The organism is Lentilactobacillus otakiensis DSM 19908 = JCM 15040 (assembly GCF_001434145.1).
Taxonomy (GTDB): Bacteria; Bacillota; Bacilli; order Lactobacillales; family Lactobacillaceae; genus Lentilactobacillus; species Lentilactobacillus otakiensis.
Genome location: NZ_AZED01000008.1, coordinates 1 through 57,671, shown reverse-complemented (window position 1 = coordinate 57,671; position 57,671 = coordinate 1). Strand labels below are relative to the sequence as shown.

Here is a 57,671-nt window from a genome sequence, read left to right as displayed (position 1 = left end):
TAACAAAGTGACCATGCCACTCTTGCGTCCAGCTGGGACGTATTCCGGACCCCAAGACTTTAGTAAGGCGCAGCAGGCACTTGGCAAGGACTTCTGGCCAGCACTCCAAGATGCTTACCACGCTGCTGAAACCGTCGATTTCGGTAAATACAGTGACCCAACCCTTCCTGAATCTTTGAAGGCTGAAAGCTCGACACAAGTGATTGATCGGATGAACACTGAATTAACTTATATTGCTCAAAAAGCTGAGAAGACTGGTGGCAATGTCTTGGTTGTCAGTTCGGGAATGTCAATTCCAGAATGGCTCTCATCAGAAAAGAACTACACGGTCCCTGGATTTGTAAACTGGGGTAATGAAGCAACGATGAAGGTTACCTATAAGAATGGGCAGTTCTATTTCCCATCCAACGTCACTGACAAGACAATCCTCTACACAATTAATAAGGGAGCGGCATTACAAAAACTCCCTAAGAATACGTTAAAAGTTAATAAATTCTATTTGAATAAGAACAAGGTTTCCGGTTCAACATCAACTGGTGCATCATTGGTGCTTCAAAATACCAAGGGATCAACATTGAAGAAAGCCAACGCAAACACAAACGGAAACTTCGTCTTCAAGTTAAGCAAAGCCACTTTGAACAAGCTCAAGAAGGGTATGAATCTGAAACTCACTTCAACTCCTAAGAATGCTTCCAAGTCGCTTGATATGAACTCAGATCAAATCAGTCAAACTGTCTTTGGTAATAAGACCGCGACTGTTAAAGTATTAAAATAGTTTTCAGAAAAATGAAAGGACGGCCAGCAATGGTCGCCCTTTTTGAGTTAGATAATAATCTTTTTTCGTAAGAAGGTCATGGAAACCAGCAATAGCACACCACAAATTGCACCCATAATGATGTTAATCCAGGCAATCGCGGCAATTGGTGTTGCCTCTGCTACAGAGACGATGACCATGCCAATACTACCGAAGATGGTCCCACCCGCACTATATAAAGCCGATGCCGACCCATTATCATTTTCTTCCTGTTTCAATACTAAGTAGGTTCCTGGCGGTCGAACCGCACTGCTGGCCAGAGTTGCTGGAAATTGCGTCAATGCAAAGGCAATTGGCGTCATTTGGCCAAACATCAGCACCAAGATGCCGGCAACAATCGTGATGCCAAACGATGCGTAAATGATCGTAAACCGGTCGATATACTTCGACAACGGAATATAGACCAGTGGTCCAAGTAGCATGCCAATGGCGTTAAACGAGAAGAATAGGCTAAACATTCGACTGCTCAGGTGGAACGTATCTTGGAAAATATACGATGATGAAGAAATGTACGACAAGGAAACAATCGACATCAACGAAAAAGTGACCAGTAACGCTGTGAAGCCAGGATTCAGTAAGAGTGCTCCAAGTCGACCAAAGGATTTCATGACACTAGTCGTCCCACTCTCTGAAGCGTGGGTTTCTTTAAAGATGATTGAGCCATAAATCACTGACAGACCAAGTAAAGCCTGGGCAAAGAAAATGCCTCGCCAGGAGATAAATGTCAGCAGCAGTGACCCAATCACTGGCGCAACTGCCGGTGAAATGACCACCATGGACTGGACAATCGCCAAGGTGGTTTCCTGTTTCCGACCTACAAAGACATCTTTAATAACCGCAGTCGCAACAGTGGTGGCAACCCCACCGCCAATCGCTTGGAGGATGCGGAAGAAGATGATCTCATAAGCATTTGTCGCAATCCCACAGAGGATACTGGCAAGCATGTATAAGGTCAGAGCAACCAGCAGAATCGGTCGCCGGCCATATCGATCACTTAAGGGTCCCCAGAATAAAGTTGCGATGGAATAGAATACGAAGAATAAGATCAAAGTCAGGTTCATCACAATTTCGGGAACGGCGAAGAACTTCGTCATTTCAGGAAGGGCAGGTAAATACAAATCAGTCGAAAGAGGGACGAATGCACTTAGAAGCGCCAAAAAAATAATGAAACCGGTATTTCCCATTCGTGGTTGAATTTTACTATCCGCCATCCTCGACACCTCCGTCCCGTGCCCATTTCATGTTAACCGCAAACTCATCGGTAACTTTGTCCAGTTCGTGGTTCTCCTCTTGGAAGCCTTCTTTAATGTAGAAGTGATAAGCCCGTGAATTCTTCTCATACACTGACAGTGTCAGTTCCGAACGTGATTGCTTGGCAGCAGCCAGTAATTGGGAACCAATTCCTTGTCCACGATACTTTTTGGCCACGAACAGTCCAGCAATATAATTTCCATCAATCCCAAGGAATCCTCGAATTTGGCCATCTTTCTCAAAAACAAACAATTCTGCCTTGGCAAGCTCCTTCTTGACCCCGTCATAGTAATTTGCCCAGTAGGTTGGATCGATAAACGAGTGTGCATCCAGGTTAGCGTCTAACCAGATTTGAGCAATTTGATTTAGTTTTTCACCCTTAATGCCTTGTACATGTTCAATCATGGCCGATCTACTCCTGTCCTTGCTCTTTTATCCTTTATTGTAAAACAAAAATGGTATTCCGAGGTGGAATACCATTTTTGGATTGAAGCTATCTCACAATCTTGACGTACTTTGAATTACCGGTAATGTAGCCGCCAGCAATGTGATATCTTAAAGCACCATGGTTCGTCACACTGTTTGCGTGTGAGTAATCGTAGTTCTTGATCTTAATCTTGGTGCCCTTCTTGAAGTGCGCACGCTTATTCCGTTTGCTCAAGTTGACATCTTGGTAACGGTAGATTGCTTTTTTAACTTTGATATAACGAGGCTGCGTCTGCTTATCCATAGTTACCAGTTTCCGGTTTGCGGTAATGTATTGGTCGTTTGCCAGAACGAATCGAGTTGTCAAATTATGCTTAACAATCTTGGTAACATGAAGAACCGTGCCTTGTTTGTAGTTTCTCGTCTTAGCAGTCAAGTTCTTATACATATAGGCATTGACCCCGCGTGGATTAATAACAGTCACGGTTGAGTGCATCGTCTGATAATAGACCGGACGAACGTAGGCCCACTGTGCGGTGATGTAACCAGTCTTACCACGATTCTTGGTTAAGTGGTTAACATCGCGAACTTGATAACGCAAACGACCATTTGCTGAGTGCCCATAACCAGTTACGACAAACATTGGACGGTAAACTCGCGGTTTGGATACGTAACCGGCTTTACGTTCATGGGTACTGAAGGTGGTGTTCTTGTAGAGATAAATCTTCTTCAGTGAGTAGACAACGGTTCCTTTGGTGGCAATGTTGCCGCCTTCGTTGGAACTGCCGCCACCGCCGGGCGTTGGGGTAGGCGTTGGTGTCGGTGTGGGAGTTGGATCTGGTTTTGGATTAGGGGTTGGTGTCGGTGTTGTGTCCTTCTTAACATAAATCTTAACTGGGGATTTTGTAGTTCCCCAAGTGATTGAAGGTTGTGTTTGACCAGTCTTTAGTTCACTGCCAACTGCCAAGTGATAACCGGATGGAATTGTTCCAAATGTTAGGATCTTGTTGAGATCCCAGACATCACCCTGCTTTGTGTTTGAAGAAGGCTTTACGGTGAAGTTATTGTTAGGGAATGAGGTTTGCCCATCAACATCGACAAATTCTGCATTTATATTATTGAGATCTGGTGTTGGATCTTCAACCTTGAGTATTGCTGTCTGGGTTTGGGTTGAGCCAGCAGCATTCCCCGCATAGATCGGAATCTCATATGTTCCACCATCCTTAATATTACCATAGGAAAGTGCTGTGTCTTTATCATACCCAACACCAAAGTGTAGCGTATTCTGACCATGCAATTCACTTGAGGCTGAGTTGTTATCGGTAACTGTAGCAAATTGATTCAAAATGTCATTGTCATCTTTGAGCGTTTGACCGTTATTGAAAAGCATTTGTCGAGCTTGGGCTAATGTAACTGTTTTATCTTCGACAGTTAGAATTGGGATAAAACCAGCAGCAATTGTACTATTATAAAATAGCTTGGCAGTAAATGGATCGATCTTCACAGGATTAGTGCCATTATCTTCAATAGACGATGTCACTTTTGAAACATCAGTGACCTTATTAGTAGTAATTAGGAATGGAATGTCAAAAGATTTGTTTGCATCATCTTTGCCAAGATTCGTAGCTTTAAAGGTAATCTTGTTAGGGGTGCTATTAACAACACTCCACTCGGAAGTTGGCGTATCAAGGTTATCTGATCTATAAACCTTCATCATTGGTGTGTAAAATGGATAATTTGACGGATCTGTAGACAAAGTCCATGTCAGTGATTTGGGAATATTTTTCGCATCAGGCAAAGTAATCTGAGCCCAAGCAACAAAGGCATTTCTTGTATACCAGTACAAAATACCTTTATTAACGGAAGAATCATCGTTAAAATAGGCATAATAATTAACGTCATAACGATTCTCACCATTTAATTTTAGCTCTTCTGTCGGCACTGGTAGCCCTGCTAAGCCACCAAAAATTTGCTGACTTATTTTAGTACCAACGCCACCACCAGAGGAAGAACTGTTGTCGACAGTAAAGGAATTATCTCCTAATATTTGCGATATTTGCGCGGTTTGATTTCCTCGCTTATAGTCGGTTGACACCGTGTATGTCGCTTTTTTGTCTGTATTCGCAGTACTCTTTGACGGCTTAGCGTACAATGAGATTCCAGCTTGGCCAAGAGTTGAGTAATCAACATCTTTAGTTGCAGTAATAATAATTTTGGCCGGACTAGAGGAACCATCCGTGGTAAAAGTAAAGAAATTATCTGATGAAATCGAATTAATTTGAAGGGAGCTCAGATCAAAACCCGGAGTTTCACTGGCATCTTTATTAACATTGATGATAATTTGATCATTCTTCTGAATTCGTTCACCTTTCTTTAAGTTAAATGAAAAATGAATTGCTTCCTGACTAGTATATGTGTGGTTAGAATCAATACTATCGCTCAGGTTAAATGGGCTAGAGAAAGTAGCCTGATCAGCCGCGAATACCTTTTTGTTAAAGGCAAAAGCCCCTAGTATCAAAATAACAGTCCCAACAATGATCGCCAAAACAATTTTCCTAAAAGTTAAATTCCTATTTTCCATTTTATATATCACCAGAACATCCCCCAATCAGCGAACACTTCGCTTATCCCTATACCTTAATTGTAATATTTTATAGACGCCATTTCAATTAACCTGTCACATTCACCAGAGTATACCTCATGGATTTTCAAATACCAATATTTCCTGAGTTTTTCTCCCGATTTTCATGTACAATTAGTACTAAATAGGGAGGAACCAACCATGTCAACCAACAAAAACAAAGTCTACCTTGCTTCACCCTTTTTTAGTGACGGTCAAAAGGATCGCATCAGCCAAGTGGTCAGTTTACTGAAACAAAACCCCACCATTGACGCTGACGGTATCTTCATCCCTCAGGACCATCAATTCGAGTCCGAACCCTTTGGCAGCTTCAAATGGCAGGACGCCGTCTTCGCATCCGACATGCGCCAAGTACATAAAACTGACGTTGTGGTCGCCATCTTGGACTATCAACTGGAAGACGGTTTAACTGAACCAGACTCCGGCACCGTCTTTGAAATTGGCTCCGCTCACGAAGCTAATATCCCAGTCATCATGGTCCAGTTTGGCGAAAATAGCCAGTTGAACCTGATGCTTTCTCGCAGCTACACGGCTTTCTTCAATGGTAAAGATGATATTCAAAACATCAAGGACTACGACTTCAACAATCTTGAACAACGGTATACTGAGAAGAAAGTTCTTTAATTATAATCTGGACGACAAAAAAGTTAGGCAAAAACGCCTAACTTTTTTCGTATACACTGTTAACTAGCAGAAGCGTGTTCCGACGAGTCATCTTCAACGCCTAATGGCAAATCGGCTTTGTCATCAGCCGGCAACAGATGAATCGCGTGCTTCAGCAAGAATGGTGCAATTAATGTCGAAAGAATAATAACTAAAATTAAATCTGAATAGTACGAATCGGATAGCAAGCCTGACGAGAACCCAATCTGAGCGGTGATCAATCCCATTTCACCACGGGAGATCATCCCTGAACCAATCATATAAGAACTGTTCAGATTGAAGCCATTCATCAAGGCGCCAATTCCACAGCCAAACAATTTGCTCAAGCAAGCCAGAATTGTCAGAATTCCGACGAACAACAGTGAATCACCAATGTGAGCAAACGACATGTTCAAGCCGATGCTGACAAAGAACATCGGAACAAAAACTGCGTAGCCAATTGGTTCCATGTGGTTCTCAATTGTGTCTCGATAAGGGGTATGGGCAACGGCGATGCCAGCAAAGAAGGCACCCACCGCACCACTCAAGCCAACTGCTTCAGCAATGTACGCCATTCCCAAGCAGATGACCATCGACGTAATTGTCACACTGGAGGCCATCAGCAGGCGTTCACCAATTCGCATCATGTAAGGCACAATCCACTTGACCATTAAATATGTCAGGCCGAAGAACGCAATTTGTTCGATGAAAACCAGGGTCAAACTGGTAGATGAGCCGCCGGTTGCAACCCCTTGCGTGCCCATGATGCTAATCATGATCGACAGTAGGATAACGCCGATAATGTCGTCAGCCACCGCTGCCCCCAGAATAGTCGCACCTTCCTTGGTATCCAACGACTTGTAATCTCGCAGCACTTCAACGGAAATTGAAACTGAAGTGGCACTGAAGACGACGCCGATGAAGATTGCCTCTAAAGGCGAGAACGAAAATGCCCAACAGGCGCCGCCAATCATGATAACTGGGAAGATCACGCCGATGATGGCAACCACAATTGCCGGCCGCAAATACTTTCGCAGCAGCTTCAAATTGCTTTCAAGTCCACCAATGAACATCAGGATGATCACACCAATTTGAGAAAATAGATTGATCATATTATCGAGATGAATCCAGCCAAACACCGCTGGTCCAACGATGATGCCAACCAAGATTTGGCCGATAACTGATGGTACCCCGATTCGATTTGATAAATGTCCCGCCAGTGTCGTCAATACCAGTAGTATGCAAAGTGCACCGATAAAGGACATGCGATGGCCTCCTTTCACTTAAGATTATGTGTTTAACTTCTATTATATGTGTTTCAGGTTCTATGTTAATATGTGTTCATTTTAAAATGAATTAGTCTTTTTCGATTTGAGTCGCTCTGGCACCGCCCATAGCTGTGATGAAGTGGATTGCCAAACCAATGATCAGACCAATGGCAGCAGGCAGTAACCAGTCCATCCCAAGTGAGGCACCTGGGAGAAAATCATCTAATTTCAAAATAGTTGTCGCAATCGCTGACTTGGAAATGATTGCTGGGGCAGCGGCGATTGCATCCAAGATAGCTGGAATGATTGTGAAGATGGTTGTCCAGATGTATACCCGGCTGTCATGACCAAACAATGGTGAGGAAATTGAGAGGATAATCAAGGTGATTGCCAGTGGGTAAAGGAACATCAGCATTGGTGTTGACCAAGCAATGATGGTATCAAGGCCAAAGTTGGCGATTCCAAATGATAAACCAGTGGCAATGATTAACCAAGTTCGATATGAAATGGATGGGAATTTAGCATGCAAAGCTTCTGAGAATGAAGTTGAGAGACCAACAGCAGTCGTCAAACATGTCAAGGTGGCCATCATTGCCAACAGAATCTCACCAGTGATACCCATGAAATGATTGGCAATCTGGTTAAAGGCAATCCCACCATCAATGGATAACTTGAAACTGCCGAGGCTAGTAGCGCCCAACCAGATTAATGCAATATAGATAATTGCTTCAAGCCCGATGCCCAGGGCACCAGATTTCATAGTGGTCATTGAAATTTCTTTAGCACTGGTGGCACCTAAACTCTTAATGGCAGTAATGATGGCGATTCCGAAGAGCAACCCGGCGATACAATCCATCGTGTTATAACCTTGTAGAAAACCGTTGAGAATTGAACCATTTTGATAAGCGGCATCCGTAATTGGGGCCTTTGAAGCTGAACTGATTGGGCTCATGAATGCAAATGCAAAAATAATGGCAAGTAATGCTAAAAATGCAGGGTTCAAAATTTTACCAATTGAATTAATAATTCCAGTGGGTTTTCGTGATGCCCAGAAAGTGATCCCGGAGAAAATCAATGAGTAAATCAATAGCCACATTGGTTGTTGAGCAGGATTCAGATGGCTGGCAAACGCAATTTGAAATGGTGTTGTCGCCGTCCGGGGAGTCGCAAACAGTGGGCCAAGAGTGGCACAAACCAGTACCATGAAGAAAGTGGCGTAACGTTTGCCAATTGGTTTGGCTAGGTCATAAATTCCGTTACTGTGAGTTACAGCAATCGCAATAATAGCAAGTAAAGGTAAAATGGTTCCAGTTAACAGAAAGCCAATCCCAGCAGTAATCCAGTGGGCGCCAGCAAGCTGTCCCAAATGAATGGGGAAAATCAAGTTTCCAGCACCAAAGAACATCCCGAACAACATTGAACCGATAATTAGATAATGCTTAAATGATAACTTTTTGGTTGTTTTTTCCATATTAAGCGCTCCTTATAATTTACAGACGTTAAATTTCTCAATGTTCTTTTAATCCATCCAAATTGACCATTCGTGACTCGGCTAATCCCACCTGATTTAGTTCGATTTAAACTAATTCTCATTTTGAAGACCTCCTTAATTGCAAACAAAAAACGTCCCTTAAGATCCTTACGATCTTAAGGGACGTTTACACGTGTTACCACCCAAATTCTCGACAGCTTCACAACTATCGACTCACCATGTACGGCCAAATAAGCTTTAGCGATACACTGGCGCTGTAATGGGCGCTCCCAACAAACACTCGCAAATTCGCTCGCATTCGTCGCTCGAAGGCTACTTTCATCACTTAGGCTTTTGAATCGTTCTCACTTACCCGATTCTCCCTGAAAAAGTTCTAAGAGACTACTCTCCTTGTCTTAGCAAAATCTAATGTTTCTGATTGACACAAATACTAATCCATTTTGAGATTGATGTCAACATTTTTTATTATTTAACTAATTTGACATTGTGCTTAGTGTAGTCCAAATGCCAACCTTTAGGCAATGAGTGATGGGCAAACTTACCGGAAAGTTTGTTAGATTTAAGAATAACTACTCCGGATTTAAGTCCCTTCACATTATTGATAACGACTTTACCACCAAGTTTAGCGGTGCCGGAAACTGAAACCTTGTTATTTGATGCCAGGTTCAAAATTCCTTTACTGCTCTGGGTGTAATTGCCTTTAACGGTGACATTCTTAGCGGATAAGGTTAACTTGCCGCTAGTTAAGCTCAAGCTGCCGGCACCAAGGGCACTGTCGTTTGCGGCAACCAAAGTACCGCCTTTAACGGTAGTTCCACCCTTGTATGAGTTATTACCAAGTAAGGTTAATGATCCGGTCCCTTCCTTGGTCAGACCGCCATTCCCGGAAATATCGTTCTTCCAAGTATCTGCAGCATTGAAACCACCCTTGGCAGCGTCCATGTTGACGGTAGTGTCATTCAAGAATTCGCCAAAACCGTTAGCTGCCTTGAAGAGGTTCAAACGACCCCAGCCTTCGGTATCATCTTCCATTGGATAACCGGATGTTAAGCCAGTGGTAAAGAGCACTTCACGGCGTTGGGTATCATTTAGATATGGTAAACGGGTTTGCAGGAGAACTTCAGCACCCTTAGGAACAACCATTGGTTTTGTGGTATCACCGACTGGGGAGAATCCATAAGTGAGACGGTAAGTGTAATTTTTAAGGTTCGTCTGGTAATCGCTGAATGTATCCTGTGCTGATTTGTCTTCAGCGTTGGCCAAATCCTTTTGAGTATCCTGATAAGCTTCACTCATGAGTTGTTTGTTATCAGGATCGTTCAAAGTTGCTGCAGTCATGGCAGTTCCGATAACTCGACCACCCATAACAGCAAGTGGTGAATGTCGACCAGCAAGAACTCGGTCATAACCAACTTCAGAAGAACGGGTAATTAATTGTTGATAACGTTGTGGGAAGAGGTACGCCAATGTCTCCCCAGTCTCAAAGGCAGCTGTTGTATGGCCGCTTGGGAAGTCGTAATCAGTCGCTGCTGCGCTGGCCATGACGTTGGTCAAATATGGGTTAACTTTAACTTGATCGCTTTGACGATATGGCCGTGTGAACTTGATGTAAGCCTTTGGGGTCCCGGTTCCTGACCAAGCTGAATCTTCAGCAATATTGACCAATTTTACAGCTGAACCAAGGGTTGAGTTTTCATCTGCCCATTGCATGGAGCTGTATGGTGAACCTGCAGGTAATGGTGCATCAGGAACCGCATTGAAATCAGTCTGAGCATTGGTATCCTTAATAAATGCAGGTGCGTACGGCCCAAACCCACTAATCAAATTGTACCGAAGATCTCGTCGGTCCGTTAAATATGATCGGTCAATTTCTGCCTGTGAAGCGCCATTAGTGATCTGAATGGATTTATCCAAATTTTCCTGCATGACGGTCGTGTTGACCTTAGTTCCAGTACTTGCGTCCCAGTATTTCAAGAATGTGTTATTGAATAACGCAATCGCCGGATTGGTGTCTGGCGTGTTGTTCGTCTTAATGTTTTGCTTATATTGATCAACAAAATACCCATATGATGCCGGGACCGCGTCCAATTCACTTGAAACACTGCTGTCTGATTTGGCATTCGCCTTAATTCCATTCGTCTGTGAGCCTAAAACAGCGGCTCCAGTCAGTGTCAAAATGAAGGCACTTTTCAGAACCGTTTTCAAAATTGCACTACTATGTCTACTTCCCATGTTAATCCTCCCAAGATGACCTTTTCTATGAAATGCTTATCAGAACAACAAGTATCAGCAAAACCACAAGTGATATCTCCCAACCCAACTTGGGGGTATGCTTGATTTCGTTTAACATTGTTGACATAATTTCACCATCTTTCAGATAGTCCCTGATAACCACTCCTGATTCAACTTTAGTGTACTTGGGTGACGTAAATTACCGGCAAAATAATTGTAAAAAGTGGGTAAATGTTTGGCAGGGAGCGTTTCTCTATTGCTTGCCTGCCGTGATCAATTCTTCAAATGAGATTCCATACAATCGGCAGAGCTTGGCAGTACAGACAATATCAGGTTTACTTCGCCCGTTTTCCCAGCCTGAAACAGTCTTCCTTGAAATATTCAACGCGTGGGCAACTGCATCCTGAGTTAAATGGTTTTGAGAACGATAGAATCGTAATTGTTTACTAATTTCCATTTTAATATCCTTTGTTAACTTAATTGTACCATTTATTATACAGAAAATATTTCTGCTTGTCAGCAATTGTATTTACAAGGATTCAATTACGACGTTAAGTAACATCTGTTGAATCGAAAAAAAGCAGGCAACGAGCGCGAAACTCGTTGCCTGCTTTTCATCGTCGGTGTTTCACATGAAACATTTGAAACGGTCCGTGAAATTGGCATGGGTTCTTCTTCTGGCATATAATGTGGCCAAGGGGGGATTTCATGAACAAGTCAATTATCTTGACGGGAGCAATTACCGGGCTGGCCGCAATCTCAATGTTCGCAGTGCAACCGGCAACTTCTGTTCATGCGAAAACTAAAATAACCACTAATAAAACATTTAAAAAGACATCATTCCTGCCCAACTCCGGCAAGAATATTTACGTGTGGAACGCTGCTTATAATAAGAAGCTCCACAACTTAAAGAACTATCCACGAACCAATCTCTACTCAACCAAGCGGGTGACCATCAAAACCCACAACTACTTTGGCAGTTACTATTACGTTCACAGCGCTAATAATAAAATCAAGGGTTATGTCTGGCATGGACAGCTGATTCAAGGCAAATACTACAAGGGCGGCTTCTACAGTTACCCAACCTTAAACGTGCTGCTATCCAACCGGGCATTCCGCCGTGGTGCATCCCGGAACATTGACCAATGGAATGCTTCCGGCATCTACTCCTCTTCGGCTCGAATTCACGGTAAGATTAACCAGGATGGCATCAGTCGTTTTGCCAAAATACCATCCTTTAGCGACCAAAAGCGAGCCCTTAATTTTTTGAAGAAGCGTCATTCCTATCTTCCTGAAATGCTGAACTATGGCAACCACAACGGTGCTCGCATCATCATGCGCAAGGTTTATTACGCACCAAAGCATTGGGTACGCGTGCCAATGATCGGAATCCTCAACGGCAACGCCACCAGTGGCAATTGGGAAGAAATCAACGCCTTTTCAGCAGTCTTGGATTTAGCTAAATTACCAAACGGTGCCAAGCCAATCGCCAACTATGACGTTAATCAAGTATCGGTCATGCCATTCGGTGGCCGCGGCTTTGACTTCGCTGATCCCAACGCTCAAGTGGCAACCTACAGCAACGGTCCAATCACCCACGTTTATGGTAACGGCTTTGGCCCCAACCACAACCTCTCGCTCGTTGATTTGAATCGTTGGTTACGATACGTTCCCACAAGCAACATCTTGAAGCTGTCCAATACTCAGCCAACCTTGAAAGATGGTATTTGGTACGTCGCACCCACCTTTCAAGATAATGTGAGTTACGCCGTTCATCAAAGCAAAATCTTAAAACTCATCGATACATCCAAGTCTCAGTATTATCGGCGGGTTTCAAGTTCCGGCTTTACCCAGTACCATTACGAAAATGGTAACTGGCAAAGCCAGTATCAAGTTTTATTCAACAATCCCACGTTCAATCCGGGCAACCAAATCCACATGACCTTTGCCAAATCAGTCTTAAAAACCAGCGGCAATGATACTTGGTGGTCGTCAGAGAACGAACGTGAAATTCAGTCGTTTAATGATAACGATACTGAAGTCTTGCCTTACCTTTATAAGCCAGTCAGTTATTATGATGGGTTTTTGAATGGTGATGAAAGTGCCTCATGAAACATTTAAGTCATTTATCGCTGTGTCTTTCAAGCTACAATCAATTTGAAAAGAGGAAAGCTGAATGAAGAAACGAATTTTGTTAACTATAATTTTGAGTGTCTTTGTGATTGGTATTGTGCTCCCGGTCACAACTATGCCCGTATCAGCACAGCAACGAATCGTTCTTAAATCGGGGTGGAAAGTTATTAAGGGAAGAGCCTATCCAGGAGTCCCTTACCATACTAAAAATCCAAAGAAGAGTGCCATTCTTTGGAAAATACCTACAGTTAGCAAACATTCCAACTTAAATAAATATCCATACGAAACTTGGAATGTGGTTGATGTTTGGGTTCTTCAAAAGGGATCTAAAAAGCGTGTGTATTACCAAGTGGATGGTCAACACAATACAGGTTGGGTTTGGCGTGGTTATTTAACGAAGGGACATAATCCTAATGAATCTAAAGGTAATAATCCAAATCAATTACCAGAAGACAACTAATTTCACATGATTAAATCCAAAACAGGTGACTCGATTAGGCCATCCGTTTTGTGTCCATCAATTAGCAAGTAGAGATATAAGCCATCGCAAACATACGAGCTGTGAGCATCTTTAATTTTCAAGTCTAGCTCGTGATCAGGTATACAAAGGATAAATAACATGAGGGGATGTTAACAATGACCAAGAAAATGTTCAGTTTAAAGAAATCTCAGATGTTTGCATTAATTATTTCGAGTCTGATCGTTGGTTATACCACAACTATGATCAATGCCAAAGCTGATTCTGGCTACACGGTCGTCAAAAGGATGACTGGTAACAACGCTAACGTTGCATATCACTTGGCTAATAATTCCAAGAATACTTATCTTTGGAACGGTATCCATACAAAAGCTAAAGCTAACTTACGAAAGTATAAGAATTATAGTTGGCGATATTATGGCAAAAGCTTGATCTTGTCCCACAATTCAAAAAAATCACTTTATTACTATATTCAAGGAATCACCCCGAATGGTAATGAAGCCAGTAAAATACGTGGGATCGTCTGGCATAGTTATCTAACTCCTGGTATTAATCCAAACTACAAACAACTCAACAATATTTATTATCGTTATTTCAACACCGATTCTGAATATTTACATTATGTTCAAAAATCACCTTCACAAAAACTAACTCGCGAGGTTTTAAAACTATTCCCGAATACTCATTTATCAATTCAACTTACCAAGGCTGCAGATGGAGCCAGTCCTTGGGCATGGGCAAGCCCTAGGGTTGATGGGTATAAAAATATTCTTGAATTTCCAACTGTCCAAAAATACTTTAATAAACGATTTTACAAGCCAAATATCTCCGATAACACTCGGTTTAAGTTAATCAAAGCTGGTTTAGACAAAAGTTACAGTCAAACAAAGCGGAATGCATTGACCCAATATCAAATCGGCATTTATTATTACAATAATCCTCACCGTCTTATCGATGATGAAGCTCCTGGATTTACCATTGCAATTCCGGAATAAATGTTAAATCATAAGAATTCAAGTAACCAAGCTCTTTCAAGAACCAAATAATCAGGCTCAGTCAAAATTTTTGACTGAGCCTGATTTACTTTAGAAACCTATCTCATGGGATCTCTTGTACTTACTAAAAGGTAAAATCAGATTTACTAATAGAATAGACGCGATGTGGATCAGAGTTACCGTGAAATTCAAGGCCAACGTAGATTTTACTTCCTTTGAGTTGAATTCCTTCAGTTTCAACGTCTTTGATGTCATCAACATCAGATGAGCTAACCGTTTGCTGCTTGGTAAACTGCCAATTACCCTTCATAATTTTAGGCGTCATTCCTGTATGGCCACCAGAAATATATACAGAATTATCATCTGCAAATTCTAAGCCTTGCCACGATTTATTTGGAACCTCGAAAGAACCTGCTTTTTGGACGTAAGCACTAACAAGATTACTTGTGAGATCAGCGCATGAGACTGTTCCAGACGCAGATGCATGCAGCTTTGCATTAATTGTATCCACATTATATGCGGATAGTTGATAACTGCCCTTGTCATCAGTGGCGTTACTAGTCATGAACATTAGTCGTTGCTTACCGCCATCTGTTCGATTAGCCGTCGGCGTTGACGATAGAGCACCGTCAGCACGTGCAATAGAAAATGGCGCTTTTCCTTTAGCATTTGCTGCGACTAAGTTTGTCAGTCGTGGCGCTTGAGTATAATCCAAAGTTGTATTAGCGACAAATTGAATCTTTCCAATTTGGGTAGCCCAATATTCGTCTGATGATGGGGTGTTTTTGTTGTTCATGGCAACCCAAAAGTAATCCTGACCGTCAATCGGGTCCTTGTAATATTCAAGAGTCTGAGAATGTCCAAAATTGGTTAGTAACATTTTATCAGTCATGATAACTGTGTTAGAACCATCAGTTGGCAACAAGCCTCTTGAAAAAACAACGTTCATTTTATTACTAGCCTGTAGCTGTAGTGCGTAAAAATATTTACTACCAATGTAAAACTTCTGAATAACTTTCTTTTCCAAAATACCATTACCGTTATCCGTGATGTGATATTCCAATGATGCTTCTGTCATAATTAAAATCTTCTTTCTTTAAATGTATTTTTTGTTAGCCAATTCAACTCCGGCATTAAATCGGCGAATGATGCATCAAATCGATTTGACAAACATAGTGTAACCCAGAAATTCCGGGCAAAACTGCCAATATACTGCCACCTTACTGCCAATCCACCTCAAAAGTTGTTCTTGCTTTGTCGAACATACGTTCGTATAATAAAGATGACTTATTCCTTTTCCAAAAATCTAAAGGAAGGAGGTTACCCAGATCACCATGATTAATCGCGCCTGCACCATCCAAAATGCCAAGGCCTACCTAAACGAATACAAGGATTGGAAAATCAAAGCCATTTCTAATTCCTCAGACCGGGCACAGCATGAATGCCAAATCAGAATTGAAGCGTTAGACAAGATGAGCCAAGTTGATGAATCTACAGCATTACTCGCCGATCTATTAAGGGATCGCTATATTAACCGCTGGACTTCGATCAAAACCTTTACTGATTTGGCAGACAAGTACCACATGGGTTTTATCTCGGAGCGAACCGGCTATCGCTATCAGAACATGGCACTCCTGATATTTGCGCACATCAGCTCCGAGCAGTTGTTATGTTTCCAATAGACAGCAAAACGACTCAACATCTAATAAGGTGTTGAGTCGTTTTGCATGAAGATTGTAAGATACCTAAGTGGATAGAACATAAATGTTAGCCGAACGGCATCATATTCAAATTAAGTTGGATCAATAACCTTCAGCAGCTATTTTGCCGCAAAAAGTTTGAGATAGCCATTATAATGACAAACAAGACGACGAGACAAGGAACAACGAAGCTGGAAGGCGTGTCAAAGAAGCCATCTGGCGCATCAATGTTTGCTAACAATAGGAGATAGATTACCATGGCGATCGTTACAATAATTCCATTAAACTTCAAAATCCAAAGGGTTGCAATACATAAAAGCGAAATAACAACACCATAGTAACGGAAAAACCAAGTAATTTTTTCAACCAATGAAGTCGTTTGATCAGTATAAGTAGCTGCAGCGAACCAAATATTAATACCATTTTGAAGAGAAATGTAGCATAAATATAAGGTAATTAATAATAAAACTAACATGCTGATTCCATGAAACTTCATAGTAATAAACTTAGCCATTCTCTATCCCTTCTAATACGACACGGTCTTTAAGTTGATGCTGTTGTTCAACGGTCCATTAGTCTTCAACGAAATAAAGCCAACACTTAACCAGGACAAAAGCCCCAGTGCAAACTCTGAGGCTTCTATTGTAGCTAATATTTAATTGGCTTCTTCATCCAAAATTGAATCGTGTTCACAAACTTCCACTTATCATGACCAACCTTCATGTAGTATGTGATAATGGGTGTTTGGTGCCCATGTCGAAAAATCAGTTTCCGGTAATTATACTTTGTTTTCAAATAGTAACGTTGTGGATTCTTATAGCGCATCACCATGGTTCTTGAGTGCTTCGTGTACTTGTACTCTACATGCTTGGTATCTTTGAATAAGTCCTGGCGATCGCCCTCAAACTCACCCCAGTTCACAGAATTGTACTTGAGTACCTTTTGCTTAGAGGCATATCCAAGAGAATTCATATCAAGATGCTTCCAGTTAGTGTTGGCGGAAGCTTCTATAGGCGTTAATAATACAAATGCAAGAAAAGAAAGTGGCAACAACAGCTTCAGAATAAACGTACGTTTCATATAATTCACCTCATTACCGATGTAAGCTTCCATCCATCATCTAATATTTAATTGGGTGAAACATCCAATACTTGATTGTATACAAGAATTGAAACTTCTGATTTCCAAGCTTGTAATAGTATTGAATCACCGGTTGGGATTTGCTGCCATGAAACACCAGCTTCCGGTAGTTATATTTTGTGTTAACTCCCAAAGATTTGGATGGGTTAACATATCGAATAATCATTTTCCTGGATTTGTGATTGTACTGATACTTGGTAGATTGGGTATCTTTAAAATACTTTTTCAAGTAAATTTCTTCGTAGTTCCACCAATTACTTCCATTGTATTTGATTATGCGTTGCTTTTTTGCATATCCCATAATTTTGGGACTATATTGATGCCATGTGGCAGCTTGTGGATGAAGGCTAGCAAAAGCTAAGAATCCAGCAAAGACGGTGCCGATTAATAAAAGTGTTCGATAGAATGTTTTTTTCATTTTTATCCCCTTACACTAACCACGTGATCGTTATCAACGAAGAATCATGTCTGTAAACTTTGCGGATTCCTCTCAGTGTTCATAAATATGATTGCTTGGCTAAGAAGTTGCCTAATACTTAACCGGACCTCGTAGCCAATATTTATATGTCACTGAATAAACCCACTTATGATGGCCAAGCTTGTAATAGTATGAATATTCAGGCGTCTTGTGGCCATGTCGCATCACAATCTTTAAGTAATTATACTTTGACTGCAGCAGCTTGTCGTGGTTGTTGTACCGATAAACCATTGTCCGAGACTTCAACAAATACCTATACTGAATGTGCTTATCCGAACTGAAGTATTCCTTTCGGTAGCCACCTTCATAATTTCCCCACCCAGTGGGACTATACTTCACAACCTTGTGTTTATATGGCTTACCAAGCATATCTGAATATGCTGGTTTCCAAGTTGAACTGGCAAATGATTTATGCTGCACTGGGCTTAAAAGTCCAAGTCCAACAACTGAAATGATGAGAAAAAATAGATTCAATCTTTTTGTCATGACTTTACCTCATTTCCTTATAATCTGCGCGTTTCAATCACTTTAGAAAGTCCAACATAGTGTTTATGATGTATATCCAAATAATACTTAATTTTGGATAGCTCATATCTATCAGCCGAATCATAATCCAAATAATGTGTCACCGTATAATACAATATCTTTTTCTTATTTACCTTTTGGATTTCCCTAACAAGCAGTGACTTCTTAGACCGCCCTCTCCTGCTTAAAGTCACCTTAATCATTTGTACTTTTTTACCCGGTTTAGGACCATAGTCACCAAGCATACCAGCTGCGTATACTTCATAATCTTTTGTGGTCTTTGATGTTGTCTGTCCTCTCTGACTATACCACTTCTTCCAAGTATGAGATGGCTCTGGAAATGGATTGGGGTTGTCAACAACAAAATCATTGTCTGACTTACTTGAAGACCGGTTTCTTCCATTGACTTGTTGATATGCGCCCATACTCTCTGACCTAGACTTGTTTTTAGGATTGGATTTAGCAGAGCGTATGGCATCATTCCCAGTGTTGTTGCTTTGATTCGATGGCAGGTCTCCTTGAGAACTTTGCATGCTGCTTGTAGAGGTATCACCGCCTTGAGAATCGGTGTTGGTTACTGGTTGCTTTTGCTCATTTGAACCATTTGTTTGATTGCTTCCAGATTCTATCCCGCTTGATGCATTCGCACCCGATGTTGCCCCCGCAGTTGCACCACCAGCAGAGATTCCACCACCATTGTTATTATTACTGCTTCCACCTCCAGGAATTCCTCCCGGAATATAGCCGCCTCCACCATTATTATTGTTATCGTTGTTATTATTATCGTTATTGTTATTGTCACTGTTGTTATTCTGGTTTTGGTCAGTCGTAACCGGAGTATACTGACTCAAGTCATGGGCTGACGCACCTGTGGTGCTGACCAACAACAATGACAGTAACGAAATACCCACTAAACTAAAAGCTCTAAACAAATACCTGTTCGGCTTCACCATTATTATCCCCCTCTAAATCAATTTAAAGCAAGTTTCTGATGGTCGAAATGACTTCGCAGATTGAATTAACAATTGCCGTTCCCTGACCCACTACATTCGAGAAGGCTCCGGTAATGTCATAAACTGCTTGGCCCTGATTAGCAGAAATTTGAGATTCCGTTAACTGTGGCTGCAGCTGAATGTTGGCATTTTGAGCATCCTGGTTAGCTTGTGCTTCGGCCGGAGTAATTGTCGGTTGTGTCTGAGTACTTTGCGTATTAGTCTGTTCGGCAGCATCATTACTTGTCGCTGGACTAGTTGGGGCAGTCTTCGGAGTGGTAGTTGAATTGTCACTAACTGGCTTCGGCTGCTTAGCCTTCTTGGTATTCTTAGCGACCTGTTTTCGAATTACTTGCTGCTTAACAGTTTTCTTGCCATGCTTATTCTTCTTAACCTTATAGTTGGTCGTGGTTTCTTTATATTCTGTTGATCGAGAAACGCTCTTCTTCTCTTTGGGCGTTTGGGCTGATGTCCCCACATCACTCTCGAGACTTACGTCTTTCTTTACAGTTGGCACAGTCGAATTGTTATTAGATGTTTGGTTAATACCTGCCGACTGTGACGAAGAATTAACGTCTGCAGATTGGTTCACTGCAGGTGATGTAGTCGAATTTTGAGCAAGCGGTTGATTGCTTGTGTTGACATCGGCCGCATGAACCCCAACGGATCCCCCTAATAGTATTCCAGCTACCGAAAGCGTTACCAACAATTCCCGAACTATGTGATTCATTTTCATCATCCATTCCCCCAAAATATAATTTGCTCTCGGGTTACATTTATTGTACCCATTTCTGGTTATAGCACTTTACAAAAACATTATAATACTTTGTTCAATACATAACGGTATGTTGGAATAAGCTTTGCTTTTTCCTTCCATATATGCGGAGAATCAACTCAAGAAGAAAAATATTTGAGGAATTTTTTTCACAATTATTTTCTCAAAAACTAATTGACAAGTTACACTAACAGAACTAATCCAAAATTTGGGGAATCAATTAGTCAACAGGGGGAAATCATTTTGAACAATTTTACGAAATGGATCATATCACTTTTAGGAATACTATTTGTTGCAGTTACCTTCAGCTCAACCGCAAATGCTAGCGAAACCCATGATGGCATTCCAGCGCCAATTCAGGGTAAATACTGGTCGGCGACTGTTTCTCGAGGAACTAACGCTACAAAAACACACATGTACTTTTATGCCACTAAGGATGGCTTTGTGATAAAGAATACAGTCAATGGTACCCTTAGATGCAAATGGATGCTGTCATCTCATGTGTACGGAACATACCTACTCAATGGTGCAGACGATGACGATTTATCTACTGCCGTATGGATCTTTATTACACCTAATAAAAATTGGAGTAAGATAAAGATTGGCTATACAAAGACCGATGATAATAGCGAACCCAAGCATCAACCGTACTACTACCAACGTTATACGGCGACCCGTGTTTCTAAAGTGACCGCAATTGTTCACTAGGCATTCATACACATAATAATCACAGAGACAACTAACTACTTAACAACGTTCCTACTAAACTCAAGTGTAAATATTTTATATAATTCAATATTTCAATCTCCATCCAAAAACGCCCGATCAAAAACGATCGGGCGTTAATTTTTACTGATATTTAGTTTAGTTAACGGCAACCGCGCCCTTAGGAGCCTTCTCGTCTTTACTGAGAAGTTCACTGACTTCTTGACAGCAGGCACAATCACGATGTAACTTCACTATCTATGCCCTTCATGTGCTATGATTTGATAGGAAGTTTCACATGAAACAATTTGCCGTCTGGAGGGCTTACAAGTGACAAAGTATAAGATTCAATCGTTAGTTTTCATTCTCGTCGCCTTTATGTTGGGATGTAATGAGTTTATTGTGGTCGGGATTCTGCCAGACCTCTCATCGCAGTTCCACACCCCCATCTCAACTATGGGTTATCTGGTGACGATCTTTGCGATGGTTTACGCCGTCAGCACACCCTTTGTGACGATTCTGACTAGTCGGTATAGTCGATACAAGACCTTGCTTACTCTGATGATTGTCTTTTTAATCGGCAATACACTGAGTGCAATTTCGGTGGGTTACCTCACCATGATGGCGTCTCGAATTATTACTGCCACGACGGCCGGCTCGATCATTTCATTGATCATGACTTTCGCCAGCACGATCGCCCCACGGGATAAACGGGCATCACTGGTGTCATGGATTTTTGCCGGTTTCAGTATCGCTTCGGTCTTTGGTGTACCAATTGGAGTTGCAGTCAGCACGAGCTTTGGCTGGCGCTACACTTTTTGGGGGATTTCGATCATTAGTATTTTTACCTTCCTATTATTAGCACAAATTCTGCCAAAGAAAGTCAAACAAACCAAGAGTACGATTAAGAACCAACTAACCATTTTGCTGGACCCTCGGATCTACTATGGTGTCTTCCTGGTGTTATTCACCGCCGCCACCATGTACGGCTACTATACTTATATCCGACCACTGCTCACAACCTCAATGGGATTCAGCACTCAAAGCTTGAACTGGCTGCTGTTCATCATTGGGATCATGAGTATCATTAGCAATCGACTTTCGGGCATGATGGCGGAAAAACCAAATAGTTTGCAAAAAATGCCAATCTTTTACGTGGCTGATATTGCCCTGTTGGCTGTCTTTCCTTTTGCGCTCCATAGTAAAATCGCAGGGCTGGCGATCATGATGGTCCTGACATTAATTGTCACGATCATCAACTCACCCATGCAGATTCATTTCCTCAACATTGCCGAAAAAGATTATCCACAGTCACTGGTCTTCGCATCATCCCTCAGTTCGATTTTCTTTAACTTCGGGATTTCACTGGGATCCGCGACGGCTTCGAGCTTGGTTGGAATCGTTGGATTGAATCACATCAGTATTGGGTCGGTCGCCTTTGCGGTCCTCTCGCTCGGATTCTTGTTTGTGCTCAACAGAGCCATCCGGAAACGGTTGTCAGCCAAAAACGCCGCTTAGCAGATTAGCTTAACATTACACTTATGTATATTAAACGTTCAAATTAATTGCTTTCACATGCATATGAATTACACTGAATTTGTATAAACCTACAAATGAAGGAGCGATGATGATGAAAGCATTTGGCTACGAAAAAAACGGCGGTCCAGAAGTATTTCAAGAATACGAAGTTCCGACACCGAAAATCGATTCCAACCAGATTTTGATCAAAACTGAAGCCTTTAATTTAAATAATATTGAAGCGCTACGTCGGGCTGGAAAGGTTGGGTCGACAGATGAGCGAACGATTCCCGGCCGTGATGTGGCTGGATTCGTAGAAAAAGTCGGCGCAGATGTGACCGGGTTTGATATTGGCGATCGAGTCGTTGCCCATGGTCATGAATCATACGCGGAGTACTCAGTTGGTGAAGACTCGAATACTGTGCTGATCCCCAGCGGTATCCCATACATCGCCGCTGCCGGGATTGTGACCCCTGGACTCGCTGCCTATAAGGGCGTTCACTTATTCGGCAAAGTCCAACCTGGACAAACCGTTGTAGTGAAGGGTGCCTCTGGTGGGGTTGGCTCATTAGCTGCTCAAATCGCACTGGATGTTGGCGCCAAAGTCATTGGGATTGGTTCCAGTACGAATGAAGAATACGTCAAATCACTGGGCATTGATCAATATGTTGCCTATGACAAAGAAGATCCAGCCGAAGTTCTGGCAAATACAGCTGATGTTGTGATTGATGCAGCACTGAACGGTAACGGCTACGAAAGCGATGGCCAGATCGTCAAAGACGGCGGCATTGTTGCCAGTGTGGCCGATGGTAAAGCCGAGACCGACAAAACCGTCCACTTCAACCACATTCATCCCACTCAAGAGATTTCGGATGACGATGCTTTAAATACCATGTTGAAACTGATGGCAGCAGGCAAGCTGAAGATTCGCATTGGCTACAAACTGCCATTTACCCTTGATGGCGTGATCAAAGGCCATCAGTTGCTAGATTCAAAGCATGCTGGCCGAATTGTTGTTGCAAAGTAACATCATATTAATTGAAGTTAAAAATAGAGACCGGAAACCCGCAGTCAATGCGGATCTCCGGTCTTATTTTGATTAACACACTTACTTGCTATCTTTCCCTTTTCCCTTGTCTTTCACAATTGCCTCTGAATACAGCTTGTCCACCAACTCCGGATTTGACTTACCAGGGTTCAATTCAACAATTTGGCCAGCTGCTGAGTAGACAATCCATTCGGCTAAATTGACAATGTGATCACCAATTCGTTCCAAGAGCTTGATGACCATAAAATAACTTGCACTGGCAGTCACCGTTGCAGTATCAGATTGAACCGCTTCAGTAATGGCATCCCTGATTACCAAGTATTGTTCATCCACTTTGACGTCGTTGTCTGACAGCGTTTTTGCAGCGTCAGCATCACTCTTTACATAAGCATCCAAAGCGCTTTCCAACATATTTCGGACTTCCTCAGTCATCTTGGCAATCTGTTTTTCAACCTTTGGAATCCGTGGGTTACCCTTCACCCGAATGGTCTCACGGGCAATGCTAACGGCATGGTCACCAATTCGTTCCAAATCAGAACTGGCCTTCAAGATGCTAATAATGACACGAAAGTCGGTCGCAACCGGCTGCTGTAAGGCAATCAGACTTAATGCCTGCTTTTCCAACTTCATTTCATCTGAGTTAGTCTCCTCATCGGCATCAATCACTTCCTGAGCAGCTTTCTTGTCATGCTCAATGAATGCCGTGGTTGACTTATAAATCTGTTCACTAATCGTCAATCCCATTTCCACAAAGCGTCCGTGCAGTTTTTTTAACTCATCATCAAATAATTCTCTCATTATATATAGTCCTCCTAGCCAAACTTTCCGTTCAGGTAATCACTGGTCTTTTCATCATCAGGGTGAATAAACATCTTCTCGGTCTTGCTGAACTCCACTAAATCGCCATTCAATAAAAACGCCGTCTTATCAGAGATTCTTGAAGCCTGTTGCATGTTATGGGTCACAATGATGATCGTATACTGGTCGCGGATATTCATCAGAGTATCCTCAATCTTGGCACTTGAAATCGGGTCCAAGGCACTGGTCGGTTCATCCAATAGCACCACTTCAGGCTGAACCGCCAGCACTCTGGCAACACAAATTCGTTGCTGCTGACCACCTGAAAACGACAAAGCATTTTCATACAGGTGATCCTTAACCTCGTCCCAAATGGCAGCCTGTTTCAGACTAGTTTCAACTCGTTCGTCCAAGACATGTTTATCCTTTTCGCCGGCGAGTCGTAAACCATAAGCCACATTTTCATAGACACTGAACGGAAATGGGTTGGGCTGTTGAAACACCATCCCCACGCGTTTTCGCAAATCAACGATGTCAGTCCCGGGAGCGTAGATATCTTGATCCTCAAGTTTCATGGAACCAGTGATCTTCACACCCTTGATCAAATCATTCATCCGGTTCAGGCAACGCAAATAAGTGGACTTCCCACAGCCCGACGGACCGATCAATGCAGTAATATCATGTTCCTCAAAGTCCAAACTGATGCCGTGGAGCGCTTCTTTGGGCCCGTAACTCAAATGGACATCTTTACTTGTAATTATTTTTGGCATTATTGTCCATCCTCCTAGCCGAAGTTACCAGAGATGTAATCTTCGGTCGCTTTTATTTGTGGTGTTGTGAATATTTTTTCAGTGACATCGTATTCCAAAACGTGACCCATGTGGAAGAATGCCGTATAGTCGGCAATTCGCGAAGCCTGCTGCATGTTGTGGGTCACAATAATAATGGAGTAATTTTCCCGCAGCTGCATCAAAGTTTCCTCAATCTTTGCGGTAGAAATAGGATCCAAAGCACTGGCGGGTTCGTCTAACAACAAGATATCCGGTTTCATCGCTACACAACGGGCAATGCACAACCGTTGGGCTTGGCCACCTGAGAGTGCCAAGGCACTTTTATCCAAATCATCTTTGACTTCATCCCAGAGAGCGGCGGCTTTTAGACTTTCCTCGACTCGCTTGTTCAGCTCGTTCTTATCTTTGATGCCGTTACGTTTCAGCGCAAAGGTGATATTTTCACGAATGGATTTAGCAAATGGATTGGGCCGTTGAAACACCATGCTGATGTGCTTCCGGACTTCATAAACGTTGATATTGTTTGAATTGATATCCATATCCCGATACATAATTTTGCCTTTAACCGTGGCAATTCGGTCATTCATCCTGTTCAGACAGCGGAGATATGTTGACTTACCAGAACCAGATGCCCCAATTAACGCGGTGATTCGATGACGGGGGAATTGCAGGGTGGCATCATGCATGGCATGGTTATCACCGTAAAACACCTGCAGATTCTCAGTCGTCATCGCTTTTTCTAATGGAATATCGATAATGTGTGTTTGATTGTAATCATATTCTTGCATAATATTCTCCTACTTCGTTGCTGTCATGCGTTTATACAACCATCGGCCAAGCATTCTGGCTAACAGATTGAATAACAGAATGACAACGATCAATACGGCAGATGCGCCACTGGAAATAGCGGCGGCATCGGGGGTGACCCCTTCAGTGTTAACCTTCCAGATATGGACTGCCAACGTTTCAGCTGGACGCATGAAGTTTAGAAAACTCGCGCTGTCCATCGGATTCCAGTCACCGTAATTAACGGTTGGGGCACTCTGCCCGGCAGTGTAAATCAAGGCAGCGGCTTCACCGAATACCCGGCCGGCACTCAAAATGATTCCAGTTAAAATCCCTGGTAAGGCAGCAGGAAGGACAATCCCGGTGATCGTTTTCCAACGTGACAACCCAAGTGATAACCCGGCTTCCCGCTGAAGTTCCGACACGTCCTGCAATGATTCTTCGATACTTCTGGTTAGCAGTGGTAAGTTGAAGAACGTCAGCGCAATCGCACCAGCCAGGATGGAGAATCCCATGTGGAAGTTAACCACAAATAATAGGAAGCCAAACAATCCAACAACAACTGAAGGCAGTGAACTAAGAACTTCGACAGCGGTCCGAATCACCCCTGTCACCCAATTATCTGGGGCGTATTCTGATAAATAAATCCCAGAACCCAGGGCAATTGGGAACGAAATGATCAATGTCAGAACTAGCAGGTACATGGAGTTAAATAATTGATCCCGGATACCACCACCCGCTGCGAAGGATTGAGCAGCTGAGGTTAAGAAATGCCAGGAAACGTGGGGAATTCCTGTGATTAAGATATAACCAAGCAGGAAGACCAGGATTGCCAAGACGCACGCAACCAAGAAATAGATCACGCCAGTCGCAATGTTATTGCTTGTTTTTGAGTTCATTTCTTCAGTGCGCCTCGCTTCCCGATGACTCTAACTAAGATATTAAAGACTAATGACATTAACAGTAAGATCAGTGCTAGTGACCAAAGTGCGTTATTTGGTAGAGTTCCCATGGTCGTGTTTCCGATCCCAGTGGTCAATTGACTGGTCAAAGTTGATGACGGGGTCAATAAACCATGAGGCATCAAAACCGCGTTACCAATAACCATTTGAACAGCCAGTGCTTCACCAAAGGCGCGTGACATTCCGAAGATAACCGCTGTTAAAATTCCAGGGGTTGCGGAACGCAGAACAACTTTGTAAATAGTCTGCCATCTCGTCGCGCCAAGCGCCAAGGATGCGGATCGGTAAAACATGGGAACGGCTTTGATACTATCAACTGACAGCGAAGTGATCGTCGGCAGAACCATGACGAACAGTACCAGCGTTCCGGCGAGAATTCCGAAACCCGTACCACCGAATGAATGACGGATAAGTGGCACGATGACTGACAGGCCGATAAAACCATAAACAACTGAAGGAATCCCAACCAATAGTTCAATTACGGGTTGAAGAATTTTAGTCCCTCGTTCCGGCGCAATTTCGGTCATGAACAGGGCAACTCCCAGTGCAAAGGGCGTTGCAACCACTGCAGCGAGAACGGTCACGCTGAATGAGGTGACGATCATTGGCAAGGCACCGATTTGGGGATTGCCGTGTTTGTCTAATAACGATGGGTTCCAGTTGGTGCCTGATAAGAATTTCCACAAACTCACGTGGTTAGTGGTGAAGGTTGCTAAACCACGGGTCGTAATGAAGTACAAAATTGAGATAACCAGCAAGCTCACAAAGCCAATGCAGAGATAGGTAATTCCTCTGCCGAATAAGTCTTCATGCGTTGCTTTTGATGGGTTTTGAAGATCATGTTTAATTTCATCCATGTTTTTCCTCCTATTATAGTAGGTAGTCGAATTTTAAATGAGTACTTTAACTTGAGGAAGGCTGGAGGCATTTGATTTGCCTTCAGCCTTCCGTTGGGTTTTATTTGTTTATTTCATGTTGCTAATTACTTTTCGCTAACAGCGTTGCTAGCGTTCTTAGTAACTTTCATATCATGAATACTGATGTAACCAAGTTTTTGAACTAAGCTGTCCTGAACCTTGCTTGAGTTCATGTAGTCTAAGAATTTCTTAGTTGCTTTGTTTGGTTGACCCTTGGTGTACATATGTTCATATGACCAGATCTTCCATTTGTTGGTGGTTACGTTGGCATCAGTTGGCTTTACATTGTTAACTGACAAGGCTTTAAGCTTGCTGTTAACGTATGAGAATGCCAAGTAGCTGATCGTACCAGGGGTGCTTGAAACGATCTTTTGAACAGTACCGTTTGAATCTTGTTCTTGAGCCTTAACTGCTTTAGCACCTTCAAGGACAGCTGATTCAAATGTGGCACGAGTACCTGAACCTTGGGCACGGTTGACAACGGTGATCTTCTCATTCTTACCGCCAACTTGTTTCCAGTTAGTGTACTTACCAGTGAAGATGCCCTTTAATTGCGCCATGGTCAAATTGCTGACGTTGACGTCCTTGTTAACAACTGGTGTCATTCCAACAACGGCGACTTGATGGTCAACTAATTCCTTAGCTTTGATACCATCTTGTTGTTCTGCGAAGATATCTGAGTTACCAATTTGAACCGCGCCGGTTTGAACTTGGCTTAAACCAGTTCCAGAACCGCCACCTTGAACAGAAATATTAACACCTGAATTTGCTTTTTGATAATTGCTGGCTGCTTGTTCAACTAATGGTTGTAAGGCAGTTGATCCAACAGCTGTGATCTTGACGTTCGAATCAGCTGAAGACTTCTTTGACTTTGAGCTGCTTGAACCACACCCCGCAAGCAAAACTCCCACAGCTGCTACTGCTACAATAGTTGAAAAAAAAGATCTTTTTTTCATAATTCGATTTCCTCCTAATGAAAACCCAAGTTTTTTTAGTACTCATTTAAGTACATTGTTAATATAACAACAGCATGTAAATATCGAGTTTCGTTTATGTAAAAGTAACGTAAAACATCACAATTCCATCAAAAAGTATGGCATAACTTAAGATGTAAACAATTTAGCTAATATGGAGGAAGACCGGATGCCATTGGAAATCTTATTGATCAGCCAAAACTTAAAGCTGGCGGATAAGCTTGAGAAGCTGCTTGCCGCCTTTCAAATTAATACCAGGGTTTCATTTGAACCACTTGACCACCTGCTTCAACAAGTTTCCGGAGTTGTCTGGGACTTAAGTACCACGGAATTGCCGGCAAATGCTTCAGAGCTGCAGATCCTGCGCAGCCAAATCGCTGGGCCAATCCTGCTATTAGATGAAAAGCAACGACCAATCAAAACTGTTTGTTCCTATTTTTTAGATTATCACTTGGATGATTACATCTTCGGAGAATCTACGAGTGAGATTGTCGCTCGAATCGTCCAAAAAATTTGGGTTTACCAAAATAAAGACAATCTCCAGCTGACACAGCAGAGTCAGGAGTCGGAAAGTTTGGTGGTTGGGCACCTGAAAATCGATTTAAGTAAATTTGAAGTTAATAATGGGAATCAAAAACTCAATTTGAGTCCGATTGAGTACAAATTACTACTATTCTTTGTCAGCAATTCCAACACCGTTCTCAGTCGTACGCAGATTGCTTCTGCTGTGTGGGGCAATACCACGGGCGCTACATTGCGAATTATCGACACCCATATCAGTAACCTGCGGAAGAAAATTGAGGTTGAACCAAAAAATCCCCAGATGTTGACAACCATCAGGGGATTTGGGTATTTATTTAAGGATCATGGTGCTAAAAGAACACAAGTTAACTAGTTGTGACGCAAAAACCACTTAGCCAATGACTAAGTGGTTTTCTTATAGATTTTTTCCTGATGTTTCAATTCACGGTGGCATAGATCAACAAAGTCCTGCCCATATGCATCCCGAATCTCGTCTTCCCATTCACCATCGTTACCCTGCTCATCAAGCATCGGTTGAATCCATTGATTGGTGGGGAGCAACTTGAGTAATGAATGTTTGGTAAATTGAGAGAATAACAAGTTTTCACCAAAGAACGTCGCCAATTTTTTTTGAAATGCCGGTACGTCAATTGGCAGCAATAAGTTATTGGCATTATTGCGATCACCAAGCAACAACTGACAATCCAAAAAATCAGTAGTTAAATCAAACAGTTTATCCTTATGTGCCCTGGCAATGTCAGGAATCATCCGAATAAACCAGATTAATTTGTGATGCTCTAAAGTGATTAACAGGTTGAGGACCGCGATATCTAACGGGCTCAGTCTAAACTTTGCCTCTTGAACAGCAATCGGGTGCAGGCTGTCCGAAACAGCATTAAATAAATCACCAAAAGTCCCCGGTTCTTCCCAGAGAACTTCAATTTGATGAGCGTTTTGGAGCCAAAGTCGATGAGTCGCCACTCGGAGCGTCACCCAATAAACTTGTTGGTGCTCATCATATCCTTTAATCAACCAATATGAACTAGCCGTCGAGCGAGCATAATTGCTTGCAGCCAGTTCCAACCCATCTGGCAAGGCTGCCCGGACTGTTTCGATCAGCCATTCGCGGTAGGAGGGTTTGTCAGTAAATTCATATGTTTGTTCGCGTGGACGAGGTTTGGCCAATTTGTCCGTCTCCCTTTTTAATCAATCGAAAAAACTCTATACATTGAGGTTACCATTTTTTATAATTGGGGACAAAAATTTTAGACAGTATTCATGAAAACAAAAAGCCCGTACCGGACATTGCCGGAACTGGCTTCTTCACTGATCAATCACCATATTCATAATCATACTGCAAATCCAGATTATGGAAAGGTTGGCCACCTACTAAATATTGTTCGTAAACTGTTTTTTCACTCAGTTTACCGTCAGAGTAATAATTTTTAACAACAACTGGTTCAGATTGCTTTTGAATGATCAGTTGATACATCGAACGGCCATTATGCGTGACCTGTTTATCCTGAAGGCCCTCCATATGACTAGCATAATAGAGGGTTAAAGTATTCCCAGATTTCTCAGAGTCGAGAATCTGCTCACTTGCAGTTGGTGGGACTCCAAGTGGATTTCCCCAAATTGAAAATCCTTGGGTCTGACCTGTTATATTACCATAATACTCAACGTAACCGTCCGTTGTGGTTCTCAAATATGGTAACTGAGCGCCCCACGTTATTTCACTTTTCCCGACGTACAAATTGTTCTGCCAGTCAGGCGATGTCTTGCCATCTGTATCACCCGTTGTTCTTGGAAAGAGAAAGTCGGGGGCACTGATCGACGTCAGATAACTTGGCGGAGTGGGATTTAAGTCTTTGCTCGAATACAGCAAAGTAATATTTCTTACGTCAAATTGACTGGAGTTTAACTTAATGCCCAGGCTGGTTAAGAAATGATTACTTAAAGATCCAACTGACAATGTAATCCAAGTTTTTTGTTTATAAACATATGTTGCGCCACGAAAAACGGTTCCACTGGGTAATGTCACCTTGACCGGATTATTGTCAACGTTGATCGTAGTCGGAAAGTCCTGATTCAGTTTGAAATACCCGATTCGGTAATGGCCTGAATACTTTGGGCCATATCCCTTCACGAGATTTCCGCGCCAAACATATCCATTCCAAGGCTTATAAACATTAACCAATTTGTAGTAAACCGCTTTTTTGCTACCATGCTTCATAATCACACTTTTGGCCCGGTACCATTGAGTTCGTGGATGATTTTTCATATTCAATATTTTCTTAGTATGAGACGCGTTCCACATGTAGGCATTGCCCTTATTATAGAATGGTGTTTTTGATGAATAATTTTTTGTCTTGGTAATCCGATAGCTGGATTTTGCTTGCACTTGAGTAACATTTGAGAAGGCAAAAAGCCCACCCAGTGCAACAACAACTGCAATACCCTTTGCTAAATACTTTTTCAATACAGCACCCCCTGTGTAGCAGTCTACTACATATTGAAAACCAATTCTTTCATTCACGCGTAATTGTTCCACAAAAAAGCACCAAGGACATTAAAATCCTGGATGCTACTTTATTACATGATATTGTTTCACATGAAACATCAAGCCTTAACGGTCTTAATATCAAGAAATTCCTGGATTTGATCACTAGGAATTGATTTAATAACCGGTCCACCAATTGTATGGACGTAAATTAAGCTCAAATGACCGTCACGGTTCTTTTTATCGTTTTTGATTTTATCAAAGACTTCATCAGAATCCAGCAAATCAGAAGTGACTGGTAAGCCAACTGCTTCCAAACGTTCGCGCAATTCTTGGGTAATCCCTGGTAAGGCCAACCCTTTGTCTTCAAAGATTTGCTGCATGGCAATCATTCCAATGCTAACTGCTTCACCATGACGTAATCCGCCATCTGCCAAGGCTTCAACAGCGTGACCAATTGTGTGGCCGTAGTTTAGCAACTGACGAAGGCCACCTTCTTTTTCGTCGCCCATCACAATATCCGTCTTGTATTGGACGGAATGGATGCTCAACTCTTCAGCATTCGCTAAGATATCCTCTGGTGAGTCGATTGATTTAACCAAGTTCCATAAGTCACCATCTGAAAGTGCGGCAACTTTGACAATTTCACCGTAACCTTCAACTAAGTCACGAGTCTTCAAAGTGTTTAAGGTATCTGGATCAATAATCACCAAATCAGGTTGGTAAAATGAGCCGATGATATTCTTGGTAGTGTCCAGATCCACAGCAGTCTTACCGCCAACGGAACTGTCAACTTGTGCCAATAATGAGGTTGGTATTTGAATCAAACTGATTCCGCGCATGTAGGTTGCGGCCAGGAAGCCGGCTAAATCACCAGTAACTCCACCACCCAAGGCAATGACACCGTCATCACGATTAAAACGATCAGCTGCCATTTGCCGAGCCAGGTCAGCTAAAACTTCTAATGATTTAGACTCTTCACCCGCCGGAAATTGGTATTCGTGAACGGTAAAACCGACTGCCTCAAGTGCGTCAGCAACCTTTGCCTGGTAGAGTGGCGCAACATTACTATCACTAACTAACGCGATTTTTCGTTTAGTCCAAACACTAGAGACTAATTGGCCTGTGCAGCCCAAGATTCCTTTGGCAATTTCCACATTGTATGAATGATCCGGTAACTCAACTTTGATTATTTTCATAACTTTACCTCACTTTTTTCTTGAATTGGGGTGGTAATGACTTGTCGAATGGCAAATGCTTGTTGGGCCATTGCACGGTATTCGTCTGGCTTCAATGCTTGGGCACCGTCGGAGAATGCGTGGGCAGGATCGTCGTGAATTTCGACAACCAACCCACTGGCACCAACTGCTGCACCGGCTAATGCTTCGGGAGTGACAAACTCTGTGTGGCCGGCAGCGTGGCTTGGGTCAAGAATGACTGGGTAATGAGTCAATTTTTGCAACACTGGCACTGCACCAACATCGAGAGTGTTCCGCGTGTATTTGTTATCAAATGTCCGAATTCCTCGTTCAGTAATGATGATATTGTGGTTACCACCAGCTGCGATGTACTCAGCCGCATTTAAGATATCATCAATCGTAGCAGACATTCCGCGTTTTAGCATTACTGGAGTCTGAGTTTTACCAACAGCCTTCAAAAGTGAGAAGTTTTGCATGTTTCGGGCACCAATTTGGAAAATGTCGGTGTACTGTTCAACCATTGCCACGTGGTCTTGATCCATAACTTCGGTTAAAACATCCATGTCGTAAGCATCTGCTGCTGCTCTCAAGAATTTCAGACCATCTTCGCCGAGTCCTTGGAATGAGTATGGTGAGGTCCGAGGCTTGAAGGCACCACCACGGAGGACTGTTGCACCACCACTTTTGGCGACCTTAGCCATTTTCATGACGTGTTCTGCGGATTCAACTGAGCAAGGACCTGCCATCATGGTGAAGTTATCGCCACCAATTTGGCTATGCGGCGTGGTAACAATCGTGTCTTCTGGGTGAAAAAGGCGGCTGCCTTGAACTGCAGCGGGAACATTATCGATGATCAGATCAATCGTATTCTTTTCTTCTGCATTTAAATCATCTTCACTTACGCCTTGAATCGCCACTCGATTGTTGTGAACAAATACCTCGTTGGTTTCAGTGAAGCGGCTCTTGATCTCATCAATAATGTTTTCATGTCCATCCTTAAGTACAATAATCATATCTATTATCTCCATTTCTATATTTGACGTTATTTTGAATAAAATAAAACTCCCACAGTGTATATAACACTACGGGAGTCGAAATTTTGTGTAAAAAAATTGGTCCCGCAGTATATTTGGTAAATAACTGTGTGACCGAAGTAAGTAATCATGATGAAATACTATTGGCCGCACAGGATGTGAGTGAGTGCCCACATCCTGTCCGGTGTGAACACTAAACGTACCAATAGTAATAAAATCGATTAATTTTTGAATTAATTTTTATCATGATTAGAATCTCCTAAGAAAGTTAAATTTTAATTGCATAGAGCATATAATGAATTCGAGGATGTGTCAACCCTAAAGTATAAATTATTAATTTTCTTGACATCTTCTCATAAAGAGCGTAATTTTAATGACAATTAAATACCGTCCTAAATAAACCATTGAAGTGGAGATCAAGATTGTTGTGCACGTAAAGAGAGTCGCTATTGCTGAGAATGCGGCCGGACGCAGACAGTTAAATGGACCACTGAGGGTTCTTCCGAAAGTTTACAAGTACGAAGAAACGTGTTGGCATACGTCAGTTGCCGGAGGGATGTTAGTCCCTTGCTAAGCGTAATTGACGGGAAAGATTTGATTTACATATGGTAGATAGTCTTTCTTTGATCAGTTGAACTAAGGTGGCACCGCGGAATAATCCGTCCTTAATGTGAAAACATTTAGGGCGGATTTTTTTGTATATAACGGAGGATTTTAAATGAAAACATCAAGAAAGCGATGGCAAATCCAGCTTTAGTATTTTCAGAAAGCCAACTAAAGTATTGGAGGATATCATTATGAATTTAGAACAATTACAACAATATACCAAGGATTTTCCAGCTATACCAATTTCAATTAATTTTGAAATGGGTGACTTTGATCCGATTGCGGTTACCCAACAATTTGACCAACCAGACAAGCCCTGCTTCTTATTAACGGGGAAACCCAAGAAAACAGAAGATGGCTATTCGTTCATTGGCTTAAATCCAACCCTGACATTGACCTATCGAAATGGCGAGTTGGCCACCACAGACAGCCAAGGCGATGTTTCACATGAAACAACTGAATTAAAGCCTGTCCTGGAAAGGATTTTAGCGAATAATAAGATGCCAAAGTTCCATCACTTGCCGCCATTCTCTGGTGGACTGGTCGGATACTTCAGTTACGATTACGCGCGCTATGCCACCACAGCCAGCTTACCGAAAGTCAACGACTCGATGGGGCTCAACGATGTTGATTTACTGCTGATTGATCAGGTAATTGCTTACAATCACACGACCAAGACCGTCACATTGACTCAAGTCATCCCTTCAAGTCAGCTCAACGATCAATACCATGCGGTTATTTCAAAATTGAACTCGTTGAAGGATGAAATCTTACAGGTAGCTGACAGACAACCATTGCCACCGCTTACGATGACACCATTCAAACTACAATTTTCATTAACCGAATTTGAGGAAAAAGTTGCAGAAGCGAAACAACATATCGTCGATGGAGACATCTTCCAGGTGCAAATTTCCAATCCGCAGCACGCCAAGATGACCGGATCATTATTTGCGGCTACCCCCACATTATTCAAGGAAAGCCCCTCTCCCTACCAATTCTACTTCCGCCACAACGATTTCGAAACGATTGGTGCTTCACCGGAAACCATGATTACCAAACGCGATCAGACCCTGTTCACTTACCCATTGGCTGGAACCAGACGCCGCGGGAAAGACAAAGCAGAAGATGACGCATTTGCCAAAGAACTCCAACACAACCCTAAAGAGTTGTCAGAGCACAATATGTTGATCGATCTGGGGCGCAATGACCTTGGCAGCATTAGTCAATTCGGCTCAGTAAAAGTGACCGCTTATCGGAATCTGCTCAAGTTCTCTAACGTCATGCATATGGGCTCTGTGGTTGAAAGCACTGTCGACAAAGGGGTTTCATCAATCGACATTATCAACTCATTACTGCCTGCCGGAACATTATCTGGCGCCCCTAAAATTTCCGCAATGAAAATTATTGGTGAACTCGAAAACAATAAGCATGGCCTCTATGGTGGCTGCCTGGGATACCTCGGTTTTGACGGCGACTTGGACATGTGTATCGGTATTCGATTAGCCTATCGAAAAGGCGAGGATTTGGTTGTCCGCAGCGCTGCCGGAATTGTCGCCGATAGTATTCCCAAACATGAATATCAAGAATTCAATAACAAGGCTAGAGCCATCGTGACCGCACTACAGGAAACCGCAGAAAAGAGAGGTGTTTTAGATGCACTATCTAATTGACAACTATGACAGCTTCACATACAACCTATACCAATTAATTGGTACCCAAACATCTGACACAATTCAAGTCGTCAAAAACGATGCAATTAATGTTGAAAATTTAATGAAAGAAAAGCCTGAAAGCATCATTCTCTCACCAGGACCCGGTCGCCCAGAAGATGCTGGGAATATGCCAGCTATCTTGAAAGCATTTCTCGGCAAGGTCCCAATTTTTGGTGTTTGCCTGGGACACCAAGCGATCGCCCAAGCATACGGTGCCCAAATTGTTCACGCGCCACGACTCATGCATGGTAAGCCATCCAAGATGGAATTGGTTGGGAACGATCCACTATTTAAGAATTGTCCTAGACAGTTTGAGGCGGCTCGGTACCATTCGTTAATCGTTGATCCACAGACTGTTCCAGCAAGTTTAAACATCACAGCCCGAACAGATGATGGCGAAATCATGGCCATCAGCAATCCAGCCGACATGGTTTACAGCGTTCAATTTCATCCGGAATCGATTATGACCGACCCAGAAGTCGGTAAGCTGATAGTCAAGAACTTTTTGACAGTGGTAAAGACCGCCAACAGCGCGGCCACACCGATGTAGGACACAATAAAGGAGAACCCCCGATGAGAGTTCTCCTTTTAATTTGCCAATTTTATTGAACTTGTTTCAATACTTGTGATCGGCTCAACATCTTGAAAATGGCTCGAACACAAACGGCGCCGAAGAAGAAGACCGAGACCAAACGAACTGAGAACAATGCCAAAATCATTGGCAGGTGATAGTGGACATATCCCAGTCGGAACAGTTCATATCCAAATGACACAACGGTGGTAGTGACAGCTGAAGTTGTCAGAACCGGCCAGCTCCAGTTTTTATAACCCCACAACGTAAAACCAAGCTCACTTCCGATTCCTTGAACAATTCCGGAAAGTAGGGCACTGGCACCAAATGTTCCACCAAAGATCACTTCAGCGGCAGCTCCTAAAACTTCACCAATAATCGCTGCACCCGGCACTCTTACTAAGTAAATTGAAAGTGGCCCAGCCATGATCCAAAGGCCGAACAAGGCTTCATTTGAGAAGGGTCCAATGGCCACAGCCAGGAAGTTGTAAAGGTAATCAGTCCCGACAAATATGGCACCAAAGACAATCGCAATGATCGCTAATAAAATAATATCCTGTAGACGAAATTTCTTTTTCATTATTGTTCTCCTTTTGAATGACACCAATCATAAATAAATGCGGCCATAATCCGTGTATATTCTAATAATTGCTTAAAGCTGAGACTCTCATTATCACTGTGAGCTTGTTCCATGGTACCGGGGCCGAAATCGACCGCTGGAATATGGTAATAGCCGAACCAGCCACTATCCGATACTGATGGCGACATCCCCAAAGTCGGCTGTTCTCCAGTCACTTCAGTGAAACTCTTTTGCAATGTCTGCATCCCCGGGTGGTGTGGATCTAACTCCAATGAAGGGAATACCTCACCCTTATCTGCCAAAAGTGAATCACCACCCCACTTAAAGGTTGGTAAGTTATCTTTGAGCCAAGGATCGGATTTTGCAGCTGCAATCACTTGGTTCTCAATCTCATGAGTGATATCGTCAACATTTTCATCTGGATAAAAGTGAACCGTGATCCATAATTTAGCCTCACTTGGAATATAGGCCGGATGCAGCCCACCTTCGATATAAGCCGGATTAATCGTGTCAATTCCCGGTGCAAAACCAGGGTAGCTTTTGGTGATTCCCCAGTATTGCTCCAATTTTTCCAACGCCTGAATCACAACCATCATTTTTTCGACCATGTTGGCTGCTTTCAGGCCACCACCAGTGGTAATCATTGCGGCACGGTTACCGTCATGGTAGATATGAGGACTTTTCAAAGTGATCCAGCCGGTGATGACCCCACCTTGACCCTGAAAGTTCATATTGCTGGTATCTCCGACAACCGCAAAATCGGCGGTTTCACCATTTTTCAGTAAGGTCTTCGTACCCGCCTCGCCAGCTTCCTCACCAACGACAGATTGGAAACGCAGATCGCCTGGTAAATCTATTCCGAGTTGTTTAAACAAGGAAAATAGATATATAAAGCTGGCAATGCCACCCTTCATATCACTGACACCGCGACCAAACAGCAAATCACCTTTTTGAGTCAGCTTAAATGGATCCGTGTGCCAACTGTCACGGTCAACTGTTGCGACATCGACATGGCCGTTTAAGAGTAAACTATGGTAATTTTTAGCATCAGAACCATTTTTTTGAGCCGACAGCAATTCATCGCCCTCATAAAACGGCACGCGCTTCGTCTCAAATCCGTCCTGGGTTAATTCTGCATCAATAAACTGTTGAATCGCCACTGTATTACGGGCTGGCGGTGACATCGTTTCAAATGAAATTAACCGTTCCAACAACGTTAAGAGCTGATTTTCATGCTCGTCAACTGCTTGTAGTAATGCTTCTTTACTCGCCAATTTCGATTTCCTCCACACAATTATTTACAACTATTTGAAAATAAAAAAATCCCCCTTTCTTCAAAACCTCGAAGAAAGAGGGAACAGAGTAAAAGTTTAATCGACTTTATATCTATTAGCTCACACAAAAAAGAATTTCGTTCTTCCTTCGACAGTCCTAACTGCATCAGGTTCAATGGGTGTTTTCTCAGCCGTTTAGGGCACCCCAGACTACTTTATTCAATTGGCCAATCAATTACTTGGCTGGTTTTATGATATAACGAATCGCAGAAATGTCAAAGTAATTTTCACAAAGTGAACTTATTCAAGACAGATATATGCCTGTACCATGTTGCTCGCTGATCTTTAGAGCTAGGTCCATTGCGAACACAAAAAAGCGAGAGTGCGAAAAAAGGCATTTTGATCCCAGAATTTAAGGGGATCAGCCGATTTGAGCACGTTTTTACTAAGTAGTAATGAAACCACTAAAAAGGGCTGAGGCAAAAGTTTGCACTTTTGTCCCAGCCTCACTTTTTAGATTGACCCATTTGTATTCATTTGACCTAAATGAAAACTTTATCCCGTTAGATTGCACCTTTTAGGAAGTGGCTAATCCGCCTGTCCAATGGTTGGCAGCACTGGTGGTATAGACTTTAATCGAGTATGTGCCTGAGCCCACCCACAAGCTGCCACTCAATGTTCCAGTTGATGAACTGATCGTCTTATAAAGCTCACCATCTTTGTAAATGCTGATTGAAAATGGATCAGCACTTGAAGCGCCACTATCTGTCGAGGTTTTCACGTTGTAGTGGAGTGTATTGATCAAATTGGTTGCCTTGACTGTCACGTTATAGCCGGAGTTATCGTTGGTATATTGACTGCCGCTCTCACGCGATCTTTGAGTTAAGTTGTCACCATTTGCGTGTTTGGATTGCTTAGCACTGCCTGATTTTCTATCTTGCTGTTGAGCTGGAACTGTATCAGCATTGGCAATCGCGCTACCTAAGAATGTTGGTGCGACCATCGCGGCTGCGGCTCCAAAGGTGATTAAATATTTTTTAATTTTCATTAATTAAAAACTTCCTTTCGTGGCTAAAAGATTGTTGGTTTGATCTAAGCTGCTAATCAAGTTGCCCTCCCTTCATATTTGATGTTGTTAGAATATCGGGGGAAACTTAATTGAGACTTAAGACTGGGCATTATGCTGGGTAAATGCGGATATCTTAAGAAATCCTTTGGAAATGGGGGTTCCGAAACGTGCTCTGACGGGCCTGCTCCCTACTGTGCAAGTGAAAAATATTAATGATGAATAAAGACCATTCATCATTAATATTTCCGTCTTACACTCCGGGGGCACACAGCCCTCATCACGCTCTAGCCGAAACGTGCTCTGATGACCCCGATGGCTACACATAAACAGGCAAGGGCAATCAATGAATAAAAATCGTTCATCAATTGCCCTTGCCTGCTTATGCACCGCGATCACCCGGATCTCGTCACACTCTATTCAACTTTGAAATTCGACTTAAATATAAAGCCACAATTAGGACACCGATTCAGCCCGTAACTAATCGACATTGGTCGATGGCACTTTGGACAGTTTCCCTGCATGGGCCTTCTGATCTTAGCTGGTTTTGGTTCTTTTTCATCTTGATTACTCATCTTGGTGTCCCTTCATTTCTTTACTGAGCAATAATTTTAAGGAAATTGGCCGGCATTGCATCAACCAGCCAAATGCCGCTTTGTGTTGGATAAAATAAAATTCCTGAATCGGCAGCTTTTCTCGCAGCCACTTCGAATATAACAGGGTGTGGATCACGTCTTTTGCCCACCTGAACAGCCATCTTGGTATTGGCAGACAAATGCACAAAATCGCGGTCCATCTTTTTTAAGCCTTCATCGACAATGAATTCAGCCGCCACGTGTGTGGTTCCGTGATAGAGCTTCTCTGGTGGTTCAGTCGGTGGCGTTAAGGGCTCTACGGGGACGCTGTGGCCATATAACGCCCTGATTGTGTTACCTTCGATCGCATATCGCTGCTTGTCACTATCTTTCATGATTTCGCGGATTATTTTTTCACTGATTGGGGTTCCATAGTGCCGGTTAAATTTTTCAATCAACGTCTGCAAATCTACCCGACCATAATGATCCAGCCGAATGCCAATCTTGTCCGGATGGTGACGCAGAACAAATGATAATCGTTTACTTAACCGGGTTAATTGATGATCCATTTGAAAGACTCCATTCTCTCCATGTTAACTTTATTATAATCCCAAATTGCACACAGACCACAAAAAAGCGCCCGAGACTAAGGACCCAGGCGTTGCTACAAATCATATTCATATTAAAGGGGATCTTACTTCTTGGGGGAGACGTAAGATAATCAAGTTTCATACTTTGGAGGAGTAAGTTCACTTGTTTGACCAATTTATCTTTCAAAATTGATTGTCTTTATATTATTGCCGCGAACTTAAATCAGCCTTAAATAAGTGTGACGAAATTGTGAACTCGAATAAATATGTGGTTAGGGGTGTTGTTTGCCCGCATTTCTTATATAATTAGATACAGAAAATAACTCGAAAGGATTCGATATGAAAACCATTTATTTTGTCCGTCACGGTCAAACTTTACTCAATCAATTTCGTAGAATGCAGGGTTGGATCGACTCACCCCTGACTAAAAAAGGGGAAGCCCAAGCAAAGGCAACCGGCCAAAAGCTGGCACAGACCCACTTTGACTTAGCGATAAGCTCCGATATGATGCGTGCCATCCACACATTGGGAATTATTCTGGACAATAACCAAGCTTCCAAAGATATCACCCGTGAGGTGCATCAGGACGTCCGCGAAATTTACTTTGGTTCTTTTGAAGGCATTGACAGCATCCAAACCTGGAATATGATTGGCGGGCCACTTGGGCATCGCAATCAGGAAGATCTAATTAAGGAATATGGGTTACTGAAAATGCGTGACTTTATGTATGATGCCGACCCATTTCACGAAGCAGAGACATCTGATCATCTTAAAAAACGCATTCAAGTCGCAGTTGAGCACATCCAAAACGAATTAAAAGATGGTCAAAATGCCCTGGTTGTTTCACATGGAACATTTTTGAGAAATCTGGCAACCCTTTATACAGAGACTGTTCCCTATGTTGAACAGCCAGATAATGGTAGTATTACAAAACTGGACGTTACAGATAAGCCGAAAATAATTTCGTATAATAAATAAAAAATCTCACTAAAAGATTTCGTAATTAATCTTTTAGTGAGATTATTTGTCGTGTGAGAATTTTTAGTATCCCAAATTATTAACGTTGGTTCGTTTGGTCTTATTAGTTTCCCAGAAGAAAGTCTTAGCAACTCCAGTAATCTTCTTCTTTGGCACAAAGCCCCAGTATCGACCGTCATTAGAAACACTTCGATGATCACCAAGGACAAAATATTCACCCTTGGGAACTTTAGTAGCGTTGGTATTCTTATTCCAGCTCTTGGAAAGTGACTTCAAATCCCAATTCCCAGTACCGGTCGTCCGCTCATTCATACTGATGAACTTCTGTGGCACAACTTTACCATTCACATAAAGGTTGCCATTCTTGCTGGAAACTGTGTCACCAGGAAGGCCAATGACCCGTTTGACATAATCTGTCTTAGGCTTAGTGGCCGTTGGGTCTTCGCCATGGGCATCAAAGACAATGACGCTCAAATGCTTGACCTTGGCATGCCGCCAGACGATTAACCTTTCTTTGTTAACCAAGTTGGGCTCCATTGAAGGTCCGTCAACTCTGGCAAACGTAAAGACAAACTGGCGAATTAAAAGGGCAACCAATAGGCCGACCAGGATGGGAATTACCCAACTCATGATTTCTTTAAATACTTTCATTTCAAGCTCCTTTGTGAACTACACAATTAGGAATGCATACTATCCATAACGGTTAGCTTACGCAATCGATATTAATTCTATCACATTTGCCCACCATGACAACACTTTCGCCGCTAATTAAGGGAACCCTAATTTATTGCTCATATTAAAATCAAACTGTATGATATTTTGTATGACTCTGCTTGTGAAATAGAGGTAACGACATGAATGCAACTCCAAAATTAAAAAGTAAAATCTGGTTGGTCTTCATTCTGGGAACAATCAGTGCGACTGGGCCACTTTCAATTGATCTATATTTACCGGCACTGCCCGAAATGACTCGTGATCTGAATGCCCAGCCATCCCTGATTCAGTTGAGCCTCAGTGCCTGTCTAATTGGATTGGCACTCGGACAGCTAATCTCTGGGCCTTTGAGTGACAAATATGGGCGAAAGAAGCCCTTGATGATTGGGTTCTTCATCTTTGGCTTGGTATCGTTGATGATTGCTTACAGCAGCTCGGTTTATCTATTAATCCTTCTACGATTCATTCAAGGCCTTGCAGGAGCAAGCGGACAGGTGCTGTCCCGCGCCATTGCATCAGATATGTTCTCAGGCCCACTCCTAACTAAGTTCTACTCAATGTTATCGGCAGTCAACGGGATTTTCCCAGTGATCTCACCGGTCATCGGCGGTTTTATGATCCGCTACGTTGAGTGGCAAGGAATCTTCATCTTGTTGGCAGGAATTGGATTCGTCTTAGTGATCGCCTTATGGCTGGGGGTCAAGGAAACACTACCGCCTGAAAATCGAATCTCTGGGAGTCCCGGAAAATCAATTGGGCAAATGTTCAAGTTGCTGCAAAATTCACGCTTCATGCGATTGGTTCTGGCAACTGGCTTGGTATCTGGTGGCTTATTCAGCTATATTTCTGCATCATCATTTGTTTTCCAGAATTTTTTCCATATGTCAGTTCAGAGTTTCAGTCTGCTTTATGCATTAAATGGTATCGGGATCGCAATTGGCTCAGTCATTCCTGGTGCTTTAGCAGGGAGATTCACCGAAGCGGGCCAAACAAAAGTGATTCTGACATCCACCTTCATCACATCCGTTTCACTCACACTCAGTGCATTATTCTTGAATAATTTGTTCCTAGTGATCATCTTAGTATTTTTGACGGTCACGCAATTCGGAATGCTATTTACCTTAACAACGTCAATTATCATGAATCTAACATTGCATAATAACGGTGGCTTGTCGGCTATGCTGGGGCTTTCTCAAAACGCAATTGGTGGCATTATGTCACCATTGGTTGGATTGATGGGAACTGGCACGTATTTGCCGATGTCAGTGGCAATTATGAGCTGCATGGGCTTGAGTTTATTTCTGTTTAGTACCATTCATAATAAGCAGCAGGCTTTGAATTAATGAAAAGGCTGGGAGCAATTTGCTCCCAGCCTTATTTGGTTGATTTTAACTAATCAAAATGTGTTTACTCTAAACTCATTTTGTTGGTTGTCTTACTGATATATAGCCGAAACGTGTTCCGACAACCCTGACCCCTACTGCATAAGACAATTCATTCAACAAGGAACCAAAACCGTTCCTTATTGAATGAATCATCTTATGCTCCGGGGTCAAAACGGGTTTCGTCACACTCTGTTATTCTGCCAACTTACTAATCCTTCCCTGCTGAATATAAACGCTCAAAATGGCGATATCTGCAGGGTTAACACCGCTTATTCTTGATGCTTGGGCAATGGTTTCCGGATGGATCTTTTGGAGCTTCTGACGCGCCTCGGTGGCAATGCCATCAATGGCGTCATAGTCGATTCGGTCAGGAATCTTCTTGGCTTCCATGCGCTTCATCTTTTCAACACTTTGCTCAGCTTTCTTGATATAGCCGGCATATTTGGTTTGAATTTCAATCTGTTCAATCACGTGACGGTCCGGGGTTTCTTCTGATTTGGGAATAAACCGCATCAACGTCTTGTAGTCAACATAAGGTCGACGGAGGAAAATTGATGCCAATACGCCGTCTTGAAGCGGCTTATCACCATGCGCCTGAACAAATTCGTTAACCTCGTCAGAAGGCTTGATCCGAATGGTACTTAAGCGGTCGAATTCATCTTCAATCGCTTTTTTCTTTGCCAAGAATTTTGCATAACGCTCGTCAGAAATTAGGCCAATCTCATGACCTTTTTCTGTCAAACGCATATCCGCGTTATCTGTCCGCAAAAGTAAGCGATACTCGGCTCGACTGGTCAATAAACGATAGGGTTCTTTGGTACCTTTAGTAACCAAATCATCAATCATCACACCAATATAGGCTTCATTTCGCTTCAAGACGAATGGACCCTTACCCAAAGCTCTTCGACCAGCATTGATTCCGGCGATTAAGCCTTGACCGGCAGCCTCTTCATAGCCCGAAGTTCCGTTGGTCTGGCCAGCCGTATACAGGTTTTTGACAACTTTGGTTTCCAAGGTTGGCTTGAGTTGGTATGGTGCGACAACATCGTATTCAATCGCATAACCGGGACGCATCATTTGAGCGTTTTCCATTCCGACAATCGAATGAATCATCTTTTGCTGAACCTCTTCCGGCATTGAAGTTGATAAGCCGTCAACATACCACTCTTCAGTCTTGCGACCTTCCGGCTCCAAGAATAATTGGTGGCGACTCTTGTCAGCGAACCGGACCACTTTATCCTCGATTGAAGGACAATAACGAGGGCCAACGCCTTCAATAACACCGGTAAACATCGGTGCCCGGTCAAGATTATCACGGATAATTTTATGAGTCGTTTCGTTGGTGTAAGTTAACCAGCAAGATAATTGATCTTTAACTGCAAGATAGTTGTCATCGGATGACTCAAAGCTGAAATGATGCGGCTCTTCGTCGCCGGGTTGTTCTTCTGTCTTTGAGTAATCAATGGTTGTGCCATCAACTCGTGGTGGGGTACCAGTCTTAAATCTTTCCAGGTCGAAACCGAGTTCTTCCAGGTTACCTGAAAGCTTTTCGGCAGGCTGAGAGTTATTAGGACCAGAAGCGTACATCAACTCACCAATAATAATTTTTCCACGGGCGGCGGTTCCGGCAGCAATCACCACTGCCTTGGCGTAACATTCAGCACCGGTATTCGTGATGACACCTTTACAAACACCGTCTTCAACGATCAGAGAATCAACGATTCCCTGTCGTAAAGTCAAATTAGGTTCTTTTTCAATTGTATGCTTCATTTCAGCATGGTAGGCATGTTTGTCTGCCTGTGCCCGCAATGCTTGAACAGCAGGGCCTTTACCGGTATTTAACATCCGCATCTGGACGTAGGTTTTATCGATATTCTTACCCATTTCACCACCTAAAGCATCAACTTCGCGGACAACAGTTCCCTTTGCTGGGCCACCAACAGATGGATTACATGGCATGAATGCAACCATGTCCAAGTTGATTGTCAAAAGCAGGGTCTTGTTCCCCATTCTGGCAGCTGCTAATGCAGCCTCACAACCAGCATGGCCGGCACCTACGACGATAACATCATAATCTTGGCCGCGATACTTTTGTTTAACATCGCTAACTCTTAAACTTTTCACTGTTTTTCCTCCAAATGTTTCATGTGAAACAGGTTATTTTCCTAAACAGAACTGACTGAATAATTGGTCAATTAATTCATCTTGATAACTGTCACCGGTGATTTCACCTAAGAAATCCCAACAGCGAGTCATATCAATCTGGACCAAATCAACCGGCATGCCATCATCGAGGCCCTTGACAACGTCTTCCAACGCTTGTTTAGCTTGATTCAACAGACCGATGTGTCGGGCATTAGTAACCATGACGTCATTTTGACTGCTTTCAATTCCTTCATCGAAGAACATCTTGGCGATTAATTCTTCGAGCTGCGTTAAACCATCCGCTTTAATCGCAGAAGTCGAAATGATGTTATTGCCGTCAGCAAGCGATTTGAGCTTATCCAAATCAATCTTGGTGGGTAAATCTGTCTTGTTAAGGATGATGATCCGCTGTTTATCTTTAGTGGCATCTAATAACTTGATATCTTCATCAGTCAAAGGCTCACTGGCATTTAAGACCAGCAAGACCAAATCAGCACTGTTGATCGCTTTTCTCGAACGATCAACCCCGATTTTTTCAACCTTATCTGTCGTATCACGGATTCCGGCAGTATCCACTAATTTCAATGGCACACCGCGCACATTCACGTATTCTTCAAGAACATCTCTAGTGGTACCAGGCACGTCGGTCACAATCGCCTTGTCCTCGTGCAGCAGATTGTTCAGTAAACTTGATTTACCAACATTTGGTCGACCAATAATTGAAGTTGCTAAACCTTCACGCAAGATCTTACCTTGTTTGGCTGTCTTTAGCAGTTGGACAATTCGGGTATGGACATCCGTTGCCTTTTCCCGCAATAATTTACTGGTCATCGTCTCGACATCATCATATTCCGGATAGTCGATATTAACCTCAACTTGAGCAAGCACATCGAGAATATCTTTTCGCAGATGTTTAATTAAATGTGATAAATTACCGTCCAGCTGGCTGATTGCTGCCTTCATTGAACGATCCGTTTTGGCTTCAATTAGGTCCATTACCGCTTCAGACTGTGATAAATCAATTCGACCATTCAGGAAGGCCCGTTTGGTAAATTCTCCTGGTTCTGCCATTCTGGCACCATAACTTAAAACCAATTGGAGAATCCGGTTAGTGGCAACAATCCCGCCATGACAGTTGATTTCAACGATATCTTCTTCAGTATAGGTATGGGGTGCTCTCATAACCGAAAGCATCACTTCATCGATTTCTTCATTCGTTTCGGGATCAACAATATGACCGTAATTAATTGTATTGCTAGCAACTTTATCGAGATTTTTCCCACGATAGAGCTTTTTGGCAACATCAAACGCCTCTTCCCCGCTAATCCGGACAATTGAGATGCCACCTTCACCAGGCGGTGTCGAAATAGCTGCAATCGTATCAAATTCTGTTGTTGTTAATACCATGATTAAGCTTCCCTCCACGAATAATTGAATAGTGTTTTTATTTAACCACAAAACTTATCTAAAAGCACAAAAAAAGCGCCACTCCATGCTAAAAAGAGATAGCATGGATAAAGCACTTTGACTACTTTACCTAGTTAAGATAAGAATGATTACCTACATAATATTTTATAGATGCTGAATTGTCAATCAGTTTTGAGAACTATTTTGGTGCAACCACAATCACTCGGTGGGGTTCTTTACCAGTCGAGTAAGTCATGACATGATCATTGTCAGCCAGCGCATTATGAATTTGTTTCCGTTCAAATGCCGGCATTGGATTAAGGTACACTGGTTTGCCATTTGCGATGGCATTCCGAGCGGTCTTATCAGCTAACTGAACCAATGATTCGCTTCTTCTTGATCGATAGTTTGCAGTATCCAATTCAACATTGACGTTATTGGCACCAAGACGATTAATAAAAATCTGTGAGAGATTTTGAAGCGCATTAATCGTACGGCCATGACGGCCGATTAAGCGGCTCTCCTGGTCAGTATCAATATCAATATAAATTGAGTGACGGCTCTTTAAATCCAACTTTAATTTGAACGAGAACCCCATTGCTTCAAGGACATCGTTCAAGTAATTCGCTAATTTTTGAGAAACTTCTTCGACATCAATGGTGTTTTCAGTTTCTTCACTATCAGTATGGGCATCATAAACTGGCTTTTGGCTTGGTTTATCAGTAATTGTTTCAGTTTGAGTATTTGATTTTTTAGCAAGTTCAACCTGTGCAAGTTTGCGACCGAAACCTAAAAATCCATTCTTAGGTTGTTGAATAACAGTAACTTCAACTTGGTCCTGAGTGAGTGATAATGCGGTTAAACCCTGTTCTACGGCGTCTTGGATGGTTTTTCCAGAGTAAATTGTCATAATGAACTCCCTTTATTTGAATTAACTGGTTAATAATAGCATAAAAATGCGCATTATTAAACGGTTTGTTGCGAAAAACGGAAACTAAACGCAAACTTTAAATAATTTGTCACATTTGAAATCGTCAAACTACTAAATCGCAATAAAGTCGATATAATGGGTAATAATAGCATCTTTGACTAGAATTTTTTTGTCGGGTTGGACACCAATCTATGATCACAGCCGCTTTAGGTTTTCGATTTAGGAAGTGATAAGATGGCAAACACAAATCAATATGACGCCGGCCGGAACATTCAAATCGACCGCCAACACCGACTTAGCAAGCTTCAAGAGGCCCAGCAGATTACCTGGGTCAACCTAAGCGCCTACTCAGCCATCATGGTTGCGGAACTAATTATTGGCTTTTTTGCACAAATCACCGTGTTGATCGCTGACGGCCTAAATAACCTGACTGGGGTCTGTGGGGCAGCCATTTTGATTATCGGCTTAAAAGTTTCAAAACGTCCACCTGATTCCAATCATGTCGTGGGACACTGGCAATATGAAAACATTGCAGCACTACTTTCAGCAACGATTATGTTTGCTGTTAGTATCCAAATTTTTGTCGATGGTGTTTTCGCGGTTGGCAAATTTCTTGCTGGCCACACCATTCGTCCAAACTATTGGTCACTCGCCGTTAGTCTCATTGCAGCCAGTATCATTGCAATCCTGGCCCAATTTAACAAACAGAAGGGCATTCAGCTCAATAACCAGGCGTTAACCGCATCAGGTCAAGATCTTAAGAGCGATGCTTGGACGAGTTTTGGCACCTTTCTATCCATTGGTGGTGCTTATCTTGGTGCCCAATGGTTGGATGGTGTCGCAACTTTGATTGTTGGTTGTTTGATTTTTCATTCATCAATCAGTATTTTCAGGACCACCATCATGCGCTTAAGTGAAGGTTTCGACCCTAAAGACATTGAACAATACAGTAAAACAATCAGCACCATTCCAGGGGTTCTCGGCATCCAGGGAATTGAACCTCGCTGGTTGGGTGATCAAATTGTAATGAAAATCGGAATCTATTTGGCTGATGATACGGATCTAAAAACTGCGTATGCAATCGGTGAAAAAGTTGAGCATGCCTTAATGGCGAAGTATGACATCTTGGACGCCGACGTCATGAACTATCCTGTCAGTCAAAAAGACAATCCACACTCAGTCGATTAATTCAAATCGGTTGACAAATAAAACAATGAGGGCTATATTCGATTCTAATTAAATGATAATTTGTTAAACAAAATGAATCGGTGAGTAGTTTGGCGTTGTTTGCCAGAGAGTTGGCGTTGATGAGAGCCAATATTCAACTCAAACGAATATGGCCGGTGATTGGTTACTGTGAGTTTGATCATGAGCAGTAAACGGATAGGTCCCCGTTAGCAGACACACCATCGACAATCGGTGGTTATCAAGGTTTAACGGGCAATCGTTAAATAAATCAGAATGGTAAAGTGTTATTCGCTTCTGCAGTGTATACTGCAGAAGCTTTTTTAATTTTATGGAAAAAATATGATAAATTTGGGGTGGATATAATGGCAAAATTAGCAATTGTAACTGGTGCAGGACAAGGAATTGGTGAAGGAATCGCGCATCGATTAGCAAAAGACGGGTTTGCGATTGCTGTCGCAGATATTAACGGTGAAACTGCTGATAAGGTAACTGCTGATTTAACCAAAGCAGGCTATTCAGCAAAGTCATACCATTTGGATGTGGCTGACCGCAATAGTGTCTTTGATTTGGTACAAAACGCGGTTGCCGATCTTGGCGAATTAGCAGTATACGTCAATAACGCCGGTGTGGCCTTCATCGATGAAATTGTTGATTCTGCAGAAAAAGACATTCGCCGATTGCTAGATGTTAATTTGTTAGGAACCTATTGGGGCACCCAAGCAGCAGCTGAGCAATTCAAAAAACAGGGACACGGCGGTCGAATTGTCAACGCTGCATCCCTTGCTGGAGTTGAGGCTTCTGCTCTTCAAAGTGCCTATTCAATTTCAAAGTTTGGTGTCCGCGGAATTACTCAGGCAGCTTCCAAAGAATTAGCCAAGGACCAAATCACGGTCAATGCCTACGATCCCGGAATCGTCAGAACGCCATTAAGAGATGGGATTGATAAACGAACGGCTGAAATCAAAGGTATTTCAGTTGAGCAGCAACAAAAAAACTGCCTCAGTGAAATTTCACTGGGCAGAGAAGCAACTCCAGAAGACGTTGCCAAGGTTGTGTCATGGTTTGCGTCCCCAGATGCTGCCTATATTACCGGTCAATCGATTCTGGTAGATGGCGGTATGAGATATCAATAAACATACATCAAACCGAGGATGATCGTGCAGATTGAACTTGGTAGACAAATTGCTGTCGTATACGTGAAACGGACCAGTGATGAGCGAATATTGTTCATCTCTGGTCCGTTTTATTTGTATCGTATAACTGTATAACTACCCGATCGCAACTAAAATCTTTCCTTTCGCTCGCCCCGAGGCTGAATAATCAAAAGCAGACTGAATATCTTCGAAGGGCACCACCCGGTCAATAATCGGCTTAACCACGCCTTGTTCGATCAAGGTCGTGATTGCGGTCAACTCGCGACCACTCGGCTTCATAAACAAAAAGTCATATTCAACCCCAGTTCGACGTTCCAATCGAGCAATGTTCATCGTTGCCAGCGAAAGTGCAAGTCGTTTCCAACCTGGTAATCCATAATTTTTCGCGAACCGACCATTCGGCATTCCAGAAATTGAGACAATTTTACCACCAGGTTTCACAATGCGAAACGAATTTATCAAGGCTTGACCGCCCAGTGTGTCAAATACATAGTCATAATCGACTAAAACATCTTCAAAGTGAGTTTGATGATAATCAATGACTTGGTCCGCACCAAGTTTGCGGACTAATTCTGCATTTTTAGCGCTTGTCGTTGTGGCAACAAATGCCCCTAACGACTTGGCGATTGGAATGGCCATCGTGCCAATTCCACCAGAACCCGCTTGAATCAAGATCTTATCACCAGGATTGACTTGCATCACGTCAACCAGCGCCTGGTAGCTGGTTAATGCGACTAACGGAATTGCCGCAGCATCTTGCAGGGTGAGATTAACAGGTTTTAGTGCGATGTCACCTTGATCAACCCCCACGTACTCAGCAAATGTCCCAATCCGATTCTTCTGAACCCGACCGTAAACCTGATCACCGACGTGAAAAGCAACGACGGATTTGCCAACTTTAGTCACCGTTCCAGAAAAATCGCTCCCCAAAGTCAGGGGCATTTTGTATTTCAATAACATTCTGAGCTGACCGTCGCGAGTTTTCAAATCAATCGGGTTAATACTGGCCGCCGCAACTTTCACCAGGACATCATTATCCCTAATTACTGGGATCGGCACTTGAACAATATCTAGTCGCTGCTGTCCATATTTTTGAATCTGAGCAGCTTTCATTAGTTTTGTCATTTCAAAATCCTCATTTCACTTAGCTCAATTTTTTCCAAATAAAAGCATCTTACCCAACCGATACCCAGTCTGGGTAATTAACTCAGGCGCCGCAGAAATTGCATCACTCACACTCATGGGGCGAGTCGTGGTGGAAACAATCAAATCAAACCCCTGTTCATAAAGCGGCTGGATATGATCACTCACACTTCCAGCAACGGCAATAATCGGAACCTTGGCTTGTTGAGCGACCTTCAAAACGCCCATCGGTAATTTGCCGTTCAATGTCTGACGATCAATTTGGCCTTCGCCTGTAATCACCAAGTCGGCATCTTGAATTATTGTCTGCAATCCCACGATATGAATGATGGCATTTATCCCAGATGTTAGACGTCCACCAAGAAATGCCAAGACACCAAATCCAAGACCACCAGCAGCCCCCACACCAGGCACGTTTGAGAAATCATCCCCAAGTGAACTCGCCGTTAAATCGGCCAGTCGATGAAGTCGGTGATCGAACAATCCAATTTGGTCCGGGCCAACACCTTTCTGTGGTCCAAAGACTTGGGTAGCACCGGTTTCTCCGGTCAGGGGATTATCAACATCTGAAAGACCAATCACTTGAACCTGGCGGAGACGCTCTTGTAAGCCAGTTAAGTCAATTTTGGCCAAATGTCCCAAGCCGTCAATTCCCTGAGTAATTTCAGCACCATTTTGATCAAGAAAATGACCACCTAAAGCTTGGGCCATCCCGACGCCACCATCATTGGTCGAACTGCCACCCAGACCCAGATAAATTTTGGTAACCCCGTGATCAATTGCGGTTTGGATGAGTTCGCCAACACCATACGTCGATTTAAGGGCAACATCACGATTCTTATCTTGGGTGAATCCTGCAGCGGCAGCCATTTCAATAACGGCTGTCTGATCATCAATCAAACCCCACTTAGCGTCCATTTGACCACCAACAGGTCCAGACACCTTCGTGGTCATCGATTTGCCGTCAGTGGCACTGAGAATGGCTGTGACGGTCCCTTCACCACCGTCGGCAAGCGGCACTTTGGTCACTTCAACTGACTGGTTTGCTTGGATGAGACCACGACTTAAATATTCAGCTGCTTCGGTTGAACTGGCACTGCCCTTAAACGAGTCTACGGCAATCACAATTTTTTTCATCGTTAACTTCCTTTAATCATCCATTTAACTTAGTTTAACTGATTTTGAGAATAAAAAAACAGCCTGGCCAAATGACCACGCTGTTAATATCAATTATTTACGTTTACTCTTCTTCGCACGTTTAACGGCTTTTCTAATTGCCCGTTGTTTTTCACGCTCTTCACGTTGTTTCTTTTCACGTTCACGACGGATCTTCCAAGGATTTTGAATAACCAGGGTTTGACCTACTTGGAACGCGTTGGTAATTACCCAGTACAATGACAGCGCTGATGGTAAGCTGACGGCCATGATCAAAATGAAGAATGGCATCCCCATTGTCATCATCGTCGTCATTGAATTGGATTCAGGCTGACCTTTCATGGCCAACCATGAAGAAATGAAAGTGAACAATGCAGCCAGAATTGGCAGGATGAAGTATGGATCCGGATGACCAAGTTGCAGCCAGAAGAATGTGCCACTTCTCAAAATATGAGTCCGCCAAATTGCTTGGTACAAAGCAAACAGAATTGGCATCTGAACAATCAATGGCAAACAGCCGGCTAATGGATTGATACCTGCTTCAGCATACAGCTTCTTTTGTTCAGCCTGAAGCTTTTGAACGGTTGCTGCATCCTTTGATGAATACTTCTTTTGTAAAGCCTTCAGCTGCGGTTGAACCTCTTGGGTCTTGCGCATACTTCTGGTTTGATAAATCATCAATGGCAGAATAACAATCCGAACAAGAATGGTGAAGACAATAATTCCCATTCCGTAGTTGTCGCTAAAGAATTTAGACAGCCAGATAATGGCTCTGGAGAAGTTCAAGACAACCCAGCCATCCCAAATACCTGTACTGTGATTGGTTATTGGTGCATTGCTACATGCGGAAAGTACTACCGTCAAACTTACTAATGATAGTAATACTAGTAATTTCTTTATTCTCTTTTTCAACTTTTTTCCTCACTATCATAGTTGGGATCGATTAGTTTAGCTAACTTGAGTACGTGAATTAAGCTGGCTTTCACATCAGCCATTGCCATTTGATCAGCTGCCGGACGTGCGATCACGATGAAATCAACGTCCTGACGGAGATAAGGCTTTAATTCCAACAGGGATTGGCGAATTCTTCGCTTAACCCAATTTCTATGTACCGCGTTACCGATCTTCTTACCAACAGAAATACCGACGCGAAAATGTAATTGATTGGGTTTGTCCAAAGAATAGACAACAAATTGACGATTTGCAACGGAGTTATGAGTTTCGAATACTTCTTGAAACTCAGACTCTTTTTTTACTCGATACGATTTTCGCATGATCCATCTCCACAGATTTTTGAAAAATAAATGAAAAAGACCACTGAATGGTCAGTGGTCTATGCAGACAATGATTTTCTACCTTTTTGACGTCGGCGAGCCAACACTTTACGACCATTGCTGGTACTCATACGTTTACGGAAGCCATGAACGCGAGCGCGATGACGTTTCTTTGGTTGATAAGTTCTTTTCATGATAAATTCCTCCTTTAACTGTAAAAGTCGCGTTTAAGCATTTAATTACAATATGTTCAAATGCATTTCCCAAATATATTAACATAATTTGTCCACTAATGGAATAGTCTTTTGCATGATTGATTAAATCAAAAATAATTTAAAATTTGTTTCATGAACAATAAGTGTGGATAACCGCACAAATAATCATAGCCGATTTTGGAGATTTGCACAAGGTTATCCACAAGTTCACACATTGTTTTAAAAGTTATCCACAGGTTGTGGATTTCTAAAATTTATTTCAGGATAAAGCCGTTGTTATCAGGTTTAGTTATCCACAGTTGCCTGTTCATTACCTGTGTTTTGCTGTGCGTTATCCACTTTTCCACAGGGTACTTATACATTTCGTCCACCCCTGTGAAACAATTATGCACAGGCTGTTTTTGCCTGTGGAAAACTTTTCTGGGGAATGCTAAAATTAATTTGCATTTCGTTCAACGACTAAAAAACAGAGGGGGAATTCGTAGTGTTAGATAAGGATTCATTATGGCAGAAATTAAGCGATCAATTTCGCAGCAACACCACTGACCTTACATATGATACCTGGATCAAACCAGTCAAACCGATCAGCTTTGATGGATCCACACTTACTTTATCTTTACCTTCTGAATTGCATCGGGATTACTGGAAAGAACAATTGGCACCAAACTTGATTGAGTACGCTTTTGTGATAACCAAAGGTAACATCGAGCCAAAGTTTATTCTGGATTCAGACGTTAATAAAGAAGCGCAAGAAAAACCTGTGGATAACAATGCAGATCAGGAACAAGACGATGACAAGTTTTCATTTAGTAAGGAAAATCATCTCAATCCCAATTACACGTTCGATAACTTTATTATCGGTAAAGGCAACCAAATGGCCCACGCCGCTGCTTTAATTGTGTCTGAAGAACCCGGGAAACTTTACAATCCTTTGTTCTTCTATGGTGGCGTTGGTTTGGGCAAAACCCATTTAATGCAGGCCATCGGTAACAAGCGCCTTGAGGATCATCCAGAAACCAACGTTAAATATGTCACCAGTGAAGCCTTCACCAACGACTTCATTAACGCCATTCAAACCAATCGAACTGAAGAGTTCCGACGCGCATACCGGGACGTCGACATTTTGATGGTTGATGATATTCAATTCTTTGCCCAAAAAGAAGGAACCCAAGAAGAGTTCTTCCATACTTTTAATGATCTCTATAATAACGACAAACAAATTGTTTTAACTTCAGATCGAGTTCCTCAAGAAATCCCTAAGTTACAGGAACGGTTAGTATCTCGATTTGCCTGGGGTCTGCCAGTAGACATTACACCACCTGACCTTGAAACCAGAATTGCGATTCTCAAAAATAAAGCCAAGTTGGATAACCTGGTCATTCCCAACGACACATTGTCTTACATTGCCGGTCAAATTGACTCTAACGTCCGGGAACTTGAAGGCGCACTGTCTCGGGTCCAAGCTTATTCCAAATTAAAAGATGAACCGATTACCACTGACTTGGTCTATGAAGCACTCCGTGGCTTGAAGTTGAGCCAAGACAACCGTCAGCTCTCAATCGTTGACATTCAAAACAAAGTTGCCAGTTATTTCCACATTTCCATCAATGATCTCAAAGGCAAGAAACGCATGAAATCAATCGTCATGCCTCGCCAGATTGCGATGTACTTGTCCAGAGAAATGACCAGTAACTCGCTGCCAAAGATTGGTAAAGAATTCGGCGGTAAGGATCACACAACGGTTATTCATGCCTGCGATAAAATTGCTGAAATTATCAAACTTGATGCCGATTTAAGAAAAGAAATCTCGGATATTAAAAGCGCCCTGAACTAAAATGGTATAATCGACTGTGGATAAATAACAGAGAAGTCAATAAGTTGTGCACAGTCTTATCCACAGGTTCAGCGTTAGGGACCAAAGACTTGTGAAAAGTTATCCACAATATCCACATGCCCTACTGTTACTTCTCTTTTCTTTTATTAATTAATATATACTTACACTTTCCGGGAGGTCGATTACAGTATGAAATTTTCCATTGGTCGAACAGCATTCACAAGAGGTCTTAACACCGTTTCAAGAGCAATCTCTACTAAAACAACTATTCCAATTCTGACAGGACTGAAAATAGTTGCTGGTCCTGATGGTCTGGTACTAACAGGTAGTGATGCTGATATTTCCATTGAAACCACATTAAAGGCTGACGATCCAGACAATATGTTAGCAATTGAATCTGCAGGTGCCATTGTGTTACCAGCCAGATTCTTTACAGAAATTGTTAAAAAGCTGCCTAAAGATACCATTACTTTAGAAGTTGGTGAAAACTTCCAAACAATGATTACTTCAGGCCAGTCTTCATTTACGATCAATGGTTTGGATGCCAACAATTATCCACACCTTCCTGAAATTCAGACAAACGATTCAATTCCTTTGGCTGCCGATCTTTTCAAACAAATCATTAGTCAAACAGTTGTCGCAGTCTCTAACCAAGAAAGTCGACCAATTCTAACTGGGGTTCATTTTGTGATTTCAGAGAACCACGTTATGGCGGTTGCGACTGATAGTCACCGATTGAGTCAACGGAAAGTTACTCTTGAAAAGCCCATCAATGGTTCCTATGATTTCGTCATACCCGGTAAGAGTTTGACCGAATTATCCAAAATGATTGATGACGCTCAAGAAGAAGTTTCCTTATCAGTTACAGAAAACCAAGCCTTATTCGTTATTGGTAACACATTGTTCTACTCACGATTACTTGAAGGCAATTATCCTGATACGACTCGTCTGATTCCAGATTCACACGATACCCGAATTTCATTTGAAGCACCTGAACTTTTAGCTGCCATCGAACGGGCATCATTACTTTCACATGAATCCAGAAACAATGTCGTTAAAATTACCATTGATCCTGACAAGAAGTCAGTAACAATCTACGGTAACTCGCCAGATGTTGGTAATGTTGAAGAAGATTTAGAGCCTAAGACCCTTGAAGGTAACGAACTCGAAATTTCTTTCAATCCTGATTACATGAAGGATGCATTGCGTTCATTCAGTCAGGCAACCATTAACATCGACTTCACTTCTGCGCTTCGGCCATTTACGTTGACCCCAACAGAAGATAGTGACAGCTTTGTTCAATTGATTACGCCAATCAGAACGTTCTAAATTCGAAATGATTCAACCAGCAACTTCCACATTCTGGGAGTTGCTTTTTTTCTTGCTTGAATTGTCAAATTAAGTGCAACACTACATTAAAGAATATTTCATAAGGCGT

55 protein-coding genes, 1 riboswitch and 1 other annotated feature (1 of these 57 running past the window's edge) are annotated in these 57,671 nt (G+C 42.5%); of the genes, 18 read left to right on the top strand and 37 right to left on the bottom strand.

Translation table 11 applies throughout. From position 1 onward, the window contains the following. Positions 1 to 775, top strand: partial view of a histidine phosphatase family protein gene (locus FD05_RS03085; RefSeq protein ID WP_020281683.1) — the 3' portion only. Its footprint begins 386 nt before the window's first position; the window shows 775 of its 1,161 coding nt (coding positions 387-1,161); its start codon lies beyond the left edge, outside the window; it ends in the stop codon at positions 773 to 775. A 47-nt stretch (positions 776 to 822) separates the two neighbouring features. On the opposite strand, the gene FD05_RS03080 is transcribed toward FD05_RS03085, so the two are convergent. The 3 genes from FD05_RS03080 to FD05_RS11825 all read right to left on the bottom strand — a co-directional run bounded on the left by FD05_RS03080 (position 823) and on the right by FD05_RS11825 (position 5,072). Continuing rightward, a complete protein-coding gene (locus tag FD05_RS03080) occupies positions 823 to 2,025 on the bottom strand; it encodes an MFS transporter (RefSeq protein ID WP_039933142.1) in 1,203 nt (400 codons plus the stop codon). Then, the gene (locus FD05_RS03075; protein ID WP_020281681.1) at positions 2,015 to 2,470 is read right to left on the bottom strand and encodes a GNAT family N-acetyltransferase; all 456 of its coding nucleotides are present in this window, start codon (positions 2,468 to 2,470) and stop codon (positions 2,015 to 2,017) included. Before FD05_RS03075 ends, FD05_RS03080 begins: the two co-directional genes overlap by 11 nt. Positions 2,471 to 2,558: 88 nt before the next feature. Next, positions 2,559 to 5,072 carry a DUF5776 domain-containing protein gene (locus FD05_RS11825; RefSeq protein ID WP_020281680.1) on the bottom strand — a complete coding sequence of 838 codons (2,514 nt, stop codon included), beginning with the start codon at positions 5,070 to 5,072 and terminating at the stop codon, positions 2,559 to 2,561. A gap of 201 nt (positions 5,073 to 5,273) precedes the next feature. Between FD05_RS11825 and FD05_RS03065 the strand changes: the two genes are divergently transcribed. Next, positions 5,274 to 5,756 (top strand): nucleoside 2-deoxyribosyltransferase, encoded by a 483-nt coding sequence (locus FD05_RS03065; protein ID WP_020281679.1) that lies wholly within the window; start codon positions 5,274 to 5,276, stop codon positions 5,754 to 5,756. 59 nt (positions 5,757 to 5,815) lie between these two features. Here FD05_RS03065 and FD05_RS03060 read toward each other — a convergent pair whose 3' ends face one another. The 4 genes from FD05_RS03060 to FD05_RS03045 form a co-directional block, all read right to left on the bottom strand. Then, the gene (locus tag FD05_RS03060) at positions 5,816 to 7,039 is read right to left on the bottom strand and encodes a cation:proton antiporter (protein ID WP_020281678.1); all 1,224 of its coding nucleotides are present in this window, start codon (positions 7,037 to 7,039) and stop codon (positions 5,816 to 5,818) included. Positions 7,040 to 7,130: 91 nt separating this feature from the next. Beyond that, positions 7,131 to 8,513, bottom strand: coding sequence for a branched-chain amino acid transport system II carrier protein (brnQ, locus tag FD05_RS03055; RefSeq protein WP_020281677.1), 1,383 nt, complete (start codon positions 8,511 to 8,513; stop codon positions 7,131 to 7,133). Between the two features lie 176 nt (positions 8,514 to 8,689). Continuing rightward, positions 8,690 to 8,940 (bottom strand) — a binding site (T-box leader). A gap of 59 nt (positions 8,941 to 8,999) precedes the next feature. After that, positions 9,000 to 10,766 (bottom strand): phosphatase PAP2 family protein, encoded by a 1,767-nt coding sequence (locus FD05_RS03050; protein WP_020281676.1) that lies wholly within the window; start codon positions 10,764 to 10,766, stop codon positions 9,000 to 9,002. A gap of 253 nt (positions 10,767 to 11,019) precedes the next feature. Then, positions 11,020 to 11,223: a helix-turn-helix transcriptional regulator gene (locus FD05_RS03045; RefSeq protein ID WP_020281675.1), complete on the bottom strand. Its 204-nt coding sequence runs from the start codon at positions 11,221 to 11,223 to the stop codon at positions 11,020 to 11,022. 251 nt (positions 11,224 to 11,474) lie between these two features. Here FD05_RS03045 and FD05_RS03040 point away from each other — a divergent pair, with 251 nt between their 5' ends. The 3 genes from FD05_RS03040 to FD05_RS03030 all read left to right on the top strand — a co-directional run bounded on the left by FD05_RS03040 (position 11,475) and on the right by FD05_RS03030 (position 14,372). After that, complete coding sequence (locus FD05_RS03040) at positions 11,475 to 12,878, top strand: hypothetical protein (RefSeq protein WP_020281674.1); 1,404 nt, start codon at positions 11,475 to 11,477, stop codon at positions 12,876 to 12,878. Between the two features lie 64 nt (positions 12,879 to 12,942). Next, a complete protein-coding gene (locus tag FD05_RS03035) occupies positions 12,943 to 13,359 on the top strand; it encodes a hypothetical protein (protein WP_039933140.1) in 417 nt (138 codons plus the stop codon). A gap of 176 nt (positions 13,360 to 13,535) precedes the next feature. Beyond that, a complete protein-coding gene (locus FD05_RS03030; RefSeq protein WP_039933138.1) occupies positions 13,536 to 14,372 on the top strand; it encodes a hypothetical protein in 837 nt (278 codons plus the stop codon). 124 nt (positions 14,373 to 14,496) lie between these two features. Here FD05_RS03030 and FD05_RS03025 read toward each other — a convergent pair whose 3' ends face one another. Continuing rightward, positions 14,497 to 15,450 carry a helveticin J family class III bacteriocin gene (locus FD05_RS03025; RefSeq protein ID WP_020281671.1) on the bottom strand — a complete coding sequence of 318 codons (954 nt, stop codon included), beginning with the start codon at positions 15,448 to 15,450 and terminating at the stop codon, positions 14,497 to 14,499. Between the two features lie 256 nt (positions 15,451 to 15,706). Between FD05_RS03025 and FD05_RS03020 the strand changes: the two genes are divergently transcribed. Further along, positions 15,707 to 16,054 carry a hypothetical protein gene (locus FD05_RS03020; protein ID WP_020281670.1) on the top strand — a complete coding sequence of 116 codons (348 nt, stop codon included), beginning with the start codon at positions 15,707 to 15,709 and terminating at the stop codon, positions 16,052 to 16,054. Between the two features lie 130 nt (positions 16,055 to 16,184). Here the strand turns inward: FD05_RS03020 and FD05_RS03015 are convergent, their stop codons facing one another. From FD05_RS03015 to FD05_RS02990, 6 genes are all read right to left on the bottom strand, one after another. Next, entirely contained in the window at positions 16,185 to 16,586 is a 402-nt protein-coding gene (locus FD05_RS03015) for a hypothetical protein (protein ID WP_020281669.1), read from the bottom strand. 134 nt (positions 16,587 to 16,720) lie between these two features. Further along, positions 16,721 to 17,152: a hypothetical protein gene (locus FD05_RS03010; protein WP_223602640.1), complete on the bottom strand. Its 432-nt coding sequence runs from the start codon at positions 17,150 to 17,152 to the stop codon at positions 16,721 to 16,723. Between the two features lie 40 nt (positions 17,153 to 17,192). Continuing rightward, entirely contained in the window at positions 17,193 to 17,630 is a 438-nt protein-coding gene (locus FD05_RS03005) for a hypothetical protein (RefSeq protein WP_020281667.1), read from the bottom strand. Positions 17,631 to 17,741: 111 nt separating this feature from the next. Then, positions 17,742 to 18,176, bottom strand: a complete 435-nt coding sequence (locus FD05_RS03000) for a hypothetical protein (RefSeq protein ID WP_020281666.1) — start codon at positions 18,174 to 18,176, stop codon at positions 17,742 to 17,744. Between the two features lie 17 nt (positions 18,177 to 18,193). Further along, the gene (locus tag FD05_RS02995; protein WP_020281665.1) at positions 18,194 to 19,168 is read right to left on the bottom strand and encodes a hypothetical protein; all 975 of its coding nucleotides are present in this window, start codon (positions 19,166 to 19,168) and stop codon (positions 18,194 to 18,196) included. Positions 19,169 to 19,190: 22 nt separating this feature from the next. Then, entirely contained in the window at positions 19,191 to 19,946 is a 756-nt protein-coding gene (locus tag FD05_RS02990; protein WP_020281664.1) for a hypothetical protein, read from the bottom strand. A gap of 279 nt (positions 19,947 to 20,225) precedes the next feature. Between FD05_RS02990 and FD05_RS02985 the strand changes: the two genes are divergently transcribed. The 3 genes from FD05_RS02985 (at position 20,226) to FD05_RS02975 (ending at position 23,232) form a co-directional block, all read left to right on the top strand. Next, a complete protein-coding gene (locus FD05_RS02985; protein ID WP_039933136.1) occupies positions 20,226 to 20,690 on the top strand; it encodes a hypothetical protein in 465 nt (154 codons plus the stop codon). A 327-nt stretch (positions 20,691 to 21,017) separates the two neighbouring features. Continuing rightward, positions 21,018 to 22,205: an MFS transporter gene (locus FD05_RS02980; RefSeq protein WP_020281662.1), complete on the top strand. Its 1,188-nt coding sequence runs from the start codon at positions 21,018 to 21,020 to the stop codon at positions 22,203 to 22,205. Positions 22,206 to 22,317: 112 nt separating this feature from the next. Continuing rightward, a complete protein-coding gene (locus FD05_RS02975) occupies positions 22,318 to 23,232 on the top strand; it encodes an NADP-dependent oxidoreductase (RefSeq protein WP_020281661.1) in 915 nt (304 codons plus the stop codon). 81 nt (positions 23,233 to 23,313) lie between these two features. On the opposite strand, the gene phoU is transcribed toward FD05_RS02975, so the two are convergent. The 6 genes from phoU to FD05_RS02945 all read right to left on the bottom strand — a co-directional run bounded on the left by phoU (position 23,314) and on the right by FD05_RS02945 (position 28,463). Continuing rightward, a complete protein-coding gene (phoU, locus tag FD05_RS02970) occupies positions 23,314 to 24,051 on the bottom strand; it encodes a phosphate signaling complex protein PhoU (protein ID WP_020281660.1) in 738 nt (245 codons plus the stop codon). Positions 24,052 to 24,065: 14 nt separating this feature from the next. Continuing rightward, positions 24,066 to 24,821, bottom strand: a complete 756-nt coding sequence (gene pstB, locus FD05_RS02965; RefSeq protein ID WP_020281659.1) for a phosphate ABC transporter ATP-binding protein PstB — start codon at positions 24,819 to 24,821, stop codon at positions 24,066 to 24,068. 14 nt (positions 24,822 to 24,835) lie between these two features. Further along, positions 24,836 to 25,630, bottom strand: a complete 795-nt coding sequence (gene pstB, locus FD05_RS02960) for a phosphate ABC transporter ATP-binding protein PstB (RefSeq protein ID WP_020281658.1) — start codon at positions 25,628 to 25,630, stop codon at positions 24,836 to 24,838. Between the two features lie 9 nt (positions 25,631 to 25,639). After that, entirely contained in the window at positions 25,640 to 26,527 is an 888-nt protein-coding gene (pstA, locus tag FD05_RS02955; protein WP_020281657.1) for a phosphate ABC transporter permease PstA, read from the bottom strand. Further along, on the bottom strand, positions 26,524 to 27,447 hold the full coding sequence (pstC, locus tag FD05_RS02950; protein WP_020281656.1) for a phosphate ABC transporter permease subunit PstC: 924 nt from the start codon (positions 27,445 to 27,447) through the stop codon (positions 26,524 to 26,526). Before pstC ends, pstA begins: the two co-directional genes overlap by 4 nt. A 125-nt stretch (positions 27,448 to 27,572) precedes the next feature. Then, positions 27,573 to 28,463 carry a phosphate ABC transporter substrate-binding protein PstS family protein gene (locus FD05_RS02945; protein ID WP_039933135.1) on the bottom strand — a complete coding sequence of 297 codons (891 nt, stop codon included), beginning with the start codon at positions 28,461 to 28,463 and terminating at the stop codon, positions 27,573 to 27,575. Between the two features lie 187 nt (positions 28,464 to 28,650). Here FD05_RS02945 and FD05_RS02940 point away from each other — a divergent pair, with 187 nt between their 5' ends. Beyond that, positions 28,651 to 29,376: a response regulator transcription factor gene (locus FD05_RS02940; RefSeq protein ID WP_020281654.1), complete on the top strand. Its 726-nt coding sequence runs from the start codon at positions 28,651 to 28,653 to the stop codon at positions 29,374 to 29,376. A gap of 29 nt (positions 29,377 to 29,405) precedes the next feature. Here the strand turns inward: FD05_RS02940 and FD05_RS02935 are convergent, their stop codons facing one another. From FD05_RS02935 to aroF, 4 genes are all read right to left on the bottom strand, one after another. Further along, positions 29,406 to 30,188, bottom strand: coding sequence for a hypothetical protein (locus FD05_RS02935; protein ID WP_020281653.1), 783 nt, complete (start codon positions 30,186 to 30,188; stop codon positions 29,406 to 29,408). A 145-nt stretch (positions 30,189 to 30,333) separates the two neighbouring features. Next, positions 30,334 to 31,482, bottom strand: coding sequence for a hypothetical protein (locus FD05_RS02930; RefSeq protein ID WP_051990648.1), 1,149 nt, complete (start codon positions 31,480 to 31,482; stop codon positions 30,334 to 30,336). A gap of 140 nt (positions 31,483 to 31,622) precedes the next feature. Next, positions 31,623 to 32,702, bottom strand: coding sequence for a 3-dehydroquinate synthase (gene aroB, locus FD05_RS02925; RefSeq protein WP_020281651.1), 1,080 nt, complete (start codon positions 32,700 to 32,702; stop codon positions 31,623 to 31,625). After that, complete coding sequence (gene aroF / locus FD05_RS02920; protein ID WP_020281650.1) at positions 32,699 to 33,715, bottom strand: 3-deoxy-7-phosphoheptulonate synthase; 1,017 nt, start codon at positions 33,713 to 33,715, stop codon at positions 32,699 to 32,701. The genes aroB and aroF overlap by 4 nt, the downstream gene beginning before the upstream one ends. Before the next feature lie 818 nt (positions 33,716 to 34,533). Here aroF and FD05_RS02915 point away from each other — a divergent pair. Together FD05_RS02915 and FD05_RS02910 are read left to right on the top strand one after the other, a co-directional pair. Then, a complete protein-coding gene (locus FD05_RS02915) occupies positions 34,534 to 36,012 on the top strand; it encodes an anthranilate synthase component I family protein (protein WP_020281649.1) in 1,479 nt (492 codons plus the stop codon). Continuing rightward, the gene (locus FD05_RS02910; RefSeq protein WP_020281648.1) at positions 35,996 to 36,604 is read left to right on the top strand and encodes an anthranilate synthase component II; all 609 of its coding nucleotides are present in this window, start codon (positions 35,996 to 35,998) and stop codon (positions 36,602 to 36,604) included. The genes FD05_RS02915 and FD05_RS02910 overlap by 17 nt, the downstream gene beginning before the upstream one ends. Positions 36,605 to 36,656: 52 nt before the next feature. On the opposite strand, the gene FD05_RS02905 is transcribed toward FD05_RS02910, so the two are convergent. The 4 genes from FD05_RS02905 to FD05_RS02890 all read right to left on the bottom strand — a co-directional run bounded on the left by FD05_RS02905 (position 36,657) and on the right by FD05_RS02890 (position 40,689). Then, positions 36,657 to 37,205 (bottom strand): ECF transporter S component, encoded by a 549-nt coding sequence (locus tag FD05_RS02905; protein WP_020281647.1) that lies wholly within the window; start codon positions 37,203 to 37,205, stop codon positions 36,657 to 36,659. Further along, positions 37,205 to 38,479: an acetylornithine deacetylase gene (locus FD05_RS02900; protein WP_020281646.1), complete on the bottom strand. Its 1,275-nt coding sequence runs from the start codon at positions 38,477 to 38,479 to the stop codon at positions 37,205 to 37,207. The genes FD05_RS02905 and FD05_RS02900 overlap by 1 nt, the downstream gene beginning before the upstream one ends. 126 nt (positions 38,480 to 38,605) lie before the next feature. Further along, positions 38,606 to 38,697, bottom strand: a riboswitch (TPP riboswitch). Positions 38,698 to 39,056: 359 nt separating this feature from the next. Next, a complete protein-coding gene (locus tag FD05_RS02895; RefSeq protein ID WP_020281645.1) occupies positions 39,057 to 39,527 on the bottom strand; it encodes a hypothetical protein in 471 nt (156 codons plus the stop codon). 613 nt (positions 39,528 to 40,140) lie between these two features. Beyond that, positions 40,141 to 40,689, bottom strand: a complete 549-nt coding sequence (locus FD05_RS02890) for an RNA 2'-phosphotransferase (protein ID WP_020281644.1) — start codon at positions 40,687 to 40,689, stop codon at positions 40,141 to 40,143. 360 nt (positions 40,690 to 41,049) lie between these two features. Here FD05_RS02890 and FD05_RS02885 point away from each other — a divergent pair, with 360 nt between their 5' ends. After that, positions 41,050 to 41,688: a histidine phosphatase family protein gene (locus tag FD05_RS02885; RefSeq protein ID WP_020281643.1), complete on the top strand. Its 639-nt coding sequence runs from the start codon at positions 41,050 to 41,052 to the stop codon at positions 41,686 to 41,688. Between the two features lie 63 nt (positions 41,689 to 41,751). Here FD05_RS02885 and lepB read toward each other — a convergent pair whose 3' ends face one another. Beyond that, a complete protein-coding gene (gene lepB / locus FD05_RS02880; protein WP_020281642.1) occupies positions 41,752 to 42,339 on the bottom strand; it encodes a signal peptidase I in 588 nt (195 codons plus the stop codon). 203 nt (positions 42,340 to 42,542) lie between these two features. On the opposite strand from lepB, the gene FD05_RS02875 reads away from it, so the two are divergent. Then, complete coding sequence (locus FD05_RS02875; protein WP_020281641.1) at positions 42,543 to 43,745, top strand: multidrug effflux MFS transporter; 1,203 nt, start codon at positions 42,543 to 42,545, stop codon at positions 43,743 to 43,745. Between the two features lie 234 nt (positions 43,746 to 43,979). Here the strand turns inward: FD05_RS02875 and mnmG are convergent, their stop codons facing one another. From mnmG to jag, 3 genes are all read right to left on the bottom strand, one after another. After that, positions 43,980 to 45,911 (bottom strand): tRNA uridine-5-carboxymethylaminomethyl(34) synthesis enzyme MnmG, encoded by a 1,932-nt coding sequence (gene mnmG, locus FD05_RS02870; RefSeq protein ID WP_020281640.1) that lies wholly within the window; start codon positions 45,909 to 45,911, stop codon positions 43,980 to 43,982. A gap of 33 nt (positions 45,912 to 45,944) precedes the next feature. Continuing rightward, on the bottom strand, positions 45,945 to 47,339 hold the full coding sequence (mnmE, locus tag FD05_RS02865; protein WP_020281639.1) for a tRNA uridine-5-carboxymethylaminomethyl(34) synthesis GTPase MnmE: 1,395 nt from the start codon (positions 47,337 to 47,339) through the stop codon (positions 45,945 to 45,947). 199 nt (positions 47,340 to 47,538) lie between these two features. Continuing rightward, positions 47,539 to 48,249 (bottom strand): RNA-binding cell elongation regulator Jag/EloR, encoded by a 711-nt coding sequence (gene jag / locus FD05_RS02860; RefSeq protein ID WP_020281638.1) that lies wholly within the window; start codon positions 48,247 to 48,249, stop codon positions 47,539 to 47,541. Between the two features lie 255 nt (positions 48,250 to 48,504). Here jag and FD05_RS02855 point away from each other — a divergent pair, with 255 nt between their 5' ends. After that, positions 48,505 to 49,458 (top strand): cation diffusion facilitator family transporter, encoded by a 954-nt coding sequence (locus FD05_RS02855; protein ID WP_020281637.1) that lies wholly within the window; start codon positions 48,505 to 48,507, stop codon positions 49,456 to 49,458. A 362-nt stretch (positions 49,459 to 49,820) separates the two neighbouring features. Continuing rightward, positions 49,821 to 50,591, top strand: a complete 771-nt coding sequence (locus FD05_RS02850; protein WP_020281635.1) for an acetoin reductase — start codon at positions 49,821 to 49,823, stop codon at positions 50,589 to 50,591. Between the two features lie 135 nt (positions 50,592 to 50,726). Here the strand turns inward: FD05_RS02850 and FD05_RS02845 are convergent, their stop codons facing one another. From FD05_RS02845 to rpmH, 5 genes are all read right to left on the bottom strand, one after another. Beyond that, positions 50,727 to 51,737 carry an NADP-dependent oxidoreductase gene (locus FD05_RS02845; RefSeq protein ID WP_039933132.1) on the bottom strand — a complete coding sequence of 337 codons (1,011 nt, stop codon included), beginning with the start codon at positions 51,735 to 51,737 and terminating at the stop codon, positions 50,727 to 50,729. A 24-nt stretch (positions 51,738 to 51,761) separates the two neighbouring features. Next, positions 51,762 to 52,892 carry a glycerate kinase gene (locus tag FD05_RS02840; protein WP_020281633.1) on the bottom strand — a complete coding sequence of 377 codons (1,131 nt, stop codon included), beginning with the start codon at positions 52,890 to 52,892 and terminating at the stop codon, positions 51,762 to 51,764. A 93-nt stretch (positions 52,893 to 52,985) separates the two neighbouring features. Further along, the gene (gene yidC / locus FD05_RS02835) at positions 52,986 to 53,822 is read right to left on the bottom strand and encodes a membrane protein insertase YidC (protein ID WP_039933131.1); all 837 of its coding nucleotides are present in this window, start codon (positions 53,820 to 53,822) and stop codon (positions 52,986 to 52,988) included. Continuing rightward, positions 53,819 to 54,184: a ribonuclease P protein component gene (gene rnpA / locus FD05_RS02830; RefSeq protein WP_020281631.1), complete on the bottom strand. Its 366-nt coding sequence runs from the start codon at positions 54,182 to 54,184 to the stop codon at positions 53,819 to 53,821. Before rnpA ends, yidC begins: the two co-directional genes overlap by 4 nt. Positions 54,185 to 54,243: 59 nt before the next feature. Beyond that, positions 54,244 to 54,378, bottom strand: coding sequence for a 50S ribosomal protein L34 (gene rpmH, locus FD05_RS02825; protein WP_013729124.1), 135 nt, complete (start codon positions 54,376 to 54,378; stop codon positions 54,244 to 54,246). Positions 54,379 to 54,883: 505 nt separating this feature from the next. Here rpmH and dnaA point away from each other — a divergent pair. Beyond that, positions 54,884 to 56,233 carry a chromosomal replication initiator protein DnaA gene (gene dnaA / locus FD05_RS02820; protein WP_020281629.1) on the top strand — a complete coding sequence of 450 codons (1,350 nt, stop codon included), beginning with the start codon at positions 54,884 to 54,886 and terminating at the stop codon, positions 56,231 to 56,233. A gap of 189 nt (positions 56,234 to 56,422) precedes the next feature. After that, on the top strand, positions 56,423 to 57,562 hold the full coding sequence (gene dnaN / locus FD05_RS02815; protein ID WP_020281628.1) for a DNA polymerase III subunit beta: 1,140 nt from the start codon (positions 56,423 to 56,425) through the stop codon (positions 57,560 to 57,562). Positions 57,563 to 57,671 lie beyond the last annotated feature (109 nt).

What these genes read in the sequence shown, in the direction of transcription:
- FD05_RS03080 (WP_039933142.1), bottom strand. Translation starts at nt 2,025, where the DNA reads ATGGCGGATAGTAAAATTCAACCACGAATGGGAAATACCGGTTTCATT.
- FD05_RS03075 (WP_020281681.1), bottom strand. Translation starts at nt 2,470, where the DNA reads ATGATTGAACATGTACAAGGCATTAAGGGTGAAAAACTAAATCAAATT.
- FD05_RS11825 (WP_020281680.1), bottom strand. Translation starts at nt 5,072, where the DNA reads ATGGAAAATAGGAATTTAACTTTTAGGAAAATTGTTTTGGCGATCATT.
- FD05_RS03065 (WP_020281679.1), top strand. Translation starts at nt 5,274, where the DNA reads ATGTCAACCAACAAAAACAAAGTCTACCTTGCTTCACCCTTTTTTAGT.
- FD05_RS03060 (WP_020281678.1), bottom strand. Translation starts at nt 7,039, where the DNA reads ATGTCCTTTATCGGTGCACTTTGCATACTACTGGTATTGACGACACTG.
- brnQ (WP_020281677.1), bottom strand. Translation starts at nt 8,513, where the DNA reads ATGGAAAAAACAACCAAAAAGTTATCATTTAAGCATTATCTAATTATC.
- FD05_RS03050 (WP_020281676.1), bottom strand. Translation starts at nt 10,766, where the DNA reads ATGGGAAGTAGACATAGTAGTGCAATTTTGAAAACGGTTCTGAAAAGT.
- FD05_RS03045 (WP_020281675.1), bottom strand. Translation starts at nt 11,223, where the DNA reads ATGGAAATTAGTAAACAATTACGATTCTATCGTTCTCAAAACCATTTA.
- FD05_RS03040 (WP_020281674.1), top strand. Translation starts at nt 11,475, where the DNA reads ATGAACAAGTCAATTATCTTGACGGGAGCAATTACCGGGCTGGCCGCA.
- FD05_RS03035 (WP_039933140.1), top strand. Translation starts at nt 12,943, where the DNA reads ATGAAGAAACGAATTTTGTTAACTATAATTTTGAGTGTCTTTGTGATT.
- FD05_RS03030 (WP_039933138.1), top strand. Translation starts at nt 13,536, where the DNA reads ATGACCAAGAAAATGTTCAGTTTAAAGAAATCTCAGATGTTTGCATTA.
- FD05_RS03025 (WP_020281671.1), bottom strand. Translation starts at nt 15,450, where the DNA reads ATGACAGAAGCATCATTGGAATATCACATCACGGATAACGGTAATGGT.
- FD05_RS03020 (WP_020281670.1), top strand. Translation starts at nt 15,707, where the DNA reads ATGATTAATCGCGCCTGCACCATCCAAAATGCCAAGGCCTACCTAAAC.
- FD05_RS03015 (WP_020281669.1), bottom strand. Translation starts at nt 16,586, where the DNA reads ATGGCTAAGTTTATTACTATGAAGTTTCATGGAATCAGCATGTTAGTT.
- FD05_RS03010 (WP_223602640.1), bottom strand. Translation starts at nt 17,152, where the DNA reads ATGAAACGTACGTTTATTCTGAAGCTGTTGTTGCCACTTTCTTTTCTT.
- FD05_RS03005 (WP_020281667.1), bottom strand. Translation starts at nt 17,630, where the DNA reads ATGAAAAAAACATTCTATCGAACACTTTTATTAATCGGCACCGTCTTT.
- FD05_RS03000 (WP_020281666.1), bottom strand. Translation starts at nt 18,176, where the DNA reads ATGACAAAAAGATTGAATCTATTTTTTCTCATCATTTCAGTTGTTGGA.
- FD05_RS02995 (WP_020281665.1), bottom strand. Translation starts at nt 19,168, where the DNA reads ATGGTGAAGCCGAACAGGTATTTGTTTAGAGCTTTTAGTTTAGTGGGT.
- FD05_RS02990 (WP_020281664.1), bottom strand. Translation starts at nt 19,946, where the DNA reads ATGATGAAAATGAATCACATAGTTCGGGAATTGTTGGTAACGCTTTCG.
- FD05_RS02975 (WP_020281661.1), top strand. Translation starts at nt 22,318, where the DNA reads ATGAAAGCATTTGGCTACGAAAAAAACGGCGGTCCAGAAGTATTTCAA.
- phoU (WP_020281660.1), bottom strand. Translation starts at nt 24,051, where the DNA reads ATGAGAGAATTATTTGATGATGAGTTAAAAAAACTGCACGGACGCTTT.
- pstB (WP_020281659.1), bottom strand. Translation starts at nt 24,821, where the DNA reads ATGCCAAAAATAATTACAAGTAAAGATGTCCATTTGAGTTACGGGCCC.
- pstB (WP_020281658.1), bottom strand. Translation starts at nt 25,630, where the DNA reads ATGCAAGAATATGATTACAATCAAACACACATTATCGATATTCCATTA.
- pstA (WP_020281657.1), bottom strand. Translation starts at nt 26,527, where the DNA reads ATGAACTCAAAAACAAGCAATAACATTGCGACTGGCGTGATCTATTTC.
- pstC (WP_020281656.1), bottom strand. Translation starts at nt 27,447, where the DNA reads ATGGATGAAATTAAACATGATCTTCAAAACCCATCAAAAGCAACGCAT.
- FD05_RS02945 (WP_039933135.1), bottom strand. Translation starts at nt 28,463, where the DNA reads ATGAAAAAAAGATCTTTTTTTTCAACTATTGTAGCAGTAGCAGCTGTG.
- FD05_RS02940 (WP_020281654.1), top strand. Translation starts at nt 28,651, where the DNA reads ATGCCATTGGAAATCTTATTGATCAGCCAAAACTTAAAGCTGGCGGAT.
- aroB (WP_020281651.1), bottom strand. Translation starts at nt 32,702, where the DNA reads ATGAAAATAATCAAAGTTGAGTTACCGGATCATTCATACAATGTGGAA.
- aroF (WP_020281650.1), bottom strand. Translation starts at nt 33,715, where the DNA reads ATGATTATTGTACTTAAGGATGGACATGAAAACATTATTGATGAGATC.
- FD05_RS02915 (WP_020281649.1), top strand. Translation starts at nt 34,534, where the DNA reads ATGAATTTAGAACAATTACAACAATATACCAAGGATTTTCCAGCTATA.
- FD05_RS02910 (WP_020281648.1), top strand. Translation starts at nt 35,996, where the DNA reads ATGCACTATCTAATTGACAACTATGACAGCTTCACATACAACCTATAC.
- FD05_RS02905 (WP_020281647.1), bottom strand. Translation starts at nt 37,205, where the DNA reads ATGAAAAAGAAATTTCGTCTACAGGATATTATTTTATTAGCGATCATT.
- FD05_RS02895 (WP_020281645.1), bottom strand. Translation starts at nt 39,527, where the DNA reads ATGAAAATTAAAAAATATTTAATCACCTTTGGAGCCGCAGCCGCGATG.
- FD05_RS02890 (WP_020281644.1), bottom strand. Translation starts at nt 40,689, where the DNA reads ATGGATCATCAATTAACCCGGTTAAGTAAACGATTATCATTTGTTCTG.
- FD05_RS02885 (WP_020281643.1), top strand. Translation starts at nt 41,050, where the DNA reads ATGAAAACCATTTATTTTGTCCGTCACGGTCAAACTTTACTCAATCAA.
- lepB (WP_020281642.1), bottom strand. Translation starts at nt 42,339, where the DNA reads ATGAAAGTATTTAAAGAAATCATGAGTTGGGTAATTCCCATCCTGGTC.
- FD05_RS02875 (WP_020281641.1), top strand. Translation starts at nt 42,543, where the DNA reads ATGAATGCAACTCCAAAATTAAAAAGTAAAATCTGGTTGGTCTTCATT.
- mnmE (WP_020281639.1), bottom strand. Translation starts at nt 47,339, where the DNA reads ATGGTATTAACAACAACAGAATTTGATACGATTGCAGCTATTTCGACA.
- jag (WP_020281638.1), bottom strand. Translation starts at nt 48,249, where the DNA reads ATGACAATTTACTCTGGAAAAACCATCCAAGACGCCGTAGAACAGGGT.
- FD05_RS02855 (WP_020281637.1), top strand. Translation starts at nt 48,505, where the DNA reads ATGGCAAACACAAATCAATATGACGCCGGCCGGAACATTCAAATCGAC.
- FD05_RS02850 (WP_020281635.1), top strand. Translation starts at nt 49,821, where the DNA reads ATGGCAAAATTAGCAATTGTAACTGGTGCAGGACAAGGAATTGGTGAA.
- FD05_RS02845 (WP_039933132.1), bottom strand. Translation starts at nt 51,737, where the DNA reads ATGACAAAACTAATGAAAGCTGCTCAGATTCAAAAATATGGACAGCAG.
- FD05_RS02840 (WP_020281633.1), bottom strand. Translation starts at nt 52,892, where the DNA reads ATGAAAAAAATTGTGATTGCCGTAGACTCGTTTAAGGGCAGTGCCAGT.
- rnpA (WP_020281631.1), bottom strand. Translation starts at nt 54,184, where the DNA reads ATGCGAAAATCGTATCGAGTAAAAAAAGAGTCTGAGTTTCAAGAAGTA.
- rpmH (WP_013729124.1), bottom strand. Translation starts at nt 54,378, where the DNA reads ATGAAAAGAACTTATCAACCAAAGAAACGTCATCGCGCTCGCGTTCAT.
- dnaN (WP_020281628.1), top strand. Translation starts at nt 56,423, where the DNA reads ATGAAATTTTCCATTGGTCGAACAGCATTCACAAGAGGTCTTAACACC.